This is a genomic window from Brassicibacter mesophilus (assembly GCF_050433385.1).
Classification (GTDB): domain Bacteria; phylum Bacillota; class Clostridia; order Tissierellales; family Proteiniboraceae; genus Brassicibacter; species Brassicibacter mesophilus.
On record NZ_JBNPXI010000008.1, the window covers coordinates 115,344 to 158,728 of the forward strand.

The 43,385-nt window shown below is 32.8% G+C and carries 45 protein-coding genes, 1 pseudogene and 1 riboswitch (1 of these 47 only partly in view); of the genes and pseudogenes, 4 read left to right on the plus strand and 42 right to left on the minus strand.

From position 1 onward, the window contains the following. The 3 genes in view from HNR33_RS10795 to HNR33_RS10805 are tightly spaced (at most 43 nt apart) and all read right to left on the minus strand, a layout consistent with a single transcriptional unit that may run on beyond the window. Positions 1-33 carry the beginning of a sensor histidine kinase gene (locus HNR33_RS10795; protein WP_429083190.1) on the minus strand. It extends 1,428 nt beyond the left edge of the window, so 33 of the gene's 1,461 nt are visible here — the first part of the coding sequence; the start codon lies at positions 31-33; its stop codon lies beyond the left edge, outside the window. Continuing rightward, entirely contained in the window at positions 33-719 is a 687-nt protein-coding gene (locus tag HNR33_RS10800; protein WP_429083191.1) for a response regulator transcription factor, read from the minus strand. Before HNR33_RS10800 ends, HNR33_RS10795 begins: the two co-directional genes overlap by 1 nt. A 43-nt stretch (positions 720-762) precedes the next feature. Then, the gene (locus tag HNR33_RS10805) at positions 763-1,959 is read right to left on the minus strand and encodes a hypothetical protein (RefSeq protein WP_429083192.1); all 1,197 of its coding nucleotides are present in this window, start codon (positions 1,957-1,959) and stop codon (positions 763-765) included. Between the two features lie 566 nt (positions 1,960-2,525). Here HNR33_RS10805 and HNR33_RS10810 point away from each other — a divergent pair. Continuing rightward, a pseudogene (locus tag HNR33_RS10810) lies at positions 2,526-2,639 on the plus strand (DALR anticodon-binding domain-containing protein); the annotation flags it as partial. 198 nt (positions 2,640-2,837) lie between these two features. On the opposite strand, the gene HNR33_RS10815 reads toward HNR33_RS10810, so the two are convergent. The 9 genes from HNR33_RS10815 to HNR33_RS10855 all read right to left on the minus strand — a co-directional run bounded on the left by HNR33_RS10815 (position 2,838) and on the right by HNR33_RS10855 (position 11,168). Further along, a complete protein-coding gene (locus HNR33_RS10815; protein WP_429083193.1) occupies positions 2,838-3,248 on the minus strand; it encodes a hypothetical protein in 411 nt (136 codons plus the stop codon). 3 nt (positions 3,249-3,251) lie between these two features. Further along, a complete protein-coding gene (locus HNR33_RS10820) occupies positions 3,252-3,791 on the minus strand; it encodes a LytTR family DNA-binding domain-containing protein (RefSeq protein ID WP_429083194.1) in 540 nt (179 codons plus the stop codon). A 10-nt stretch (positions 3,792-3,801) separates the two neighbouring features. Continuing rightward, entirely contained in the window at positions 3,802-5,256 is a 1,455-nt protein-coding gene (locus HNR33_RS10825; protein WP_429083196.1) for a nitrilase-related carbon-nitrogen hydrolase, read from the minus strand. A 460-nt stretch (positions 5,257-5,716) separates the two neighbouring features. Continuing rightward, a complete protein-coding gene (locus HNR33_RS10830) occupies positions 5,717-6,808 on the minus strand; it encodes a glycosyltransferase (RefSeq protein WP_429083198.1) in 1,092 nt (363 codons plus the stop codon). A 192-nt stretch (positions 6,809-7,000) separates the two neighbouring features. Further along, positions 7,001-8,290, minus strand: coding sequence for a lactate racemase domain-containing protein (locus tag HNR33_RS10835; protein WP_429083199.1), 1,290 nt, complete (start codon positions 8,288-8,290; stop codon positions 7,001-7,003). A gap of 146 nt (positions 8,291-8,436) precedes the next feature. Beyond that, positions 8,437-8,874 (minus strand): NUDIX domain-containing protein, encoded by a 438-nt coding sequence (locus HNR33_RS10840; RefSeq protein WP_429083200.1) that lies wholly within the window; start codon positions 8,872-8,874, stop codon positions 8,437-8,439. Between the two features lie 409 nt (positions 8,875-9,283). Then, a complete protein-coding gene (locus HNR33_RS10845; RefSeq protein WP_429083202.1) occupies positions 9,284-9,472 on the minus strand; it encodes a hypothetical protein in 189 nt (62 codons plus the stop codon). A gap of 133 nt (positions 9,473-9,605) precedes the next feature. Beyond that, a complete protein-coding gene (locus HNR33_RS10850) occupies positions 9,606-10,232 on the minus strand; it encodes a hypothetical protein (RefSeq protein ID WP_429083203.1) in 627 nt (208 codons plus the stop codon). Between the two features lie 177 nt (positions 10,233-10,409). Continuing rightward, complete coding sequence (locus tag HNR33_RS10855; protein WP_429083205.1) at positions 10,410-11,168, minus strand: peptidoglycan-binding protein; 759 nt, start codon at positions 11,166-11,168, stop codon at positions 10,410-10,412. 263 nt (positions 11,169-11,431) lie between these two features. Here HNR33_RS10855 and HNR33_RS10860 point away from each other — a divergent pair, with 263 nt between their 5' ends. Next, positions 11,432-11,674, plus strand: coding sequence for a hypothetical protein (locus tag HNR33_RS10860; RefSeq protein ID WP_429083206.1), 243 nt, complete (start codon positions 11,432-11,434; stop codon positions 11,672-11,674). A gap of 59 nt (positions 11,675-11,733) precedes the next feature. Here HNR33_RS10860 and ribH read toward each other — a convergent pair whose 3' ends face one another. The 4 genes from ribH to ribD are packed head-to-tail and all read right to left on the minus strand — an operon-like array spanning position 11,734 to position 15,188. Further along, a complete protein-coding gene (ribH, locus tag HNR33_RS10865; RefSeq protein WP_429083208.1) occupies positions 11,734-12,198 on the minus strand; it encodes a 6,7-dimethyl-8-ribityllumazine synthase in 465 nt (154 codons plus the stop codon). 3 nt (positions 12,199-12,201) lie between these two features. Further along, complete coding sequence (locus tag HNR33_RS10870; protein WP_429083210.1) at positions 12,202-13,413, minus strand: bifunctional 3,4-dihydroxy-2-butanone-4-phosphate synthase/GTP cyclohydrolase II; 1,212 nt, start codon at positions 13,411-13,413, stop codon at positions 12,202-12,204. Positions 13,414-13,431: 18 nt separating this feature from the next. Beyond that, positions 13,432-14,082, minus strand: coding sequence for a riboflavin synthase (gene ribE / locus HNR33_RS10875; RefSeq protein WP_429083211.1), 651 nt, complete (start codon positions 14,080-14,082; stop codon positions 13,432-13,434). Beyond that, positions 14,067-15,188, minus strand: coding sequence for a bifunctional diaminohydroxyphosphoribosylaminopyrimidine deaminase/5-amino-6-(5-phosphoribosylamino)uracil reductase RibD (ribD, locus tag HNR33_RS10880; RefSeq protein WP_429083213.1), 1,122 nt, complete (start codon positions 15,186-15,188; stop codon positions 14,067-14,069). The genes ribE and ribD overlap by 16 nt, the downstream gene beginning before the upstream one ends. Positions 15,189-15,426: 238 nt before the next feature. Continuing rightward, positions 15,427-15,544, minus strand: a riboswitch (FMN riboswitch). Between the two features lie 145 nt (positions 15,545-15,689). On the opposite strand from ribD, the gene HNR33_RS10885 reads away from it, so the two are divergent. After that, positions 15,690-16,100 carry a hypothetical protein gene (locus tag HNR33_RS10885; protein ID WP_429083215.1) on the plus strand — a complete coding sequence of 137 codons (411 nt, stop codon included), beginning with the start codon at positions 15,690-15,692 and terminating at the stop codon, positions 16,098-16,100. Between the two features lie 45 nt (positions 16,101-16,145). On the opposite strand, the gene HNR33_RS10890 is transcribed toward HNR33_RS10885, so the two are convergent. The 4 genes from HNR33_RS10890 to HNR33_RS10905 form a co-directional block, all read right to left on the minus strand. Next, positions 16,146-16,280 carry a hypothetical protein gene (locus HNR33_RS10890; RefSeq protein ID WP_429083217.1) on the minus strand — a complete coding sequence of 45 codons (135 nt, stop codon included), beginning with the start codon at positions 16,278-16,280 and terminating at the stop codon, positions 16,146-16,148. Positions 16,281-16,343: 63 nt separating this feature from the next. After that, positions 16,344-17,318, minus strand: coding sequence for a dipeptidase (locus tag HNR33_RS10895; RefSeq protein ID WP_429083218.1), 975 nt, complete (start codon positions 17,316-17,318; stop codon positions 16,344-16,346). A gap of 57 nt (positions 17,319-17,375) precedes the next feature. Next, a complete protein-coding gene (locus tag HNR33_RS10900; protein WP_429083220.1) occupies positions 17,376-18,593 on the minus strand; it encodes a DUF819 family protein in 1,218 nt (405 codons plus the stop codon). A gap of 528 nt (positions 18,594-19,121) precedes the next feature. Continuing rightward, positions 19,122-19,349: a hypothetical protein gene (locus HNR33_RS10905; RefSeq protein WP_429083221.1), complete on the minus strand. Its 228-nt coding sequence runs from the start codon at positions 19,347-19,349 to the stop codon at positions 19,122-19,124. A gap of 802 nt (positions 19,350-20,151) precedes the next feature. Between HNR33_RS10905 and HNR33_RS10910 the strand changes: the two genes are divergently transcribed. Beyond that, positions 20,152-20,757, plus strand: a complete 606-nt coding sequence (locus tag HNR33_RS10910; protein ID WP_429083223.1) for a cupin domain-containing protein — start codon at positions 20,152-20,154, stop codon at positions 20,755-20,757. A 175-nt stretch (positions 20,758-20,932) separates the two neighbouring features. On the opposite strand, the gene HNR33_RS10915 is transcribed toward HNR33_RS10910, so the two are convergent. From HNR33_RS10915 to HNR33_RS11020, 22 genes are all read right to left on the minus strand, one after another. Then, positions 20,933-21,133 (minus strand): hypothetical protein, encoded by a 201-nt coding sequence (locus HNR33_RS10915; RefSeq protein ID WP_429083225.1) that lies wholly within the window; start codon positions 21,131-21,133, stop codon positions 20,933-20,935. A 244-nt stretch (positions 21,134-21,377) separates the two neighbouring features. Next, on the minus strand, positions 21,378-22,397 hold the full coding sequence (locus tag HNR33_RS10920) for a sodium:calcium antiporter (RefSeq protein ID WP_429083227.1): 1,020 nt from the start codon (positions 22,395-22,397) through the stop codon (positions 21,378-21,380). Positions 22,398-22,770: 373 nt separating this feature from the next. Further along, a complete protein-coding gene (gene bioB / locus HNR33_RS10925; RefSeq protein ID WP_429083228.1) occupies positions 22,771-23,754 on the minus strand; it encodes a biotin synthase BioB in 984 nt (327 codons plus the stop codon). Between the two features lie 15 nt (positions 23,755-23,769). Then, complete coding sequence (locus HNR33_RS10930; RefSeq protein WP_429083230.1) at positions 23,770-24,342, minus strand: biotin transporter BioY; 573 nt, start codon at positions 24,340-24,342, stop codon at positions 23,770-23,772. A 149-nt stretch (positions 24,343-24,491) separates the two neighbouring features. After that, complete coding sequence (locus HNR33_RS10935; RefSeq protein ID WP_429083232.1) at positions 24,492-25,184, minus strand: response regulator transcription factor; 693 nt, start codon at positions 25,182-25,184, stop codon at positions 24,492-24,494. A 186-nt stretch (positions 25,185-25,370) separates the two neighbouring features. After that, entirely contained in the window at positions 25,371-26,207 is an 837-nt protein-coding gene (locus HNR33_RS10940; RefSeq protein ID WP_429083234.1) for a YjjW family glycine radical enzyme activase, read from the minus strand. Next, positions 26,200-27,693: a YjjI family glycine radical enzyme gene (locus HNR33_RS10945; protein ID WP_429083236.1), complete on the minus strand. Its 1,494-nt coding sequence runs from the start codon at positions 27,691-27,693 to the stop codon at positions 26,200-26,202. The genes HNR33_RS10940 and HNR33_RS10945 overlap by 8 nt, the downstream gene beginning before the upstream one ends. A gap of 163 nt (positions 27,694-27,856) precedes the next feature. After that, the gene (locus HNR33_RS10950) at positions 27,857-29,089 is read right to left on the minus strand and encodes a nuclear transport factor 2 family protein (protein WP_429083237.1); all 1,233 of its coding nucleotides are present in this window, start codon (positions 29,087-29,089) and stop codon (positions 27,857-27,859) included. 405 nt (positions 29,090-29,494) lie between these two features. Beyond that, positions 29,495-30,433 carry a 3-oxoacyl-ACP synthase III family protein gene (locus HNR33_RS10955; protein ID WP_429083239.1) on the minus strand — a complete coding sequence of 313 codons (939 nt, stop codon included), beginning with the start codon at positions 30,431-30,433 and terminating at the stop codon, positions 29,495-29,497. 76 nt (positions 30,434-30,509) lie between these two features. Further along, positions 30,510-31,331 carry an alpha/beta fold hydrolase gene (locus HNR33_RS10960; RefSeq protein ID WP_429083240.1) on the minus strand — a complete coding sequence of 274 codons (822 nt, stop codon included), beginning with the start codon at positions 31,329-31,331 and terminating at the stop codon, positions 30,510-30,512. Between the two features lie 31 nt (positions 31,332-31,362). Beyond that, positions 31,363-32,676: an acetyl-CoA hydrolase/transferase family protein gene (locus HNR33_RS10965; RefSeq protein ID WP_429083242.1), complete on the minus strand. Its 1,314-nt coding sequence runs from the start codon at positions 32,674-32,676 to the stop codon at positions 31,363-31,365. A 247-nt stretch (positions 32,677-32,923) separates the two neighbouring features. Continuing rightward, positions 32,924-33,955 (minus strand): 3-oxoacyl-ACP synthase, encoded by a 1,032-nt coding sequence (locus HNR33_RS10970; RefSeq protein ID WP_429083244.1) that lies wholly within the window; start codon positions 33,953-33,955, stop codon positions 32,924-32,926. Positions 33,956-33,988: 33 nt separating this feature from the next. Continuing rightward, on the minus strand, positions 33,989-34,807 hold the full coding sequence (locus HNR33_RS10975; protein ID WP_429083245.1) for an alpha/beta fold hydrolase: 819 nt from the start codon (positions 34,805-34,807) through the stop codon (positions 33,989-33,991). A 118-nt stretch (positions 34,808-34,925) separates the two neighbouring features. Continuing rightward, positions 34,926-36,185, minus strand: a complete 1,260-nt coding sequence (locus HNR33_RS10980) for an ABC transporter substrate-binding protein (RefSeq protein WP_429083247.1) — start codon at positions 36,183-36,185, stop codon at positions 34,926-34,928. Between the two features lie 54 nt (positions 36,186-36,239). Further along, positions 36,240-36,947 carry an ABC transporter ATP-binding protein gene (locus HNR33_RS10985; RefSeq protein ID WP_429083248.1) on the minus strand — a complete coding sequence of 236 codons (708 nt, stop codon included), beginning with the start codon at positions 36,945-36,947 and terminating at the stop codon, positions 36,240-36,242. A gap of 3 nt (positions 36,948-36,950) precedes the next feature. Beyond that, entirely contained in the window at positions 36,951-37,748 is a 798-nt protein-coding gene (locus tag HNR33_RS10990) for an ABC transporter ATP-binding protein (RefSeq protein ID WP_429083250.1), read from the minus strand. An 11-nt stretch (positions 37,749-37,759) separates the two neighbouring features. Next, positions 37,760-38,761 (minus strand): branched-chain amino acid ABC transporter permease, encoded by a 1,002-nt coding sequence (locus HNR33_RS10995; protein WP_429083252.1) that lies wholly within the window; start codon positions 38,759-38,761, stop codon positions 37,760-37,762. A gap of 3 nt (positions 38,762-38,764) precedes the next feature. Beyond that, positions 38,765-39,637 carry a branched-chain amino acid ABC transporter permease gene (locus tag HNR33_RS11000; RefSeq protein WP_429083254.1) on the minus strand — a complete coding sequence of 291 codons (873 nt, stop codon included), beginning with the start codon at positions 39,635-39,637 and terminating at the stop codon, positions 38,765-38,767. Between the two features lie 97 nt (positions 39,638-39,734). Next, positions 39,735-40,151 carry a MaoC family dehydratase gene (locus tag HNR33_RS11005; protein ID WP_429083255.1) on the minus strand — a complete coding sequence of 139 codons (417 nt, stop codon included), beginning with the start codon at positions 40,149-40,151 and terminating at the stop codon, positions 39,735-39,737. Between the two features lie 268 nt (positions 40,152-40,419). Continuing rightward, entirely contained in the window at positions 40,420-41,826 is a 1,407-nt protein-coding gene (locus HNR33_RS11010) for a sigma-54 interaction domain-containing protein (protein ID WP_429083256.1), read from the minus strand. Between the two features lie 276 nt (positions 41,827-42,102). After that, positions 42,103-43,161, minus strand: a complete 1,059-nt coding sequence (locus tag HNR33_RS11015; protein ID WP_429083258.1) for an alpha/beta hydrolase — start codon at positions 43,159-43,161, stop codon at positions 42,103-42,105. A 132-nt stretch (positions 43,162-43,293) separates the two neighbouring features. Continuing rightward, positions 43,294-43,385 (minus strand): hypothetical protein (locus HNR33_RS11020; protein ID WP_429083262.1); only part of this gene is annotated, 92 nt, incomplete at its 5' end.

Consider the following 43,385-nt stretch of genomic DNA (forward strand, 5'->3'; position numbering starts at 1 on the left):
TCCCATGATATTAAGCTTTATTCCAGTCTTCATCAAATATCAGTCCTACCCTTATAACCCACTCCATGTACTGTATAAATAAGTTTTTCATATTGTTTTCCTAGTTTTTTTCTTATTCTTTGAATATGAGTATCTACCGTGCGGGTGCCTCCAATATACTCTATGCCCCATACTTCATCTAATAGTTCATCCCTTGAATATACTCTGTTAGGATTGGCTAGAAGCTTATATAAAAGCAAAAACTCCTTTGATGTCAGCTCTATGTCTTTATTGTTTAATATGGCTTGACGATTTTCATAAATAAGCTCCAATTCACCTCTTTTAATAGAAGTATTGGTTTTCATCTCTTCCATATCTTTATCTATTCTGCGCATACCAGATTTAACTCTAGCCAATAATTCCCTTATATCAAAGGGTTTCGTTATATAATCATCTGCTCCTAATTCTAGACCTAAAACCTTATCTATTATATCGCTTTTAGCTGTAACCATTAAAATCCGCACTTTTTCTCCCATCATTTTTTTGCAAAAATCATAGCCATTTAGTCTAGGCATCATGACATCTAGTATAATCATATCTGGCTTAAACGTTTCATACACCTTTAGAGCTTCTCTCCCATCAAAGGCTTGTTGTACATCATATCCCTCTTTTTTAAAGGCATAGCAAAGGGCTTGTACTATACTCTTTTCATCATCCACTACTAAAATTTTCTTTGCCATGCCTTACCCTCCTCAAACTTATGAAAGAAAATGCCCCTTACTCCTATAGTACATCTTCTATGTTGACAATGCAATATTCCGATTCTCTAGCCATATTGGATAAATTGATTGCCAAGCTTCTGCCATTTTCACTCCAAATCGTATCAAAAATTCCGCCTTCTCCTTCTTCTACAGCTATTAATTTAGTTTTCTTACGATTTTTTATGTCAATCAAATACAATTCTTGAATTTGATTGACACCTTTTTCATTGGTATTCTTTTCAAAGGTTCTTATAAAATTCATTACTGCATATTCCCCATTTGGAGACATATTAACATCTCTTCTTAAATATCCCTTTTCTTTGCTGCATAAAAATACTTCATTTAAAGTTTTTCCCATTTCATCCTTTTGGGTAAGATAATTATTGCTATCCCTTTTATCTTCAATAAAGATTTGCCCCACTCGTTCCTCTAAACTAAGGATTGTTTCTTTAAAGGGCAACATCCTTTCAACACCTAAGTCTACATCATAAACATATCCTTGTCGAGATAGTATTTCATCTAATCCCAGATAGCCTTCTTCTTTCATTTTTTCTCTTAAAAAGTATACTTTTGTTATGTGTCCCTCCTCTTCCTTAATAGATCTTATATCATTTATATAGAAAATATCATTTTGACCTTCTTTGATAGGCAACTGAAAATTTTGGATTTCTTTAAGGTTTCTATCTAGGCTTCTTATTCTTCCTTCCTTTTTGTTGACTAAAATGAATCCCTTTTCATTATCATATTGGTAAATAATCTCATTTTCCTTAATATAACTAGAAACATCCCTTATCTTTTTATTTTTTAAATTAACTTCATAGGTCGCTTTAGTAGTTTTTTCTTGAGATTTTGAAGCAGTATAGGCAGTAAAATATAACCAATTATTGGATTCTTTTATGTTGTTTATACGTTTTAGGTTCAAGCTAGATACATCTATGGATTCTTCCTTATGATTTTTAATATCCTTTAGTAAAATTTCCTTCACAGTCCCCTTAGCAATGTTAGTGGATTGCTCTTTTACTATAATAAACCCATCATCTTGAAAATTGCCTATAACATCATATCCCTTTATCTTTTCTATCTTTAATTCTTGTAAACTTTCTATAGCATTAGTATTTTCTAATATTCTAAATTGATCTTCTCCCCCCCATCCATTTACTACACCTGTCGTCAAAATTATTCCACTTACAATTACTGCGCTTAAAACTTTTCCTTTCATACCTTCTCCTCCCATATTTTTTGAATTATCTTAGCATAAGTCAAATATCTTTTCTATGTTTATTATAAATGTAGTTTTTCTCAGAAAAATAAACAAATGTCACAAATTTGTAAACTTATTTAAAAAAACAAGACAACGCTCTTATTTAATAGAACTGTCTTGTTTTTAAATATCTTTTTCATTGTCATAATATTCTTATTTGTTGCAATTCGAATAAATTATGGTCAATTCTATAATAGTACAATTATGGATTATATGCACGTAAAGAAGTTACTACATACAGATGACTCCTTTACGTGCAGTTTCTTAAAATACTTTTAAAAAACCGCCGTTACTTATGGTATAGTTCACCGTAACTAAACACTCGGCGGATTAATGTGTAATTGTTGTTAACTGTGCTTATATATATTCTCAATTTCTTTAGGTTTATTTATAATACGTACATTATAAGTACTATAGTTATAAGTTTTATATACACCTTTGTATACCATGTGCATATTTTACTTTAGCAAGTTTAGGATACATGATTTTGCTGCCTTTCTCAATAATAATGTGTAGAGCTAAGTTTTTCTGATATGACACCTGATAAGATATGCGACTATATTTATGATTCATCTAATACTTTCAATAAATTCTATCATCATAAGAAGATATTTTCGGAAGAAAATATCGATAAATAATCTTCTATTACTTTAACCCATAGAAGGGGATGTCTCCTAATGTTCTTTGAAATCATTGAAATGACACCCCTTTTCTTATATTTCTTTAACTTTACTTTGTCATAATCTATGAAAAATCTAAATAAACTCTATCATAGCTAATGCATAAATTTAAATTTCTCCAAATGGAAAACTTCTATTTCTGACAACCCCTTCAAATTAGTTTTTCTCTTTTTTAAGTTCTAAAAATTTATCATATTGAGCCATTCTCTTATATAACCAATAAATCATTGGAGTAATAATAACAAGTATTAATATACCAAATAGATATAGCTCTGGCATAGCAAATATTCTGAAGCCCCTGAACCAGAGGTTTCCAATTACATAAACCAATAGCGTTATAAAATATACTGAGATATACTTTATATACATAGGTATATACTTTCTTATTAACACTTTTATATAAACCAACTCAATTAATACTGATGTGATAACAGCTATACATATTGAAAAAACATAGGATAAAGGCTCTTCAAAAAACGTATTTCCAGATATCCAATCAATAAAGAAAGCAATTATCACACCTGTAAATATTGCATATAGTAGTGATTTCAAATTATACTTAATCATAATTCACCTCATCCCAAGAAATGTTTTAAATGCAGTAACATAGTTTTTCGATACTTCCACTGTTGCTTCAGTATCATCGAAAGTTAGAAGCAATCGTCTGTTAAACCAAGGTGCTATAGTACTTACTTTATGGATATTAACAATAAATGACCGACTTGTTCGAATAAACTGATCATCTGGTAATCTTGCTTCAACTTCATATAATCTTTCTTTAATCTTGTACTCTCCCTTTTTAGTTCTGCAAATAACATATGAAGACCGTGCCTCAAAATGCAATATGTCATAAACATCTATCACATGATATGTTTCGTCTTCTAATCCGATGATCCTGTTAGTTTGAGCTTTGGGAGTTAGCGTCTCCATAACTCGTATCAACTTATCAAGTTCGTCTCTACGAAATACAAAACATGGGAGATGATTATTCTCATATCCTTGTTCAACTAAATAGATATCAGGATTATTATAAAAAGTTATCCCCATATGCTTGCATTTATTGATAATTTCCTCTCTTGTTGATTCTTGACATATTAAACCAAGTTTCATAACGTCTCCTTTAAATTATCTTTTTATTGCTGAACAATTGAGTAAATGAATATAATAATATAAGTATCACTATCCAAATTACATAATCACAAATATAAGTATATATGGTACGGACTCCTTTGACCGGTAGTTGCCCTCTGTTAATCCAAATAGTATTTGTAAAGTGATCCATTTCATTTATTACCCGCCCTGTATAGTCAACAATGCTCGACATACCATTAACTGTTTGTGTAATAACATTAGAACCATTCTCAATTCCTCTAAAAGTACCTATGATAGTGTGATATGGAGAAATCTCCTTCCAGTCTGCTGATGGAATAAATAACGAATCTACATTAAGATCTCCAACTTGGTTAACAGTTTGAGGAAAATCTTTGTCCCAACAAATTATACCTGAAAGAGTACCGTATTTTGTATCAGCAGCTTGTAAAATCCTATCGCCTTCCACTGATCCTTCAAAGACATTGCCACCATACTTATAATGTTCTGTCATTATTGTACCATTATTATCAACAGTATAAAGTACATTCTCATGCTTATTTGGGGGATTATTCAACACATATAGTGTCGTAACTATAACTATATCCTCTTCATCTGCTAGTTTCGATATTCGTTTAAGAGTTGAATCTTTTTGTTCATATGACACTACAAGTGTTGCCTCACCATGTGACACTACTTGGGCACCATTTGAAGCCTCCTGTCTTGTTAATTCCAATACTTTTTCTATATTTTCTTTAGATTTTACTTTAAATTCCTCTGGATCATTCTCAAAATTTGAGAATAAATCTGCCGTTTCTTGAACAGTACGATCTAATGTGTGAAGACCTGAAACAGAATATGAGTTACTCATATCTACGCTATATAATCGCATACCACCGAAGATAAGAACCATTACTGTAACTATTATAAATCCTAATGAATATCGGTTTCGTGACTTATATTTACGATTTTTAATCATCCAATAAAAGACTGAACCAAACCATATAATGATAAATGTTAATCCTACTGCCCCAACTATTGATGCAAGTTGTGCAACAACCAAGAAATTATGTTGTGAATATCCCAGTACACCAAAACTACCAAATGGATTAAAAGTAGCATTTGCATAGTCTATTAAAGTATAAAGTCCAGGCAATATCAATGTTGTTGAGAATGATTTTGATTTCTTAAATGTAAAATACTGTACGATAAATGGTAATGCTAATGTACCACCTGCCATAGCTGGAATCCAATTTAGCAAAGGCATACCTATATCAGGAAGCATATTATAGAAACTAATGCTATTTGCAATGCTCGTAGTCAAAACCATCAATAATACTGCTTTTAATGGCTTCATGTTCTCAATTGCTAAAAGCAAAAATATTGGGAATATAAAGGCAGAAATACCATAGAGATATTTACCATTGCTTAGTACCATCGTAGTGAATCCAAGTAATAAATAGATATAATATATATTTTTTTTCATAAGTAAACTCCTTTCGTGTTTTATGGATTCATTGTACCACGGTTTATTCTATATGTAGTGTTATACGCATAGAAAGGACAATAAATCGGACGAAAGGATCCTTGAATGGATTGTAAGGCTTGGCCAATGACTCTACTAAAGTCTAAAGTATTTCATTTATATAGCTTGAAATACCTTAGTTATTGTAAATACTTATAATAGGCATAAATTGAAATCCTTTCTGTATAAACAGGTGAGTTTCTTCACAAGTGTTAGAATTTATACCCTTTTTTATGTGTAAAATGAATTGGTAATTTAAAGGGAAGTGTAAAAATCCACAACAATGAAGTTTAAGATTGTCATGTATATGGGAATACAATATCGTAAAAACCACCGTTATTTATGGTACGGCTCACCTCACCCTATTTTAAATTCTAATGAAAAAGATTTCAAAATTCTCGCAAATATCTAAATATCTATTTTATATCTCGTCTTCTATTACATGAATATATCTCTTAACAATATCTTGTTTAACATATTTTTTTGATGCTTCAAATGCAGCATTAGAATATTTCATAAAAGTATTTTCATCTTTTAATATTTCTTTTATAGCTTTTTCTACTCCTTCAGTATCTCCATAAGGTATTAGCTGTCCTACACTAGGCTCTACAATTGACCTAGCAGCAGGATACGAATCATATACAATCACTGGCATGCCTACTGAGAAAGCTTCAACAAGCACATTTCCAAAGCCTTCTGAATTGGATAGAAGTAATAATATACTATTATCTTTAGCTACTTCAGTAATATCTCCAATGATTCCTTTAACATTTACTTTTGAATATGTTAAAAGAAACTCACTAATTCCATATCCATATGCGTTTAATTCAAACTTAGGATATATTCTATTAGCTACTGCACTATATTCTTTAATATTCTTCTGTATAAAGTCAAATCTGCCTAGATACATTACATTATTTGTATATTTGCATATTTGCTTCCTAGGTGTTTTTGATGGATTGGGAACAATATATGATTTGTATATACACTGAATCTCCGAGTTTTCTATAATTTTTTCAATCTCTATTTTATCATCTTCAGTATAGAATAAAAATTTATCAATATATTTTAACCTATCTCTTAAAATAATAGGTACTTTTTTATTATCTATTGATGCAAGAGTCACATCTGGTTTTGCAGATTGAAATATAATAATTTCATTTTCTTTTAGGTGTTTCTTATTTAGCATAAGTAGTTTTTGTACACCGAATACAATTATTTTAGATCCTGGAATAATTGCCTTTTCTGATAATTCTTCATTTTTTTCTAAAAGAACATCCTTATAATACTGAATTTGCCTATTAATATTTTCTTCAAATGTTCTGATCTCAACATTGGGTAACTTATCTAATTGAATCTCATTCTTATTATATACCAAAATATTCTCAACAAATTTCTGTGTTGGCATTGCTTCTTCTATTAATCTCATTATTGTCTGTACTCCACCTATAGTTTGAGAACATTTGTTACTCAAAAAATAAATAATATTGCTCTTTTTTAATATACGATTCATACTAAACTCCCATCCTTTTAAGCTGTTGTCTATATTGATTATATTTTTTTTCAACCGATAAAGTCAATCGTTGTTTGCTTTATAAATCAGGTAGAAAGTGGTTAATTATCTCATATACTGTCCACTTATATCAAAATATAAAAAGCATTTCACCTCTATAACGAGGATGAAATGCTTCAAAACTTAACATTATTATTTTACTAACTTTGGTAAAGTATTTGCTCCTTGAGGCATCAAATAAGTAGTAAGATTCTTGCCTTTTTCTTCATAAGTCATTTCTAATGCTTCTTCTATAGTTTTTACAACCTTGATATCTGCTCTTTTTACTAATTCAGGATCCATGTCCCCTACAAGAATAAGAGTAAAATCTCTTGCAACTTCACTAATAAAATAGCCAATATATTTTGCAATTGAATAATCTTTTCTAAGTTCAGCTTCCCTTTCTTCTACTGTATCAAAATTTTGCAATATTTCCTTAATAGGATCATTTCCAAAACCTTCTTTGCACTGGCTTAAAATGATAATTGTTCCACCTTTTATTACTGCTTCTTTTGCATTAATAAGTGTTTTTGAAGTTTGATATAAATTAATATCTTTAGGGTATCCTCCTGCAGTTGCTATAACCAAGTCTGCCTTTTCTTTTATTGGAACACCGTCTACTTCATCTACAATCTTGCAGCCAGCTTCATGTGCTTTAATATAGTTCCCTGCTACAGCATGCGCTATCTTTCCATTAGCGCTCATAATTGTATTAAACATAAAGGTGGGTCTAACAAAACTTGCTGCTTCCAGCATATCCTCATGAAGTGGATTGTTTTCAACATTCCCACTTCTTACAAGAGGGTTGCTTCCTTCTCCTGCATTAGGACTTAGTGATAATGCATGGTTAGTCATAATCGTTTCGTAACCAGAAATACCTGGGAGAATTGACTTTTTCCCGCCTCCCCATCCAGCTAATAGATGGAATACAATGCCTCCTGTTAAAACAATATGATCACATTCCATTGCTTTTTTGTTTATAGAAACAGGTGTACCAAATCTAGTTGTTCCCAAATAAACTAGATTATCTTTATCAAAACAATCATGGTCTATTACTTCAAAACGATCCGCTAATTTTTCTCCCAACAGCATTCTATGTTCTTCTTTTGTTTGACTTCTATGATACCCTGTAGATGAGATAAATAAAATATCTTCATCCTTGATACCCCCACTATTTAATTCATCTACAATATATGATAGATATACATTCATTCTTTGCCATAATCTTGTTACATCTGAGATTACAATACAGACTTTCTCACCTGGATGAACTAATTCTTTTAATCTAGCACTAGCTATTGGATTTTCCAAAGCCTCTAGTATAATTTCTTCTTCTGTTTTATCTATCTCTTTACTGTTACTTTCTATAATTCCTAACAAGCTCTTTTTAGTCACTGTCACATCTACTTTTCCTTCTCCATACTTCATCTTTATTGTTTCCATATTCTTGTCCGCCTCCTAAAGTGTATCCTTATGTTTTAAATATTCCGTCAGATAATTACTTGTTATACATTATATTGACTACATTTCCACATGTCAATATTACTTTAGTATTAAGACAATTTGTTCCTGCTATTAGAGTTTTGTTCTTATCTAACATACGGTCCTTCATCAGATAATGCATCATTCAGCCAACTAGGATGTATTTTGATTATATTTGATGGTAACATATTTGTAGGGAAATATTTTAGCTCTAAAGTCTCTGGTGAATCACAAGATATCTTCCCTCCTATTACTTTAGCTTGAAAACAACAAGTTACAAAATGAGTTACTCTCCCATCAGGATACTCAAAAACCTGAGAGCTTGGATCGGAATATACTCCAATGAAACGCAGTATTTCAATATGCAATCCTGTTTCTTCAATCACTTCTCTTATTGCAGCATTAGTTACTGTTTCACCTGGTTCAACATGCCCTGAAGGTATCCCCCATAAACCAACATCTGCTCTCTTTTGTAATAGAACCTCCTTTTTATCATTAAAAATTACAACAGCTATACCTGGACAAATTTCTTTAATTTGTTGCACAAAATCCTCTCCTCTATTTAAAATATAAAAACCCGAGGAGAAAAGAATTCAGCGCATAAGAAACACGCTGAACCTTCCCCCTCGGGCATTTTATTCCAGTAGGTGCCTCTTGCTGTGCAAGAGCCGTAGCGCTTGGTCACAGTCCCTTAAAATTTCAAGGCGGAACCCTAGCTACCTATTCCCAGTTCAGTAAAGAAATCATATTCTATTCTTCTATATTCTATACCCAGATATTGGCTTTGTCAAGAAATGTGCCCTATAGATTAGTAAATCAAGAGGACTAAATCAAAAAGGGAGCACTTCAAACGTCGCCACTTGTCTATATCCACATTTCAGAGACACCTCTAATTTGGTCTGTTACAATATCATTAAGTCGCTTTTTTTGCTTTTATGCTCGGATTAGTTATTTTCAAGAACAATCTTTATTATTTTTTGATATTTCTTGATATATTTTATATCCCCAAAAACCTATTACTCCTGATAAATATAATATGCTAAAGAATAACAAATCATCGCTTGTACCGAAAATCATAGATGAAAAAACTGCAAAAAGATACCCTACAATGTAGTGAGTAAAAAATATCAATAAGTATTTCATAAGCAAAAACCCTTTACCTTTATTTAATAAGTAATTAAATTATAAATCCATATTAGCTGGTGGTTTTCTTTATACAATCAAAAAACAATGAAAACTTAGTTTCATTGTTCTAAAAATAGGTAAAACTAAAAGTTTATTTACTTGGGATATATTTAATGGTTTTAATAACCTCTAACAATATAGGCAATACTTCTTTTCTATCTTTTTCATTATAGGTTAGCCTAATTATTGCTACATTTTGACTTTCTTTGAATAAGAAAAAATCTGTTTCTTTCCCATATTCATCAATTTTACTCAATATGTATTCACTTAATCCTTCTAGCTCATTGATTGCTGTTATTTTCGCAATAGGGCCTGAGCTTTCAAGATATTCCTTTGCCTCTAGCTTGCAGTTTTCAAAGTCTTTTTCTGCACTTATAAAATCTTTACAAAATGTAATATAACTTTCTTTATTTAAATAAAATTCGTTCCCATCTTCAAATTTTTTTTCGGTTATAATATCTGGAAGGTATATCCCAAAATCAGTATATAGTACATTTACAAAACTTCCTCTAGTTTCTTTATCATTTATGTTTAGTGTCGTAAATTGTTCATTATCATAGACTTTATTATCTGGAAAGAGATTTGTCTTTTCTTTATCATCAATTGATATTACTTCTTCATTCTCTGTACTCACTTTAGTATCTGTATTAGGACTTTCATTATTTGGGTTAGTATCTGTAATAGGTTTCACTACATCAGAGGTTGGGCTTTGTGTCAATTTTTTGTTAGTACATGAAGCATTACTTATGAGTATAATAACGATTAGTAATATTAGTATAAATATATTTTTAATTTTTAACACCCCTAAACATAAATTTTAATAATTTACTTATATTTACAATATACAATAAAGTACCATTGGTTGTAAATACCCAATGGTACTTTAATTTATTCTTTATACAAAATCAACATGGAAGTGGTCGGCATGGTCAGATCTAACAACTATCTTACTGCTGTTTATTCCATGATTTGTACCAAACAAAACTTGTGCAACTCCAGAATTATTTACGCATAACTGTAAAAATGTTTTCTGTTGTTCGGTTGTCATTACTGTACTTCTAATATCAGCGTCTTTTCCTCCAGAATGAGAGGCATGATCAGGAGTATCCTCATCATTTATTAAACAACAATCATTTATCTGTAATTTAACACCTGTTGCATTTTTAAAGTCTAATGCAAGTCTCTCTAATGTAGACTTAGCACTTACTCTAAGCCATGAATGGTCTAATTTGTAAGTTGAGTCGGCACTCATACCACTAGAGGTATCATTATAGTTAGTATAAGTAGATGTGTAAGGTGCCAATCTAACATTACCAACTGATGAAACTCCTTCAGCAAACATCATCCTATTTCTTGACGCTTGACCATATATTCCGTCTTGTGTTAAACCTTCTAGTTGCTGAAATACCTTTAAATTAGCCTCTGTCGCACTATCGAATGTTTGAGAAGTATTGCCACTTAAAGAAGGTACTCCATTGAAATCTGTTCCTCCATATCTTTCATACTCCAATCTATAATCCCTTAAATTTTGCTTTAATGCAGGTACTTCGCTATGAACATCCCCTAATCTTAAAGTCGATTTAAAGTTTACACCTGCATATGAATTAAGACTTGAAGTACCTATTGCAGCTACATTACCATGTCCCCATGACATAAAGATCCTCTCCTTTATTTGAAAATATTTTATTTTGTAAGGTTAACTTTGTCGGCCAACTTTTGCCTTACACTATATAAAAGGACTTTAATGCCTAAATAATCAACCTAAAACAGAAAAAATATTTTTTTATTTTTTTTTGTAAAGTGGTTGATAATTTTAAAAATAGTATCCTCTTATTAAGTGTAGGTATAAAATTCATAGGCGTAAATCTCATAAAAAAAGGCAAGGTGTATTATGAACATGCCCCTGTCAAGTAGACAGTGAAAAAAACAAAAATACAAAAACCCGAGGAGAAAAGAATTCAGCGTATAAGAAGTACGCTGAACCTCCCCCTCGGGCATTTTATTCCAGTAGGTGCCTCTTGCTGTGCAAGAGCTGTAGCGCTTGGTCACAGTCCCTTGAAATGTCAAGGCGGAACCCTAGCTACCTATTCCCAGTTCAGAAAAGAAACCATATTCTATATCCAGATATTAGCTTTGTCAAGAAATGTACCTATAGTGTAATAAATCGAGAATACAGAACCAAAAAGCAAGCAAAAATCGTCTCCTCTTGCTTATATTGCTTATTTTAGTTCTTTTAACAGATTAGCCATTTCTATGGCTGTAACTGCAGCTTCGTAGCCTTTGTTTCCTGCTTTTGTTCCTGCTCTTTCTATGGCCTGCTCTATTGTGTCTGTTGTAAGTACTCCAAATATTACTGGAAGCTCTGTTTCTAGTGATACGTTTGCTATGCCTTTTGATACCTCACTTGAAACATAGTCAAAGTGTGGAGTTGCCCCTCTTATGACAGCACCTAGGCATATAACTGCATCATAGTTGCGTGACTTAGCTAATTTCTTTGCTATAAGAGGTATCTCAAATGCTCCTGGAACCCATGTAATCTCTATATCCTTTTCCTCTACACCATGTCTATTTAATGCATCGATTGCTCCAGATAAAAGTTTCCCTCCAATAAATTCGTTAAACCTACCTACTATTATTCCAAATTTTAATCCTTGTGCTATAAGTTTACCTTCATATGTTTTCATATATTATTTTTCCTCCTTAAAATTTAGCATATGCCCCATTTTTTCTTTTTTAGTCTTTAGATAATATTCATTTCTCTCGTTGTGATTCATCTGTATTGGAACTCTGTCTACTATTTCAATTCCATATCCCGATAATCCCGATATCTTCTTAGGGTTATTAGTCATCAATCTGACCTTTTTTGCTCCTAAGTCTGCAAGTATCTGAGCACCTATTCCGTAGTCTCTCAAATCTTCTGGAAAACCTAAAGCAAGATTTGCTTCTACTGTATCCATTCCTTGATCCTGAAGAGCATAGGCTCTGATTTTGTTGATAAGCCCTATCCCTCTTCCTTCTTGGCGCATGTATAGAAGTATTCCTCTTCCTTCATCATTTATTTTTTTCATGGCAGCAGCATATTGTTCACCGCAGTCACATCTAAGAGAACCAAATACATCTCCAGTAAGGCATTCAGAGTGAACTCTAACTAATACGGGTTCTCCATTTGATACATCTCCTTTTACTAAAGCAACATGATGCTCCCCATTAAGCTTATTTATATATCCTACAACCTTAAAATCTCCATATCTTGTAGGCATTTCAGCAGATGTCACTCTCTCAACGAGACATTCCTTTTTTCGTCTATAGTTGATTAAATCAGCTATTGTTATTATTTTAAGTCCATGGATTTTCACATATTCCATAAGTTCAGGCACTCTTGCCATAGTACCATCCTCATTCATAATCTCACATATCACACCTGCAGGGTAAAGCCCCGCTATTCTAGCCAAATCTACAGCTGCCTCTGTATGTCCTGCTCTTTCTAAAACACCTCCAGACTTAGCTGCCAACGGAAATATGTGCCCAGGTCTACTAAAGTCAGTTGGTAAAGCATTTGGATTTATAAGCTTTAGTATTGTCTCCGCTCTTTCTGCTGAAGATATCCCTGTAGTAGAATTAACAGAATCTACTGATACGGTAAAAGCTGTTTCTTTTGGGTCAGTGTTTTTACTAACCATTGGATATATATCAAGCTCATTAAGCCTTTCTCTTGTCATAGGAGTACATATTAGTCCTCGTCCATATTTAGCCATAAAGTTTATACTCTGTGCTGTAGTCTTCTCAGCAACCATCAAAAGGTCACCTTCATTCTCCCTATTTTCATCATCTACTACAACAATAATTTTTCCAGCCTTAATGTCTTCAAGAGCCTCTTCTATAGTGTTAAAGTTAATCATTAAATTCACCTCACCTTTTTATATGAACCCATTTTCCACCAAAAAAGTCATATCAATTTCTTTCTTAGGATGTTGATTATTTTTAAACAGTACAAATTTCTCAATATATTTTCCAACCATGTCACATTCAAGATTAACCTGATCCCCAATATTTTTTTCAAGAATAGTTGTCTCATCTCTAGTAAGAGGAATGATTGAAACCTTAAAACTGCTATCATCTACATCTGCTACTGTAAGACTTGTTCCATCTATTGCAACAGAACCTTTTTGGACTATATACTTAATAATCTCTTGTTTAGCGCCTATATGAATCCATGTTGCATTGTCTTCTTTCTTAAATCCTCTAACAGTCCCAACTCCATCGATATGCCCTGAAACTATATGTCCTCCAAGTCTGTCTCCGAGCTTTAAAGCTCTTTCAAGATTAATCCTGCTACCATTTTTTAGTGTGCCAAGATTACTTCTTCTCATAGTCTCAGGCATTACATCTATAGAAAAACCATTTTCAGTATGATTAGTGACTGTAAGACAAACACCATTTGTACTGATACTATCTCCAAGCTTTATATCCTCAAGCACCTTCTTTGCTCTAATGGTAATCTTAGCTGAATTTGCACCTATTATGACTGATTCCACTGTCCCTATTTCTTCAACTAGTCCTGTGAACATATTTCTTGTTCATCCTTTCTTATATAGGCTTTTATCATGATGTCATCATCAAACCTTGAAACTTTAATATTTTCCAGCATAAATGCATTGCGTATATACTCTTTGCCACTACCTCCTACTGGTGTTTTTGCAGTATCTCCACCTATAATCTTTGGAGCAATAAAGGATATGATTTCATCAACTATACCTTCATTAAGTGCACTGAAATTCAAACTGCTTCCACCTTCTATAAGTAAGCTGTCTATTCCCTTTTCACCAAGTACTTTTACTAGCCATCTTAAATCTACTTTATTATCCTTCACTGGAACCTTAAGTACTTCAGCACCTTTTTTAAGGATAGCTTCTATCTTGTGATTATCTGCTTTTTCTGTAACAGCTATTACGGTTTTCACATCTAATGCAGTAGAAAGTATTTGTGAATCTAATGGTATTCTTCCATTTGAATCAACTATTATTCTAACTGGGTTAGACCCTTTTTCATTTTTTAGTCTTGTAGTTAGCAATGGATCATCTGCTAGCACTGTCCCTATACCCACCATAATCGCAGACATTCTATGTCTTAGTTGATGAACATATTCTCTGGACTTTTCATTTGTTATCCATTTAGAGTCCCCTGTAAATGCTGCAATCTTACCATCTAATGTCATGGCTGTCTTGAGTATGCAAAATGGGAGTTTTGTAGTTATATATTTGATGAATATCTCATTTAGCTCTTTTATCTCTTGTTCTAATATGCCAGTTACAACTTCTATTCCATTATCCTTTAAGATTTTAATTCCTCTTCCTGAAACAATAGGGTTGGGATCCTTCATTCCTATTACTACCTTGGATATTCCTTTCTGTACTATTGCATTAGCGCACGGTGGAGTTTTCCCATAATGAGAGCAGGGTTCAAGTGTTACATACATTGTTGACCCTCTCACATCATCAGTTGCATTATTAAACGCATTTATTTCTGCATGTGGTCCTCCATAAACTTCGTGATAACCCTCACCTATTATTAGTCCATCCTTAACTATAACTGCTCCTACTAATGGATTAGGACTAGCGAAGCCAATACCTTTTTGAGATAATTGGATAGCTCTTTTCATATATTCAAGATGCAAAAAATCACCTCCACTCTAAATAATATTTGCAATATTGTGAGATTTTATAGGTAACCAAGTTCAAGATAAAAAATATTGCATGAATTTTGGTTATCTATATTAAGAAAAATAATAATTCGCAATAGGCAGGACAAAAAGAAAAGTAAAATAAAAGCAGCTCTGAAAATCATAAAGATTTCAGGGCTGCTTATGTTCTAAGTAAACAGTATTCAAGAATACAAAAAACTTACACTTACAGACTTTCCTTCTTCCATCCAGACTTTACTGTCGGTCCTGGAATTTCACCAGATCAACTGTATACACAGTTCGCGGACTATACCGCCGGTCGGGAATCTCACCCTGCCCTGAAGGATTATTAATTTTAACATTAATATATCAATATTTAGAATATATGTCAATATTGTTTAGTAAGTTATTCATATTCCCTTTTTGTATCAATGAAAAGAATTGGACATATTATATTATTGCAAAAGGATTCTTTAGGAAAGGAGGCTGTCTAAAGTGAATTCAAACAATAATGTTGCGAATATTATAAGTAAAGTAATTCTAAGTGAAGATCTGATGAAAAAATATGAAGAATTTCAAAAAGAGTACAGCGATAAATCTAACGACTATCTACTACGGGAAATTAATAGAGTAAAAGGAGAAGTATCCCAAGAAATACGGCTTCAGCACATTAAAAATCTAGAATATCTGGCACAGATGGAAGGATTCGTAACAGATGAAGTAAAACAAAAAATAGCTGTTGTCAAAGAAGTACTGAATATTGAAGACATATCTTCAAATGTTAATCCTTATCCATCAAATCAATTCCTTACGGGCTCCAGTTTATTGTTATGGTTCCTGCTAGTATCAGTATTATTTAGACCAGGTTTTTTCAGAAGACCTTTTAAAAGAAGACCTTTTTATTAGAAAGTAAATAAAAGAACTCCATAGTCTGATGGAGTTCTTTTACTATTACTTACCTGTCCTTTCAAATGCAATTAAATAGTATTTCTCTCCTAGCTGTTGCTCAAGTTGCTGTATTTGATTTAACTCATTGTCATTAACATTAGCTAAAGGTACTTGATCGAGTTTATTCTTCTTATCCATAGCTTTACCTCCCATATATTTTAATTTATTATTGGCAAGTAATGGCTATTTTATTCTTTCTAGTTACTTTAAAATCTCATTTATAATTCTATAAAAGTTTTTATAGCTTATCTTTTCGATGTCCTCTTTGCTATATCCACGTTCTTTCATGATTTTTATAATATTTTGCACTTTTGAAGTGTCTTCAAGCCCTATAGTTCCTATATCTTCACTTTCAGTAAAGCTGTTTGTAGTGTCACCCTCAAGATAGTCAAAGAAGTCAAACCCAAATCCTACGTGGTCAATTCCCATCACCTCAACCATATGGTCAATATGATTTGCAAGATACTCTATATCCTGCTTATCTCTCTCTATATGAACAAACTCTCTAAATGCATTAAGTCCCACTATTCCACCTTTTTCTGATATAGCTTTAAGCTGTTCGTCTGTAAGATTTCTAGGAACATCACATAATGCTCTGCAATTTGAATGAGATGCAATGAAAGGTCTAGATGAGTGCTGATAAACATCCCAAAAGGTTCTTTCATTTCCATGAGATACATCGAGTATAATCCCAAGCTCTTCAATTTTTTTTACCGCTTGTATACCATATTGAGTTAATCCTCTGCTAGATGCTCCTTTTACACCTGTTGCAAGTTCATTCTCTTCATTCCATGTCAATGATGCATGTCTTACACCAAACATATAAAGTGCATTTATTAGATTAACGTTTGTACCTAGAGCACTAAGGCCCTCTACTCCAATAATTACTGGCATCTTATTTTCAATAACTGCTAAGTCAAAGTCTGTAGCACATTTTACAATCTTAAATATATCTTGATTTTCCATTATTTCATTTGCAGTATGCTCTATCATTTCTAAAATTCTTTTTTTAGGCTCTTTATCATGTGGTGGGTCAGCCCACATAACAAATATTCCACCATTAATTTTACCTTTGCTGAATCTTTGTAAATGTACATTTTTAAAGACATCTGAAATACCCTTTTGTCTTCTTATGGTTACATCTGTCCAAATATCAGCATGTCCATCAAAAATCATTTTATTACCTCCTAAAATCCAAATAGGAAAGGATATCCTTTCCTATTTGGTAATTTACTACATCATTTGCAAGATACTACCCATAAATATTCCAAAGTAATTCCCTATTACATATCCTAATGTTCCTACAAGCAATATAGGTACTATTAGTGCAGTCCAACCTTTTGCAATAGCCATAGCAGCTGCTGTAGTAGGTCCACCTATATTTGCATTTGATGCAAGCAATATTTCTTCTAGATTAAATTTTAATAGTTTTCCGAATGATAGTGTTATCAGCATATTTACCAAAACCATTATTGCACAAAATACTAATAGTAGTGGTGATTTTGACAATATTAGAGGTATAGATGCAGGCACTCCTATTACAACGAAGAAAATATAGATTAAAAATGTTCCTATTTCCTGTGCCCCTCTTATTTCTCCAAAAAATTGAGGTATATATGTTGCTAATATCATAGTTAAGGTAGTCATTATAAGATATTTATTTCCAAACAATCCGTTTAATAAATTTGTAACTGGGTTCTCAGTAGGAATAACTGAACCTAAAAACTTAGCTATTTCTGTTGAAATTGCAACAATAACAAAAGCAGACCCTACAGCAAAGGCAATGTCCTTTAATGATATCTCTTTTCTACCCCAATATGAAGCTGCTTGAGTCTTTCCTTCTTCACTGGCTCCCATTTTTTCTACTTCATCAACATGAGGATGCTTAAACTTTTTCCTAAAGAACGCCATAGAAGGTATAGCAATAAGTACAAAGAAATATAATGCCATAAGTAAATTGTCTGCTACTACAGCAGCTGAAACCAACTCACCAGGTGCAGAAAAAGAATCTGCCATAGCTACAAAATTTACTCCGCCACCAATATAAGAGCCTGCCATCATAGCTCCTACCTTATACAGTGAAGGTACTGCATTTTTTAATAGCATAAATCCAATAAATGCTCCTAGCATTGTTCCTACAGAACTAATTGCGAATATTGCTAGCATACGCCCACTTTCTTTCCATATTTTTTTAATATTTGCCTTATATAGAAGTAGTGGGATAGCTAAAGGAACTACATATCCCCAAACCTGATCGTATGCTGGCGCTGCTGTTGGTATGATTTTTAAATTTGCAAGGACCATTGCTCCGATAAGTGCAATGATAGCACCTGTTACTTTTGATGCCCAACTGTATTTTTGCTCTAGCCAAATACTAACTGCTGCCCAGCCTGTCAGTATAGCCCATAATACCCACGTATTCTCTGGACTAATTAAACTACCACTTGTCATATAACCACTCTCCTTTTGATTATTTGACCACAAAATATCGATATTAGTACAGTAATAAAGATTATGACGTTATAAAGCGATATTTCGAAGACATATATAGAATATTCTTGATTGTCTAAATATTCTATATATTTGTACTTCTATATTTATTGCAAAATTCCTTCATATATACTAAATTTTTTTCAAAATATTGAATATATAGACCTAGTTTAGTTTTGAAATCCCTCCAACATATCCTACGAAAACCACGCTTAGGACATGTTGAAAAGACCCCATTAAGAAAAAAGGTAAGTTTAAATACTATAGAAATTTAAATAAGAATTGATAATTTATTGATAATTTAAGATAGAAAGTAAGTTATAAATCAGTATGTTTATTAGTTATGACTAAGATTATGTAGTATGAGCGAAACCAAAATATCGGAGTAAGAGAACTGACTGAGTTTTGATTTATCTATCCAAAGCTAAAGAGCTGGTTCAATAAGCATATTATGATATATTTTATATCTAATATAAGCATTAACCAGCTTTAATTGTTGAACAATAAGAATATTCCTATTAATATAAAAAGGGGAGAAAGCGATATGATTATTTTAGTCTTTTGAGAAATTTCATTATGTTTTATACGATTATTTTCATCGTTATTTTTATTAAGATATTCTAAAGTATCCTCAAGTTTTTTCAAAGTATAAAGCTTCGTAACCCAATTACCATAAAATCCAACTATGATAAGACAAATGCCTATAACAGATAACATATTATAATCCTCCTATTTATTTGGGCAATCAGAATAAATATGCTTTTCTATTTTTCTAGTATATTCATCATCAATATGGTCATGTAAAAATACACTCATATACTTAAGATTATTATTATCAGCAAATGCAGCAGAATAATTGATTCCTAACAGATTGTTTTCTGATGAAGAATTTTTAGTTTACAGGGCTCTTATATACTGTCTAAACACTAAGTTTATTACTAACTATAGGAAGTTTTTATTAATTATATACATTATACACTATTATGTAAAAGTTTTTAAACTTTGGGAACGTGAGGATTTAATTGACAGAGAAAATAATTCAAAATAGTTATTAGGAAGTAAGGGTGAAAACATGGACGATTTAGCATATAAACTGATTACAAAACAAATAAATAGATATTTTAGGCAACATTCTGAAGCAAAGCAACTCTTCTTATTTATTGTACTTTTGTTGTACTATAACCTTTATCAGACGCTATACTCTCGGAAACCTTTGGATATACATTTTTTGAATGGTGCACATAAAAGCTCTTAGTATTCAGTATTTTTTCTGATATAGTGAAAGTAGGGTAATATTATGAGGTTAATTAATATATTAGAAATGTAAAAGATCCAGAGGTTAAAGCCTTGAAGTTACACTCTAATTGTAATAAAAAAAATAGTGCATATTGCGAAACAGAAAACAGGGTTCGGGTACAAAAGATTGTTAACATGTCCTAATTGCCATAAAAGAAGAGTTGAGCTAAAGGAATAAAATTGAATAAATTATGTTAATAAGTTTGAACAATGCCATCTAGCTATGATAAAATATTTATTAGACAAGTACATGATTGAAAGCATAGGAGTGATATCTTTGAATATAGATATAGGGTCAAAAATAAGATTACTCAGAAAAGACCTGAACATGAGTATAACCGACCTTGCTAAATCCGCGGAGCTTAGTACTGGACTAATAAGTCAGATTGAAAGAAATATAGTTGTTCCTTCTGTTGCATCTTTATGGAAGGTTGCAAAGAGCCTCAATGTTTCAATAGGCTATTTTTTTGACGAAGAAAATAAAGTTGCTGTAAACCCTATAGTAAAAAGGGAAAATAGAAAAAAAATTATGACTTCTAATTCAAGTGCAATATACGAACTATTAACTCCAAATCTGAACAGAAAAATCGAGTTCCTTCATATAATCCTTGAGAAAGATGACTCTTCAACTAAAGAGCTAATAACTCATGAAGGTGAAGAATGTGGAATTGTTCTAGAAGGAAAACTTCTTGTAAAAACTGCTAATGGAGATTATATTCTTGAAGAAGGTGACAGCATATATTTTGATAGCACCGTCCCTCATAGATACATAAATATAGGGGATAAAACCTGTACTTCTATATGGGCCATGACACCACCGAGTTTTTAAATACTATACTAAAAAGAACTTTATTTCAATTTGAATTTAAAATTCTTTTTTTCTATTAGATATGTTTTATAATAATATTGAAAATATATCAACTTTTAAGGGAAGTCATTTTTGACTTCCCTTAATTTGGTTTAAAAAAATATTGTGAACATATATGCATAAACTTTATCTTATATTACAGAAAGTCTAGAAAGAAATCTAATACAGATTTGAGAATTCCGCGACGCCAACCGCTATAAATCGCTACACCGAAAGATGCTGTACCAGCTATTGTTAATGGTATTCCTAATGTTGCATTTGTATCCTTTTGAAATGCAAAGTAAAAACAAACTGCCCCTATGGCTATAAATAATAAACATGGTATCATTTTTCTCATAACACATGAACCTCCTATATTCAGGCAATAATTTACAAGTGAACATTAAACTATAGCCTATTTATATGCTAATTATTACATTAATTCTAATATAATATATGACTAAACAAATATCGACTTTCTTTTTTTAAAACTCAATTTTTTGTGTAAATATGGGCTAGGTTGCATTAACATATTGCTTAATTATAGTATATCTTCAATAACATATTCATTTTCAGTATTTACATAGAACATATCTTCTCTATTATATATAACTGAAGACACTTACGAGTACATAAGTTGCTAAAAGTAGGAATCCAAAAGGTCTTTTAAGACTGTCTTTTGAAACTAAGGTTCCTATTCTAAATACTGCTAGTACAAAAATCATAGCTGGAAAATATAATGTGAAGAAATCAGCGGGCACTGATACTCCCCCTTTTGTAGCTGCTATTGATGAACCCATTACAAAAAGCACATTAAGAATATCTGCTCCTATTATATTTCCTATAGCAAGCTCTCCATGTCCTTTTAATGTAGCTGTAACTGATGTAACAAGCTCAGGTAGTGACGTTCCAAATGCAACGAGAGTTGCTGCTATTACACTGTTTGGAACATTCATTCTAATAGCTACTTCTTGGACAGTTGGAATGAGGACTTTTGAAGAAAATATTACTAAAGCTATTCCAAACGCAAGCTTAATTAGTATTATTAACTTATTCTGTTTCTCACTTTCTTCAGAAGCTGTTGCAGCCTGTTCATCTTTTGACCCTTTAGCCCACTTGATTGATACATACATATACGCTAAAAGTAGCCCAATTAGAATAAATCCAATGTACTGAGGAAGAAGTCCTCCTTCAGTGAACATACCTCCTATGTTACTATATGGCACTGAAAATAGAACTAACAACACACCTGCACCAAACTGAAGCCATCCATGTCTATTTACTATATCTCTCTTAATTGGGAGTGGTGATATCATTGTAGATATACCGAGTATAAGTGCAGTATCACATATTATCGACCCAACGGCATTCCCTAAGGCCATACTTGAATTGCCTTGAAGTGCAGCAAATACTGAAACAGATGTTTCTGGTAATGTTGTTCCCAGGCTTACTATAGTTGCACCTATAATCATTTTAGGTATTCCCATTTCTTCTGAGAGTACTACTGAATTATTTACCAATAAGTCCGCACCCTTGCTTAGGGTAATTAAAGTGACTACAACAATTAGTGCTAATACTGGCATAGATAAGCTAATTACTAAACCTTCAATATAAGCCTCCATTAACTTTTCCTCCTTTAATGTTATTGACAGCAAATTTTAAAAATAAAAGACCTGTGCATAACAAACGTTATACACAAGTCTCACTGTTTCAAACTAAGCCAGATAAATTAATATCATGATGTTGACTTAATTACACTTAATAAGTGCTAGTTACTCCCTTGCGATAGGATGTAATTATTAAATTTCTACTTACTCTAATATATAAAATGATAGTTAAGTTGTCAAGATAAATTATTTTAAAGTTAAGGTTATGCTTACACGTTAATGGAGTTATATAGTATAATCTTGTATCTAATTATAACATCAGTATTGTAATTATGTCCTTAAAATATTCGTTCTTAATAAATGATAAATATTCCTATTATTTGTTAAGTTATACTTCTAGTCCTTCATTCAAAATCATTTCTCTATCATATTCTATGTTATTACCAACTGTAGTTAAATAGTCTCCAGCTAAAGCAGCATTTACACCAGCTCTAAATCCAATATTCTGCTTATGACCAAGAGCCTTTCTTCCACCTGCATATCTTATAAATGCTGTAGGTATAACAAATCTATATATTGCCATTGTTTTTAGTATTTCAGAAGGCGTCAGAGGCTTTGAAGTTTCTAGTGGAGTTCCTTTTATTGGATTTAAAACATTTACCGGAATAGAATGAACTCCTAGGTTTCTTATTTCTAGTATCATATTTACTCTGTCTTCTTCAGTTTCGCCCATTCCTATGATTCCTCCACAGCAAATATCCATCCCTGCAGCTGTAACATTTTTAATAGTATCTATTCTATCTTCATAAGTATGTGTAGTACATATTTTCGAATAATATTCTCTGCTAGTTTCAATATTATGATGATACATAGTTACCCCGGCTTCTTTAAGCCTTTTTGCTTGTTCATATGTTATTATTCCATGAGATGCACATATCTTAAGCTTTGTTTGCTGACTAAGCTTTCTATATATGTCAGCTAACCTATCTAAATCGCCTTTTGATACCCCCTTACCACTAGTAACTAGCGAAAATCTATGGGCACCTTTACTCTCCATTTCGAGAGCCCTTTCAAGTATCTTATCATAATCTAATAGTGAGTATTCATTTACTCCGGTACTATAATGAACTGACTGTGCACAATATTTGCAGTCCTCTGAGCACTTTCCCGATTTAACATTCATTATAGTACATAGATCTGCTTTTTTTCCTGCAAAGCTCTCTCTGATTTTATTTGCTCCTTTATATAAAACCTCCAAAGCTCCGATATCATTTTCATCAATATTAATAAGCTTTATGCACTCTTCATATGTTATTTCTCCACCATCCAATATTCTTTCTACGACACTATATATATAGTCCTTCATATCCATGAAAATCTCCCCTTGTTATTTTGGCCTCACTAGTGCAACATATCCAGCTTTTCTTAGTACTGGAATTATTTTAACTGATGTTAATGCAACTAAAATACTAAATATTAAGTCTGATGTAATGTATGGAATAAATCCTACTTTGATTGCAGTGACAAAGCTAATAGGAGTTGAAGCGACCCTATTTACTATAAAATAAAGATACGGAACACCTACCAAATAGACTATAGCAAGACCTGAAAGAACAGGTATTAGTATTTTAGTAAATGTAATTTTTTGAAGCCTTTCAGTAAATAATCCAATTATAAATGCACATCCAATAAATCCAAGCAAATATCCAAAAGTAGGCTGAAGTACATATGAAATCCCTCCCCCTTTTGTAAATATAGGAATTCCTACTAATCCTATTCCTACATACAAGAGCTGAGAGTACAAACCATGCTTAGCTCCTAAAAATATACCTGAATATGCGCAAAATAGAAACTGAAGTGTAAATGGAACTAGTGGAGTTGGAATTTGAATAAATGCTCCAACCGCAGTAAGTGCTGCAAATAGAGAAATAAGAACCATATCACGTGTTTTAAACTTCATAGTTACTTCCTCCTTGTGTCAATAAAAGTCTATCTATGATAATGATTTTATAATCTCTTAAGTGTATTGTCAACCTTTTTTATCGTCAAGGTTGACAATATGTAATAAAAAAAACTATAACGGCTTAGTTAGCCGGTTATAGCCTTTGTTCAGTCTTCTTTTTTCCATCTATATCCATAACCCCAAATAGTTTTTATATATTTAGGATTTGACGAATCTTCTTCAACTTTTTGTCTCAGTCGTCTAATATTTACATCAACAATTTTAGGATCACCAAAATAATTTTGTCCCCATACACTATCAAGTATTTGTTCCCTACTTAGTGATTGATCTTCATTTTCTATTAATAGCTTCATGATTAAATACTCAGTCTGTGTAAGTTCTATCTCTTCACCATTTTTAGATATAGCTCTCCCGTCAATGTCTAATTTAAATGGTCCTGAAATGATATTCTCAGATTTTTTACCTTTCAATAACTCCACTCTTCTAACTAAAGCATCTATTCTAGCTACTAATTCAGCTGGACTGAAAGGTTTTACAACATAGTCGTCTGCTCCCATTGATAATCCATTTATCTTATCCATTTCCTGAGATTTGGCTGTAAGCATTATAATCCCTGTTGTCTCATTCATTTCTCTGATATTCCTGCATACCTCAAACCCATCAATCCCAGGAAGCATAACGTCTAAGACTGCTATATCTATATCTTTATTTTTTTGTGCTACTTCAAGAGCCTGCTCTCCAGTCTCTGCCTCAATAACATCATATCCTGCTCTTTTAAGATTTATAACAATGAATCCTCTTATATCCGCTTCATCCTCTAAAACAAGAACCCTGCTCATATCTATTCCTCCAATCTTTTTTATAACGAATTGGACAACTTATGACTATATAAATAATAATATGATTATCAACAAAAAGGGTTACAAAAGTATTAATATTTATCGTCATGAATATTATATGCATTTAACGTAAGTAAATACAATTAAATAGTAACAGGAAAAAACAGCAGACATTCGTCTCCTGTTTTACACAACTATAACATTTTTACATCCATTTGTTACTGCGATTTTACTTAAGTTCCCCATCATTTCGTCAGATGGAACATAGCTTTTTATCATATCAGTACGTACCCCTAGTGGTCTGTATTTTATTATTTTATATCTAATTTCTGGATTTAATGAAGCTATTAGCTTGCTTATCTGATCTACATTACAGCTATTATCAAGCATTTCTGGAACTATAACTGTTCTAATCTCATAAAGCTTGCTTAATTTTGCAAGATACTTTATGTTCTCGATCACTATATCATTATCTTTGCCTGTAAGCATCTTGTGCTCACTTGGGTCAAACGACTTCATGTCCACCATTGCCATATCCATAGTATCTACTAGCGCTTTTTCCTGTTTTAATGGTATTGATCCATTAGTATCTATAAATGAAGTAAGTCCCATCTTCTTAACTTCCTTAAATAGATCTACTAGAAATTTCGATTGAAGTGTACATTCTCCTCCAGAAACTGTTATTCCTGATATGAATGATTTTACTTTGTGTATTTCATTTAAGACCTGGTCTACTGACATTAGTACAGCCTTAGGTTTACTATTCCTATTACAAGCTTTTAAGCATAAATCGCACTGACTGCAAATATCTTTATTCCAAAGTACTTCACCATCATTCATTGCCAATGCACCATGAGGGCATGCTTTCACACATGCTCCACAGCTAATACAAACATTTATAGTTTCAGGGTTATGACAATATAAGCAATTAAAATTACACCCTTGAAGAAATATAGCAGTTCTATTACCAGGTCCATCAACAGAACTAAATGGAATTATTTTACTTATTAATCCTTTATTCATTTTTTCTCACTTTTCTTTCTAGTATTCTAGCATTATTTGCAGCTCCAAGTCCTAGTACCACTGTATCCTGTAATACCTGTTCACCTTTAGCAAGCTTCTCCATATCTGATCTTTTAACAAGATATCCTGTTATCCTTATCACATCACAATCAGAAGAATATAGAGAAAAATATCTCATTTTTTCCCTAAATGCTCCTTTTATAATATCTAGTATAAACTCAGGATTTTTCTTAACTGTAGTATCAAAGTTAAATATGTCACCTATACCAGATGGGAAGAATCTATGAAACTTAGCTGATTGAATCACATGCTGATGAAGCTCTGGTTCTTCTCCTATAGGAATCCTACATCCAGGACTTATACCATAGTCTGTTTCAATACCTACTTGTGCATGAAGCAAGTATCTACCATTTGTTATTCCACAATATTTGTTATTGTGCTTATTAACTTCTTCATATAATTTTTCTATAATACGATAGCCTAATTCATTTGCTTTTTCACTATGTCCAAATCTGTGCTTTTGTTCATCAGAACCAATGAAGTGATTTACACATTCAGCAAGCCCAAACATTCCAAACATAGCTGTAAATCTATCTTTGTGAAGTAGTCCTTCTTTTACAAGGAAATGATGATCAAAAAATCCACTTTCTTCAACTATAAATTTAACTCTTTCATCCATATATCCTGTCATTTTCTTTACTGCATCAGGTAACACTTCACTCATAAAGTCTTCTTCATTTTTTGCTTTTTTTGCAAGTCCTGCAAGGTTTAATCTAACTAATGTATAGCTTCCACCACCTATAGTAAGTCCATTATAACAGCTTACTATTGCGTAGTTGTTGTTAAACTCTTCTGAAAACATCTCATGATTTGCAAAGCTTGGCTTTGCAGTGATCAGAGCTGTGTTTACTGCATCAATTGCAAAGTCATCTGGAGTGTTTAAGCTGTACTTTAGCGTAATGTTAGGTATAGCGTGCTGAAGCTCTCTTTCTGCCTTTAATATAAGTCTTCCTGCCTTAGTATCATTAGGTCCTATGTTAGCATGGCAGAATGAGTCTGTAATTGTTCTATCTATATGTGCCAAAAATAGCTTAATTGCTTTATAAGCTTCTTCTTCATCTTCTATGAATGGCTCAAGCAATGTATCAATATTTCCTACGTATACTGGAAATGATGTTATAGAAGGAACATGCTTATAAAGGATTAATAGACTGTTAACTGCCTCCCATATATCTTTTGGAGGTTTTATTCCTAAAAATTCGCTGCCATTTTTCATGAATTTTTCATAATCTGGTACTATATACCTCGGTCTATATGGTGCATGACCTTCATTAAGGTCACAAATAATTTTTTCATCTCTATAATGCTGCGCTTCATCACTAATATTAAGCACATTTAAGCTGTTTTCAGCTGCTCTTGCAAGTGCTAAAACCTTTTGTTCATAGGTTAAAGTATTGTCTTTAATAATATTTAAAATGTTATCCATTATTCTCACTCCATCTAAAGTATAATATTTATATGTTTATACCCTTAGTTTATGTCTTAACTCAAATGGTAAACTACCTACTATATAATTATTTTATAATTTATATAATGATTTGACAAATAAAGAATAACGATTGTAAGAAACCGTCATTATAATATTATATCTATTCTAGTTTATATGTGTCATATTTACCTTCTAGTATATAGTAAAAAGGGTACGAAAACTGTATACTGTGGAATTTCCATTGACTACTTTCTTTAATTAGCATACCCTCAAATCTAAATGGCCATAGAAATTCCTCTCCTATAGCTGTCTCCATGATTACTCTGGAAATATCTCTGTTTATTTTAAATAGTTTATCTTTTGAAGGAATATTTAAATCGCATATGCTTTTAATATTATCTATCTCTTTCATTATAGCTTCATTCTCCGATATTGTACTTTTTATTATTCCTCCTAGTGTTACCCAAGCTGTTTCTCCTTCTATATTTATAATTCCCAAATCCTTTTCTAACTCTATTTTATCCCATATTTGACTGTGCTGATTAATCGCATTTGCTATATCATCTGCTCCTTTATACCATGTTTCATCGGTATCAATCAACATAATTTTATCTGTGGCTGCAAAATATTTTTGTACTATATATTTACTTGAATTCTTTGTTTCACACAAATAATCTGCTTCAAAACAAGATAACATGTCCTTAATTTCGTTAAATTCAACCCTATCCTTACCATCTACATAGGCTTTAAGCTTCTGCCTTTCTTCTTTATTAAAATTTTTATAATCTAACATGCTAGTCATTCTAACCTCTGGGTAACTAGGCATAGGAAGAGAAAACTGCATATACCTAAACTTCCATTTACCATTATTAACCACTACACCTGTTATTCTGAGCGGATAATTATTAATTTTAGTTTCTTGTTTGTTTTGTCCAAAGGTATGAGCTATTATCCACTTTAATTTTGTAAGTCTTTCTTTTAATGTTAATCCACTAAACTCGTTATCTTCTGTAAAATACTCTTTAACAAGCTGAACATACCTGCCATATCTTTCTTCGCTGTCTTCAAACTCATATTTCACAGTACCACGTAAAGCTATCCAAGCTGTGTTGTCATTAAATGTTATAATAGGATTTTCAGTATCAATTCTCACATCTCCCCAGTATTCCCAGTCTGATTCTACTAATTCCTTTGCTTCGTCAAAGCCTAAACACCATTCACCATCACTGGTACCTAGTATGGCAACATCATTCCCTTGTTCAAAAATATCATTCATATAATTATCTATTATATTTCTATCTCTTCTTATATACCCTTGCTGAAATTTATCTATCAAGTCCTTTATTTGCTGTATCTGTGTGCTGACATTTATTTTATTATTTTGTTTTTTCATATAATTACCCCCTATTAATTTTTTAGCTTTTACAGTTTTGCTAGCTTAAAGACAACAGATTATACAGCAAAAACAAAAAAGCTGTAAATGAACAACTATTCATTTACAGCCTGCTGAGCCATCAGTTCGTCTGAGCATGTAAAAACAAATATAAGCATATTTAGCGAATATTCTGTAAGCATGCTATTTTATTGCACGACAGTATAGCTTAAAGGCACATAATGTTGTCCTTAACCTTCTAACAATAATCTGCAAGGCACGACAAATGCACCTTATAAAAGGCAATGTCTAAACCATCACAAACATTAAAATTAGATTATCTGTTAAGAACAACTATCATGACACAACCTCCTCAAAACTATTTGTAACATTATACCACATAGTGTTTTATATGTAAATTATTTATTACCATTTAAAAACTGCACACGCTATGTTAAATCCTACTCCTGAAGCTACAAAAACTATTGTATCACCTTTCTTTATTTTATTTTCTCTTATAGCTACATCTAGTGCCATAGGAATACATGCCGAACCAGTATATCCGTATTTATCCATTATGCAAGTAGTTTTTTCCATAGGAAGCTCTAGTACGTTCAAAACTTCTTCAATAACCCATTTGTTTATTTGCGTAAAGAAAAAGTGGTCTACATCATTAATATGAAGATTAACCTTTTCTAAAGTCTGTGTAATTAATGATGGCCATAATCTCACAGTTCTATCTGTTCTTTCCTTGGTAAGAGAATACTCTTTGCTCCTTGCATTTATGCTAAATATATCGTACTGTGCTCCATCTGCAATAAGCTTTGATGCTAAAAAACCACGTTCTTCCTCAGTAGCTGTAAGCACTACAGCCCCTGCTCCATCTGCAAATATTGGAAATATATTTGCATCCATTTTGTCTACAAGCTTTGTCATGTTATACACACCAATTAAAAGAACATTATTATATCCTCCTGTCATAATAGCTCTTGAAGCTATATCAAGTGCACTTACAAAGCCAGCACAAGATGCGTTCATATCAAATGTTCCTGCATTTTTTGCCATCAATCTTCCTTGTACTACAGAAGATATAGCTGGACTGATATACTCTGGAGTATCCGTAGCAACTATAATTAAATCAATCTGTTCTGGTTTAAGTCCCGTATCTTTTATAGCAACTATGCCAGCATTAGTAGCTAAGTCTACTGAGCTTTCATCATCTCCCATTATGAATCTTTGCTTTATCCCTAACTTAGCTTCTAGGCTAGGATCCACAGGATTTCCAAATATCTTTTCCATATCCTCATTTGTAACTAGATTTAAGGGTACATATTTTCCAGTTCCAATTATTTTTGCTCTTACCATTCTACCACTCCTGCTTAAGTAAAAAGGTCCTCTATATCTCAGAGCACCTTTTTGACTGTATTATGGGGGAGTTTACTTACACAATATTAAATTCCTTTTTCTCCATGTTAATAAACCCTAGGATTAAGGCTGCAAAAAGAACAGGTTTTTCATACATTGAGGCATGACCTGTGTTAGGAAGTACTACATGCTCTGAAGTACTTATTAGCTGATGAAGCTTCTTTTGTTCATGTATTGGTGTAATGTAATCATTCTCACTGCTTACTATAAGAGTCGGTATTTTTATTTTAGATATCTCATTAGTGACATCATGATAATCTGCACTTTCTGTAAGCCTTACCATAGAATCCATAAAGGATTTTTGATTGAATATCTTTTCAGTAAGAAAAGTTTTTCTTCTATTCATCCATTCAGCTTTTTCATTATAAAATTTGGGTGAATATATTACTGGTATAGTTGTACAGTAATAATCAAGTGGATCTCCAGCACTTCTGTTCCAAGCGACTCCTATATCTCTAAGCCATGGAGATGTTTTTGCAGTAGTATTGAAGAGAACCATTTTTTCAATATATTCTTCATACTTTACTGAGAACTCCAGTGCAACCTCTCCTCCATAGGATATTCCTACAATGTTTACCTTCTTAAGCTTAAGCTCGTCAAGTAAAGCCTTTAAAACCTCAACCTGAGTAGATTGTGTATAAGAAGTATCCTCCATTTTATCAGACCTGCCTTGATCTAAAAAGTCCAGAAGTATAAGCTGATTATTTGCAGAAAAAGCTTCTTTAAATGCTTCCCAACTTAAAGTAGACATCATAATTCCATTCAGAAGAACTAAAGGTTTTCCTTGTCCATGTGTTTCATAATAAACTTTTTTTCCTTCATATTCTATATACGGCAAATTAAATCCCTCCTATACTGATGACAACAACCTATTTGTCATATATTAATCCTATTTCATGAGCTTCTTTTATAAGCTGATCTCTGAATTTAGGATGAGCTATATTAATAAGCTTTTCTACTCTTTCTCGTGTATTTGTACCTCTTAATGATGCTACTCCGTATTCAGTCACCACATAGTCCACATCATTTCTTGAAAGACTTACTATAGCACCTTGTTTAAGCATAGGTACAATTTTGGATATTTCTTCTCTTTCTCCTGTTTTCTTATTCTTAACCATAGTAGTAGAGTAAAGAGCCATAATTGAGCGACCGTTTTTAGCATTCTGTGCACCTATTGCAGTATCCGCTTGACCGCCTGTCCCACTGAATTGAACTGGTCCTATTGATTCAGAAGCACATTGTCCTGTTAAGTCTATTTCTAGTGTTGTATTAATAGATACCATATTATCAATTTTACCATATGTGTAAGGATCATTTACATAGCTACCATCCATAACAAGAACTGAGGGATTATCATTAATAAAATCATAAAGTTCTTTATTACCAAGTGCAAAGGTACAGACTATTTTTCCTCTGTGTATTGCCTTCTTACTGCCATTTATAACTCCTAAATTAGCTAATTCTACCATCATTGAAGTCATCATTTCAGTATGAACGCCTAAATCCTTCTTATCTTTCAAATATGTAGCTACTGCATTTGGTATACCTCCTATACCCAGTTGTATACAGTCTCCATCATTTATCATTTCAGCTATATATTTGCCAATGATTTTATCCTTTTCACTTGGCGGCACATCTGGAATAGTTGGAACTGCATAATCAGTCTCAACTAGATAGTCTACTTCTGAATAGTGAATTTCCACATCTCCAAAGGTTCTGGGATAGTTAGGATTGATTTCAAGTATTACAATATCAGCTGCATCGATCATTTTTCTTTCATAAGTATTGCTTACCGAAAGTGAAATATAGCCATGCTTATCCGGCATAGTAGCAGCCCCTACATAAATATTAGGCTTAACATGAAATAGTCTTTTTACTCCTGCTAAATGAAGATGATTCGGAATAAAAGCAATGTTTCCATTTGAATGTGCTTTTCTTATAGGTGGAGAATAAAACCACCCATCAATATTAAAAGAATTCTTATACTCAGGCTTTAAAAATTCACCATTCGAAGTAGGAAGACAGTTAGTAATTGTTACATTCTCGACTCTGTCTGATATGGTATGAATATTATTCATGAAAAGCTGAGCTTCTGCTGCTCCTAATCCTGTAACAATTATATTATTTGATTTAACTAAATCAAGAGCTTCCTCAATAGATACCAACTTATCTTTATAGCTCATATTTTCCCCTCCAATGCTTATTTCCATTATTATTCTATTTCATTCTCATTATAATCTGATTCCACCGTTCACACTAAGTGTGTGCCTTGTGATATATTAAAATCTATCTAATGTGCTGACTCTAGCATTTCCACCCTTCATGGAAAATTTCTTCACCCATGTCTTCACAAGTCCTACTACTGTTATCTCTCAAAAGCCACCTCTAATTACAGTTTAAAATTTTCACAAACTTATATAGAGGCAATTACTATACTTGACCCCATTTGATAACATTTGCAGCCCATGCATATCCTATACCTGCAGCTATCATAGATATTACTGTCCCCTCTTCAATCTTTTCCTGATCTAGCGCTAAATGTAGTGAAAGAATCTGGTCTATCTGCCCCATATGTCCATAATGTTCAAGATATATTGATTGTTCTTCTGTTAATCCGAGAGTCTCAAGCATATTCACATGTTGCGAACGCTTAAAGTGCAATACATCTAAATAACCTAATTTATCTTTTGATATTCCTGATTTTTCGAAGGCTTTGTCAATACAGTAAAACCAATTACTCATTGAAACCTCTTTTAGCCTATCCTTCATATGTTTTGCATCAAATAATCTTAGTGATTTATATGCTTCCCCGATGTTTTCGCAGGTAATAGGTTTCTCAGTTCCACCAAATTCAACTCCTGCATCTCTTGCCATAGTACCATCAGTCATTATATGTGTTCCGAGGAGCAGGTTTTTATTGTAATTTTTCTTCAATATTATAGCTCCTCCACCTGCTGAAAGGTTATACATCATTGACATGTTTTTATCAGTATAGTCTACAAAATCTCCATTTCTGTAGCCACCTACTACCATTACAGTGTTAATATCATCACTTGCTATCATCATATCTTTTGCTATTTTCATAGCAGCAACTGTAGTACAACATCTTTGCTGAACATCTATACCCCAAGCATTAGTAGCTCCAATTTTCTCTTGTATATAAATTCCGGAAGTAGTAAGAGGATACTCTTTCCACTCTTCTCCCATGCATATAACCAGGTCTATTTCTTTTGGATCAACTCCCGTTCTTTTAAGAGCATCAAGCCCTGCCTTTACCCCCATCTCTTGAGTTCCATCACCTTCACCTGGTATGGGCTTTTCAATAATTCCTAACTTATTTATGATAGCTTCTTCAGTCCACATACCTTTTGTAGCTTCTGAAATCTCCTTAGCAGTAATTCTTTTTTCAGGAATATATAATCCAGTGCCTACAATACCTACATTGACTTCTGTAACTGACATTCTATATGCCCCCTTGTTTTGATTAATATTTTATTAATATATGTCATCTAAATCTTGACACATGAGAAAATCTATTATCAGTTTGTTTGATATCTCTGACTCCTCCATAAAAAAGACATGCCCTCCATTTTCTATTATTTCAACCCTTGAATTAGGTATTCTTTCATTGAGAAGCAGTGTGTTTTCATAAGGTACTACTCTATCTTTCTTTCCCGCCATAATCAATGTTTCAGCCTTTATTTTATTTACTTTTTCTTCAGCATTAAATGAAGCACCCGCCATTAGCTGCCTTTGATATGCATATTTAGGCTGAGGAGTTTTTATTTTTTCTTCAATTATTTTATTAAGGACATCATTATTTTTTTCTACATTATCTTTATTTAATGCTGTTTCTATCACTTCTTTTATATCTTCAATCGAATCATACTTACCTCCACCTTTAAACATTAAATTTAATGTTTCCTCAGGTATTGGTATACTATTAGTTCCTCCAAATGAAGTAGAACAAAGTATAAGCTTATTTACCATTTCAGGATATTTGATTGCAAACTGTTGAGCTATAAACCCACCCATAGAAACACCTAAAATGTTTGCCTTGTTAATATTTAATGCAGCTAAAAGTTCTGCTGTATCATCTGCAAAAAGCTCTATTGAATACTCCTCGTCTGGCTTGTCACTTTCACCTACCCCTCTATTATCAAATATTATTACTTTAAAATGTTTCGACAGCACATCAACCTGCTTATACCACATCCATAAAGAATATCCTAAGCCTTCGAGTAATACTACAGGTTCTCCCTCACCATGTATTTCATAATAAAGCTCTATTCCATTTGCTTTAATCTTTGCCATATGACCACCACCATTTAATCTAATTCACTAGACTGTTGCTTTTTTTGACATGTTCATTTTTTGTACAATTGCTTCAATATGTCTAAAAGCCCGGATTTGCCCGGGCCTTTTACTATTTTTATTTAAACTCGTTAAATCCTGTTCTTATCTCAAATATATAGTTCCCTTCAGCATCTTGAACAACTCTACTTACAGCCATTTTTGTAACTCCTTGACGTACTCCAGGAGCATATGATATCTCTGGTGCTAGACCTTCAGTAAATTTAAGGTTATTCATAGCATTTATAAATCCTTCCCACGAAAGATTATCTCCAGCTTCTTTAAGACCTGCGACAAATGTCTCTCCTGCAACCCAACCAGCCATTGTATAAGCATTTATTGGTACCTCTGGGAAGTATTTTTGCATAGCTTCAGTTAATGGCTTTAATCCCTCTTCTGTTACATCTAGCCATCCTAATACATTGAGATTTTTTATTATATTTGGCGCTCCTGGAGCTGCTATTGCTAAGAATGAAGCATCAGCATTCGAGTATGTTGTAAGGGTAGGCACGTCAAAAGCAACCTTTTCGATTTCTTTAAGTACTCCTGATACATCTGCTGATAATCCATAAAGAATTACTAGGTCTGGATTTAAGCCTTTAGCTTTTTGAACCTGTACAGTAAAATCTGTATCTCCTGCATTATATGCAAGCTTGCCTTCTTCTGGCAGTATATCAGATTTACCTAGTGCTTTTAACCCTTCTACGACGCCATCTAGCCCATCTCTACCTACATCGTCATTTCTGTATATAACTGCTATTTTATTTGCTTTAAATTCTTCAACTGCATATTTAGACATTAATTTTCCTTCATATACATAGTTAGGCTGAACCGGAAAAAAGTTTTCTCCAGCTTCTGTTAATTGAACCGCACCTGAACCAAAATATACACTAGGGATTCCTGCCTCTTTTACTGTTTCAACAGCTGCCATAACACCAGGAGTTCCTAAATGTCCTACGATAGCAAACACCTCTTCATCAAATACTAGTGATTCAACTGCTTGTAATGATTTATCTGGCTTGAATTCATCGTCTTTCTTTATCAATTCTATTTTCTTTCCATTAACTCCACCAGCATCGTTTATAGTTTTAAAGTATGCTTCCATTCCCCCAAAATAAGGAGTCCCAATGAATGATAGTGCTCCTGATTGAACACCTACTGTCCCAACCTTTATTGTATCGGCTGTAACACCTTGAGCAAGCTCAATTTTTCCTTCATCTTGCTTCTCTGTTCCCTGATCTTCAACATTTTGATTAACATCGTTAGTCTTTGAACAAGCTGTCATTGAAAATACTAATACTAAGCTTAAAATCAAAGCTAATAATTTACTTTTTTTCATGATTTCTTCCTCCCTTTATTTTTATTAAAAAGCCTTATAAGGCTTAAAATAACCCTATCTGCCTCCAAGGTATGCTTTTTTGATTCTTTCATCGTTTTTAAGCTCTTCTGCAGGACCTTGGTGGACAATCTTGCCTGTTTCCAAGATATATGCATAGTCGGCTACTGATAATGCTTGATATGCATTTTGTTCAACAAGTAGTATTGTAGTTCCCTCTTTGTTTATTTCTAAAACAATTCTAAATATGTCTTTAACAATTAATGGTGCTAAGCCAAGCGATGGCTCATCAAGCAAAAGAAGCTTCGGCTTTGCCATTAAGGCTCTTCCTATTGCAAGCATTTGCTGTTCTCCTCCTGATAGGGTTCCAGCCATTTGGCTTTTTCTTTCCTTCAGCCTTGGAAAATAGCTATATATCCTATCATAAGAATTATTAATGTTTTCTTTATCTTTTCTTGTATAGGCACCAGCCTTCAAATTTTCTTCAACAGTAAGCTCTGGGAATATCTGCCTTCCTTCTGGTGATTGAACGATTCCATCAGAAACTATATTTTCTGGTTGAATATTGTTTATAACCTTTCCTTCAAATTCTACAGTCCCCGTTCTTGCACTTAGAAGTCCTGAAATTACTTTAAGTGTTGAAGTTTTACCTGCTCCATTTGAGCCTAGCAAAGTGACTATCTTGCCTTTAGGAACTTCTATTGTCATATTTTTTAGTGCATGTATGTATCCATAGTAGGCATCTATGTTATTAAGTTTTAGCATCTATCACTCGCCCTCCTTTCCAAGATAAGCTTCTTGAACTGAAGGGTTATTTTGAATTTCATCTGCTGTTCCTTCAGCAATTTTTTTACCAAAATTGATAACACATATCTTTTCACAGGTATTCATAACTAATCCCATATCATGTTCAACTAGAAGGATAGTTATGCCAAATTGATCCCTTATTCTTCTTATAAGATCGGCAAGCTCTTCAGTTTCTGAGTGATTCATACCTGCCGCAGGCTCATCCAAAATTATCAGTTTAGGCTCAGATACTAATGTTCTTCCAAGCTCAACAAGTTTCTGTATACCATAAGGCTGTGATGCAGCTAGCTGATTTTCTATGCCCTTAATACCTAAAAATTCAAGTATTTCTAATGCTCTTTCTTTAATTAATTTTTCTTCTTTTCTAATATTAGATAAACCTAACCCTTGAGCTAATATTCCACCTCTAGTCTTTGTGTGAAGACCTATCATAAGGTTTTCTAAAACAGTCATCTGCTTAACTAGTTCCACGTTTTGAAATGTTCTTGCAAGTCCTTTTTCTATAATTTGATGAACCTTATAATCTAAAAGATTGTATTCTTCAAACCTTTCCTCATTTTTGACTCTAGGCCTAAAAGTTATTTTACCTTCATCAGGTGTATAAAACCTACTTATACAATTAAATACAGTAGTCTTACCTGCACCGTTAGGACCTATAAGTCCGTATATATTGTTCTCCTCAACTTCAAAGCTTAAATTGTCTACAGCCTTTAGTCCGCCAAAGCTAATAGATAAATTTTCAACCTTTAATATACTCATGCCCTGTCCTCCTATATAGCTTCATTACTGTCAACTGTATTTTTATTTTTTTTGGCTGATATTAGAAGCTTAATTTGAGCTACTATCCTAGAGAGCCCATAAGGGAAAAACATTATTACAAGAATTAATGAAATACCTGTGAATATGGAAGAAACATTTTTTATGTTTTCTAGTAAAGGTATTTCTTTTATAATCTCAGGTACCAGCGTTATAAATGCTGCACCTAGTATGCTCCCACTAATTGAAGCCAAGCCACCTATTACAACCATAGCCAATAGGTTTAAAGACAACTCAACACCCCATTGGTTAGGCTCTGTAAATCTTATAAGATGCATATATAGTGACCCTGCTATGCCTGCATAGAAAGCACTCATAGCAAATGCAACAAGTTTGTATTTAAATAGACTTATACCCATTGCCTGAGCAGCATGTTCACTATCTCTCATTGCAATAAGAGCTCTACCCGTTTTTGATCTTAATAGATTGTGTGCAAATATGGATAATAAAACTAGTATCATTACAGCTAGGAAAAAAAAGCTTTCTCTACTTCTAAAATCAATTCCAAAAATAACTGGATATTTTGCGTTCATTCCTGAGTATCCATTGGTAAAAGGTATCCATTCCTTAAAAATCTGCTGAATAGCTACGCCAAATCCAAGGGTAGCAATCGCTAGATAATGTCCCTCTAATCTTAACGCAACTAAGCCAAGCAGCAATCCAATAAACATTGGAATAATACCAGAAATAGCAAGTGCAATTAGGAAAGGGAGCTTCATTTGCATTGTTATATATGCTGACATATATGCTCCTAATCCCATAAAAGCCGCATGTCCTAAGGATATTTGTCCTCCGTACCCTAGAAGTACGTTAAATCCTAGAGCTACAATAGAATATATTACTACTGTATTTAGAAGCGTCATTGTTGACTTCTTAAATTCTATTGCTAAAGGCGCAAAGGCAACTATTAGCCCAATTATGATATACTGAAGTGGTTTATTTCTTAATATCTTCATCTGCTACACCTTCTTTCTATGAACTTGGCCAAATATTCCAGTAGGCTTTATAATAAGTGTTAAAATCAATATTCCGTAAACTATTACAGTCTTCCATGTCAAAGATATGTACATTCCAACCAAATTATCCAATACTCCAATTATTAGTCCCCCAACTACTGGTCCTATAAAAGAGCTGAATCCCCCTAGAACAGCAGCAATAAAAGATTTTAGATGAACATCTGCCATCATTGTTGTTGACACGTTTGTAGTAGGAGCTATTAAAACTCCGGCTATTGCTCCTAGTATTGTTGCTATTATCCAGGATGTTGAATATACTCTGGAAACTGGTATACCCATTAGTTTTGATGTCGTTTCATTTTGTGCAGTTGCTCTTATTGCAATTCCCATCATCGTTTTCCTTATCATGTAGAACAATATTGACATAATTATTATTGTAATTACAATAATAAAAACAGCATTTGGCTGAACAATTACTCCTGCTAAATTGATGTTTTCCCATGTAATTGCTTTTCTAAAGTAATAAGAATCTATGCCAAACAATGCTGAAGCAAGTCCATTTATTATCATAATTAATCCCAATGTAATTATCATTTTGCTTACAATTGAAGCCTTGCTTGCAGGCCTAATAAATATACGTTCAACTACAAATCCAAAAACTACAGCAAACACTATTGCTCCTATAAATGCCACTGGATAAGGCATATTGTGTTGCCAAATTTTTAAAGCAATAAAGCTACTAAACATCGCCATTTCACCTTGTGCAAAGTTTATTACATCTGATGTTCTAAATATCAATACAAGCCCCAATGCTGCAAGTGCATATAAACTACCTGTTTCAAGACCAGCTATAAAAGTTTGTAAGAATGCTTCCATTAACAATCCTCCTTAAATAACACGCTACTTAAATGTAGATAATTATCTTCAACATTATTTAACTATTTTAAAACGTTTTCCCGAACAGTATTGATAACTATTTAGGTGGCATTACAGTCGCTATCCCTTCTAGCACCATATCTCCTTTCTGATTTGTACATATAGTTCTAATCTTTAATCTATTTTTCTCCTCAATAATTTCCACTACCTCAACCTCTGCCTTAACAGTATCTCCTATCTTAACAGGTGCAGTAAATTTCAATTCCTGTGCTAAGTAAATAGTGCCTGGCCCTGGAAGCTTCATGCCTAATACAGCTGATACAAATCCTGCTGTAAGCATCCCATGTGCTATCCTTTCTTTAAAAAGAGTATTTTTTGCATATTCAGTATTAATATGAGCTGGATTCAAATCACCTGTTACTCCTGCATAAAGATATATGTCTGTTTCAGTTACCGTTTTTTGAAAATATTCCTTGTCACCTATTTTTATTTCATTAATTGTTTTGCCCTTCATATCAGTAATCACCTCTATATTTTTTTCTATTCAATAACATAGCAAGACACATGCCATGTTTTTTAAAAACTTATGTTTTGAGTGCTAAGTTAGTGTTTTTCTCTAATATACACAGTTTAATTAGCTTATTCTATAAATGAACTTAACAAAAAAATGACCTAGAAACTGTATTATATTCATACAGTTCTAAGTCAAAAGTTTATTATATGTATAATCCAATATTCTTAAAGTGTACTATTTTCGCACATATGTCGGGAAATATTACACTCTATATCCCATACTTCTCTATTTTGTCATATAAGCTAGATCTGCTTATATCAAGAAGCTTAGCTGTCTTAAGCTTATTACCCTTTGTATACTCTAAACACCTTACTATTGCTTCCTTTTCTGTATCTTCTATTATGTCCTTTAATGGCCTTATGGGCCCGTCCATTATACGTCTTGTATTTTGAGTCAAATATACAGGCAAATGTACAGGAAGTATGATATCTGAATCTGTTAGATTTATGGCTCGCTCTAAAACATTTTCAAGCTCTCTTACATTTCCTGGCCAGTTATGTGATCTTAAAAAATTCATAGTATTACTAGAAATGCCGGATACATATTTCCCAAGCTGATTTGATAATTTTTCTAAAAGCAGGTTTGTAAGCTGATCAATATCACTATACCTTTCTCTTAAAGGGGGTATGTCTATGGTCATAACATTTAATCTATAATATAAGTCTTCTCTAAATTTACCTGTCTTAACAAGCTCCTTAAGGTTTTGATTTGTTGCTGCTATAACTCTTATATCAAGCTTTATTGCAGCTGACCCTCCAACTCTTTCAAACTCTCGCTCCTGGAGAACTCTTAGTAGCTTAGCCTGCATCTTTAACGGCATGTCCCCTATTTCATCTAAGAAAATACTTCCCCCATTTGCCAATTCAAATTTACCAATCTTGCCACCTTTTTTAGCTCCAGTAAAAGCACCTTCCTCATATCCAAATAACTCTGACTCTAATAGTTCTGACGGAATAGCTGCACAGTTAACCTTAACAAAAGGAGAATAGCTCCTTCCGCTTCCATTATGTATTGAATGAGCAAATAGTTCCTTACCTGTTCCACTTTCTCCAAGTATTAAGACATTTGAGTTAGTTTGAGCCGCCTTTCTTGCCATATATTTTGAATAAACCATTTTTTCACTATTTCCTATAATGTTCTCCCATGAGTATTTTGCTCCATGGATTTCTCTTAACTGCTTTCTATAATGGTGTATTTCTGTTTCAAGCAACTTATTCTTTTGTATTATATCCTTAAATTGCTCTAAATCTTCGAAAAGAACTAGCCCAACTCCATACTCTACTTCATCATTGGAATTGAGAACAGGAATTCTATGTACTATGGCAGTGTAACCGTTTTCAAATCTATGTTTCCAAGCTATTTCTGCTTTTTTAGTCTTTAACACATATGGCCATCTTGAATTTTTATCTATTTCCAAAACTTTTGTTCCTAGAAGCTCTTCTTTTGGAAACCCTAAGTAATCAGCAAATACATTATTTATCATTCTTATTCTTGTTTCGCCATCTATTAATATTATTGGAACTGGGATAGGATCAAAAATCTTTTCCATAGTAGAAACAAAATAATCTGTTAAAAGTTCGCTACTGTGCTGAAACTTACTCTGATTATCATACATTCGTCTACCTCCAATTTGACATTACTAACCAATCCATTTTTAAATAAATACATTCTACAATAAAGTTATAAATCCTTTATATTAGCATATAAAAGAATTCTATAGTGTATTAATGTTAGCTTTATAACGGTTATCATAATCAAGTATATGTCTAACAAAATAAGAGGTAGACAAAATTATTATCTACCTCCTGCAATATCATACTAAACTATGTTTTAAAAAACATGTACTAATATTACTATACTAAATAAAAATGGATGATCTTTTAAACAAGAACTATCCTATATTCTTAAGGAAGTCGAAAAGCTCTTTTTGAAAATCTTGAGGCTTTTCAATATGCGGAGAATGTCCCGTATCCTCAATAACACATTCTATATAGCTGCCACCATTTTTTTTGTATTTATCTAATACATGTCTTATTTGAGCCACCATAGGCTGCGGTGGATATACTTCATTCCCAGGCCAATCAGGTATAAGTCCTAGTTTTCCTAAATATCCAAAGTCAAAAAAAGATTGATCTGACACTATCATATCAGACTCTCCTCTAATCCAAAGAATAGGTACTTTTCTCTCAATGTCAATTATCCCGCATGTATTCATATACTTTGGAGAAAAAGCATTATTAATTCCTTTACCTCCTGGTGCAACATTAGGCCAATCATTACACGCTTCAAAGTTGCCAGGATAAAAATCATCGCCTATTCGTGTTGACAACATTGAGCTTAAGTAAATCTCTTCTATATCCTTTGGTGCCCTAAAAGGTGGTTTGAAATAGAACTGATTCATTACACTAAGTGGACTGTTGGCAGATTCTTCGGTTCTATCCTCTTTAGTCAGTCTATCAACAAAATCAGGATTAACTCCACCTGCTCCAGTACCAGAATAGCTAGCTGTGCAAGGTGTACCATCTAAATCTTTAGTTCCTCCAAATCCATAAGGAGAAACTGGATTAACTAAAACCAAAGATGCTAAATCAAGAGGATAATCAATAGCATATTGCATAATAATTCCTCCACCTAGAGACCATCCTAACATATGAAATGGCTTATTAATACCTAATGATTCAACAAAGGATTTTAAGTCACCACTCCAATCTTTAACTCCACGTGTAGCATCTATGGGTAATCCTTCTGTTTTCCCATATCCTCTTAAGTCTGGTGCTATAACATAATAGTCCCTCGAAAGTGCCTGAATTGTTTGCAGCCAAAACAAGTTTGATGAAACATTACCATGGACTAGTAATAATACTTGATTTTCCTTGTTTCCAGCACTTAAATATGAAACATTTATTCTGTCGGTTAAAATACTTTTTGGTTCAATAATATCCAATTTCACCATAATCCCCCTTTTCATATTTACCTTCATTATAGTTCTGAAAAATAAATGAGTCAATCTCTAGGTTCCAGATGATCTCTAATCATTGCTTATCCTATGATCAATGCTCTTAATATTGAAGATTTAGTGATTTTATCTCTCTACTATAAGTGCTGTTCCTTGTCCTCCACCTATACATAGAGTTGCTAAGCCTGTTTTTGCATCTCTTTTCATCATTTCATATA

What these genes read in the sequence shown, in the direction of transcription:
- HNR33_RS10950 (WP_429083237.1), bottom strand. Translation starts at nt 29,089, where the DNA reads ATGAAAAAACAAAATAATAAAATAAATGTCAGCACACAGATACAGCAA.
- HNR33_RS10825 (WP_429083196.1), bottom strand. Translation starts at nt 5,256, where the DNA reads ATGAAAAAAAATATATATTATATCTATTTATTACTTGGATTCACTACG.
- HNR33_RS10805 (WP_429083192.1), bottom strand. Translation starts at nt 1,959, where the DNA reads ATGAAAGGAAAAGTTTTAAGCGCAGTAATTGTAAGTGGAATAATTTTG.
- HNR33_RS10915 (WP_429083225.1), bottom strand. Translation starts at nt 21,133, where the DNA reads ATGAGAAAAATGATACCATGTTTATTATTTATAGCCATAGGGGCAGTT.
- HNR33_RS11005 (WP_429083255.1), bottom strand. Translation starts at nt 40,151, where the DNA reads ATGAAGGGCAAAACAATTAATGAAATAAAAATAGGTGACAAGGAATAT.
- ribE (WP_429083211.1), bottom strand. Translation starts at nt 14,082, where the DNA reads ATGTTCACAGGACTAGTTGAAGAAATAGGGACAGTGGAATCAGTCATA.
- HNR33_RS10895 (WP_429083218.1), bottom strand. Translation starts at nt 17,318, where the DNA reads ATGATTTTTGATGGACATGCTGATATTTGGACAGATGTAACCATAAGA.
- HNR33_RS10965 (WP_429083242.1), bottom strand. Translation starts at nt 32,676, where the DNA reads ATGAGCTATAAAGATAAGTTGGTATCTATTGAGGAAGCTCTTGATTTA.
- HNR33_RS10985 (WP_429083248.1), bottom strand. Translation starts at nt 36,947, where the DNA reads ATGCTAAAACTTAATAACATAGATGCCTACTATGGATACATACATGCA.
- HNR33_RS11000 (WP_429083254.1), bottom strand. Translation starts at nt 39,637, where the DNA reads ATGGAAGCATTCTTACAAACTTTTATAGCTGGTCTTGAAACAGGTAGT.
- HNR33_RS10900 (WP_429083220.1), bottom strand. Translation starts at nt 18,593, where the DNA reads ATGACAAGTGGTAGTTTAATTAGTCCAGAGAATACGTGGGTATTATGG.
- HNR33_RS10855 (WP_429083205.1), bottom strand. Translation starts at nt 11,168, where the DNA reads ATGTCATGGGGACATGGTAATGTAGCTGCAATAGGTACTTCAAGTCTT.
- HNR33_RS10990 (WP_429083250.1), bottom strand. Translation starts at nt 37,748, where the DNA reads ATGAGTATATTAAAGGTTGAAAATTTATCTATTAGCTTTGGCGGACTA.
- HNR33_RS10845 (WP_429083202.1), bottom strand. Translation starts at nt 9,472, where the DNA reads ATGAAATACTTATTGATATTTTTTACTCACTACATTGTAGGGTATCTT.
- HNR33_RS10920 (WP_429083227.1), bottom strand. Translation starts at nt 22,397, where the DNA reads ATGGAGGCTTATATTGAAGGTTTAGTAATTAGCTTATCTATGCCAGTA.
- HNR33_RS10835 (WP_429083199.1), bottom strand. Translation starts at nt 8,290, where the DNA reads ATGGAAACAATAAAGATGAAGTATGGAGAAGGAAAAGTAGATGTGACA.
- HNR33_RS10870 (WP_429083210.1), bottom strand. Translation starts at nt 13,413, where the DNA reads ATGATTAACTTTAACACTATAGAAGAGGCTCTTGAAGACATTAAGGCT.
- HNR33_RS10830 (WP_429083198.1), bottom strand. Translation starts at nt 6,808, where the DNA reads ATGAATCGTATATTAAAAAAGAGCAATATTATTTATTTTTTGAGTAAC.
- HNR33_RS10970 (WP_429083244.1), bottom strand. Translation starts at nt 33,955, where the DNA reads ATGTCAGTTACAGAAGTCAATGTAGGTATTGTAGGCACTGGATTATAT.
- HNR33_RS10910 (WP_429083223.1), top strand. Translation starts at nt 20,152, where the DNA reads ATGATAAAATATTTATTAGACAAGTACATGATTGAAAGCATAGGAGTG.
- HNR33_RS10815 (WP_429083193.1), bottom strand. Translation starts at nt 3,248, where the DNA reads ATGATTAAGTATAATTTGAAATCACTACTATATGCAATATTTACAGGT.
- HNR33_RS10980 (WP_429083247.1), bottom strand. Translation starts at nt 36,185, where the DNA reads ATGAAAAAAAGTAAATTATTAGCTTTGATTTTAAGCTTAGTATTAGTA.
- HNR33_RS10975 (WP_429083245.1), bottom strand. Translation starts at nt 34,807, where the DNA reads ATGGCAAAGATTAAAGCAAATGGAATAGAGCTTTATTATGAAATACAT.
- HNR33_RS10955 (WP_429083239.1), bottom strand. Translation starts at nt 30,433, where the DNA reads ATGGTAAGAGCAAAAATAATTGGAACTGGAAAATATGTACCCTTAAAT.
- HNR33_RS10995 (WP_429083252.1), bottom strand. Translation starts at nt 38,761, where the DNA reads ATGAAGATATTAAGAAATAAACCACTTCAGTATATCATAATTGGGCTA.
- HNR33_RS10890 (WP_429083217.1), bottom strand. Translation starts at nt 16,280, where the DNA reads ATGGATAAGAAGAATAAACTCGATCAAGTACCTTTAGCTAATGTTAAT.
- ribH (WP_429083208.1), bottom strand. Translation starts at nt 12,198, where the DNA reads ATGAAAACATATGAAGGTAAACTTATAGCACAAGGATTAAAATTTGGA.
- HNR33_RS10930 (WP_429083230.1), bottom strand. Translation starts at nt 24,342, where the DNA reads ATGAAGTTTAAAACACGTGATATGGTTCTTATTTCTCTATTTGCAGCA.
- bioB (WP_429083228.1), bottom strand. Translation starts at nt 23,754, where the DNA reads ATGGATATGAAGGACTATATATATAGTGTCGTAGAAAGAATATTGGAT.
- HNR33_RS10940 (WP_429083234.1), bottom strand. Translation starts at nt 26,207, where the DNA reads ATGAATAAAGGATTAATAAGTAAAATAATTCCATTTAGTTCTGTTGAT.
- HNR33_RS10820 (WP_429083194.1), bottom strand. Translation starts at nt 3,791, where the DNA reads ATGAAACTTGGTTTAATATGTCAAGAATCAACAAGAGAGGAAATTATC.
- HNR33_RS10800 (WP_429083191.1), bottom strand. Translation starts at nt 719, where the DNA reads ATGGCAAAGAAAATTTTAGTAGTGGATGATGAAAAGAGTATAGTACAA.
- HNR33_RS10945 (WP_429083236.1), bottom strand. Translation starts at nt 27,693, where the DNA reads ATGGATAACATTTTAAATATTATTAAAGACAATACTTTAACCTATGAA.
- HNR33_RS10935 (WP_429083232.1), bottom strand. Translation starts at nt 25,184, where the DNA reads ATGAGCAGGGTTCTTGTTTTAGAGGATGAAGCGGATATAAGAGGATTC.
- HNR33_RS11010 (WP_429083256.1), bottom strand. Translation starts at nt 41,826, where the DNA reads ATGTATGATAATCAGAGTAAGTTTCAGCACAGTAGCGAACTTTTAACA.
- HNR33_RS10905 (WP_429083221.1), bottom strand. Translation starts at nt 19,349, where the DNA reads ATGTTATCTGTTATAGGCATTTGTCTTATCATAGTTGGATTTTATGGT.